General features: G+C 41.8%; 35 protein-coding genes and 1 pseudogene. 27 read left to right on the top strand and 9 right to left on the bottom strand.

Features of this window, described 5'->3' with window-relative positions; all coding sequences use genetic code 11:
* The first annotated feature begins 26 nt into the window (after positions 1-26).
* From RM049_RS19930 to RM049_RS19875, 12 genes are all read left to right on the top strand, one after another.
* The gene (locus RM049_RS19930; protein ID WP_322705379.1) at positions 27-2,702 is read left to right on the top strand and encodes an alkaline phosphatase family protein; all 2,676 of its coding nucleotides are present in this window, start codon (positions 27-29) and stop codon (positions 2,700-2,702) included.
* Between the two features lie 613 nt (positions 2,703-3,315).
* The gene (locus tag RM049_RS19925) at positions 3,316-5,343 is read left to right on the top strand and encodes a non-ribosomal peptide synthetase (protein WP_322705378.1); all 2,028 of its coding nucleotides are present in this window, start codon (positions 3,316-3,318) and stop codon (positions 5,341-5,343) included.
* 3 nt (positions 5,344-5,346) lie between these two features.
* Positions 5,347-10,284: an aminotransferase class III-fold pyridoxal phosphate-dependent enzyme gene (locus RM049_RS19920; protein ID WP_322705377.1), complete on the top strand. Its 4,938-nt coding sequence runs from the start codon at positions 5,347-5,349 to the stop codon at positions 10,282-10,284.
* An 87-nt stretch (positions 10,285-10,371) separates the two neighbouring features.
* Positions 10,372-11,370, top strand: a complete 999-nt coding sequence (locus RM049_RS19915) for a cupin-like domain-containing protein (RefSeq protein ID WP_322705376.1) — start codon at positions 10,372-10,374, stop codon at positions 11,368-11,370.
* A 239-nt stretch (positions 11,371-11,609) separates the two neighbouring features.
* On the top strand, positions 11,610-12,752 hold the full coding sequence (locus RM049_RS19910) for an acyltransferase (RefSeq protein ID WP_322705375.1): 1,143 nt from the start codon (positions 11,610-11,612) through the stop codon (positions 12,750-12,752).
* 66 nt (positions 12,753-12,818) lie between these two features.
* Positions 12,819-16,085, top strand: coding sequence for an amino acid adenylation domain-containing protein (locus RM049_RS19905; protein ID WP_322705374.1), 3,267 nt, complete (start codon positions 12,819-12,821; stop codon positions 16,083-16,085).
* The gene (locus RM049_RS19900; RefSeq protein ID WP_322705373.1) at positions 16,082-20,380 is read left to right on the top strand and encodes an amino acid adenylation domain-containing protein; all 4,299 of its coding nucleotides are present in this window, start codon (positions 16,082-16,084) and stop codon (positions 20,378-20,380) included. The genes RM049_RS19905 and RM049_RS19900 overlap by 4 nt, the downstream gene beginning before the upstream one ends.
* Positions 20,381-20,648: 268 nt before the next feature.
* Complete coding sequence (locus RM049_RS19895; protein ID WP_322705372.1) at positions 20,649-23,087, top strand: beta-propeller fold lactonase family protein; 2,439 nt, start codon at positions 20,649-20,651, stop codon at positions 23,085-23,087.
* 534 nt (positions 23,088-23,621) lie between these two features.
* The gene (locus RM049_RS19890) at positions 23,622-26,087 is read left to right on the top strand and encodes a putative Ig domain-containing protein (protein ID WP_322705371.1); all 2,466 of its coding nucleotides are present in this window, start codon (positions 23,622-23,624) and stop codon (positions 26,085-26,087) included.
* Positions 26,088-26,897: 810 nt separating this feature from the next.
* A complete protein-coding gene (locus tag RM049_RS19885) occupies positions 26,898-29,909 on the top strand; it encodes a peptidase domain-containing ABC transporter (protein WP_322705370.1) in 3,012 nt (1,003 codons plus the stop codon).
* Positions 29,910-29,996: 87 nt separating this feature from the next.
* Complete coding sequence (locus RM049_RS19880) at positions 29,997-31,580, top strand: HlyD family efflux transporter periplasmic adaptor subunit (protein WP_322705369.1); 1,584 nt, start codon at positions 29,997-29,999, stop codon at positions 31,578-31,580.
* Positions 31,581-31,689: 109 nt separating this feature from the next.
* Entirely contained in the window at positions 31,690-32,187 is a 498-nt protein-coding gene (locus RM049_RS19875) for a DUF427 domain-containing protein (RefSeq protein ID WP_322683199.1), read from the top strand.
* Positions 32,188-32,349: 162 nt separating this feature from the next.
* Here RM049_RS19875 and RM049_RS19870 read toward each other — a convergent pair whose 3' ends face one another.
* Positions 32,350-33,342, bottom strand: coding sequence for a metal ABC transporter solute-binding protein, Zn/Mn family (locus tag RM049_RS19870; protein WP_322705368.1), 993 nt, complete (start codon positions 33,340-33,342; stop codon positions 32,350-32,352).
* 781 nt (positions 33,343-34,123) lie between these two features.
* On the opposite strand from RM049_RS19870, the gene RM049_RS19865 reads away from it, so the two are divergent.
* The 6 genes from RM049_RS19865 (at position 34,124) to RM049_RS19840 (ending at position 39,103) form a co-directional block, all read left to right on the top strand.
* Positions 34,124-34,459: a hypothetical protein gene (locus tag RM049_RS19865; protein WP_322673525.1), complete on the top strand. Its 336-nt coding sequence runs from the start codon at positions 34,124-34,126 to the stop codon at positions 34,457-34,459.
* 324 nt (positions 34,460-34,783) lie between these two features.
* Positions 34,784-35,134, top strand: a complete 351-nt coding sequence (locus RM049_RS19860) for a YtxH domain-containing protein (protein ID WP_099101749.1) — start codon at positions 34,784-34,786, stop codon at positions 35,132-35,134.
* A gap of 11 nt (positions 35,135-35,145) precedes the next feature.
* Entirely contained in the window at positions 35,146-35,685 is a 540-nt protein-coding gene (locus RM049_RS19855; protein ID WP_322673524.1) for a DUF948 domain-containing protein, read from the top strand.
* A gap of 349 nt (positions 35,686-36,034) precedes the next feature.
* Positions 36,035-36,844: a TPM domain-containing protein gene (locus RM049_RS19850; RefSeq protein WP_322705367.1), complete on the top strand. Its 810-nt coding sequence runs from the start codon at positions 36,035-36,037 to the stop codon at positions 36,842-36,844.
* Between the two features lie 109 nt (positions 36,845-36,953).
* Positions 36,954-37,583, top strand: a complete 630-nt coding sequence (locus RM049_RS19845; protein WP_322673522.1) for a precorrin-8X methylmutase — start codon at positions 36,954-36,956, stop codon at positions 37,581-37,583.
* A 104-nt stretch (positions 37,584-37,687) separates the two neighbouring features.
* The gene (locus RM049_RS19840) at positions 37,688-39,103 is read left to right on the top strand and encodes a right-handed parallel beta-helix repeat-containing protein (RefSeq protein ID WP_322705366.1); all 1,416 of its coding nucleotides are present in this window, start codon (positions 37,688-37,690) and stop codon (positions 39,101-39,103) included.
* Between the two features lie 184 nt (positions 39,104-39,287).
* On the opposite strand, the gene RM049_RS19835 is transcribed toward RM049_RS19840, so the two are convergent.
* From RM049_RS19835 to RM049_RS19805, 7 genes and pseudogenes are all read right to left on the bottom strand, one after another.
* The gene (locus RM049_RS19835) at positions 39,288-39,974 is read right to left on the bottom strand and encodes a phosphate ABC transporter permease (RefSeq protein WP_322673520.1); all 687 of its coding nucleotides are present in this window, start codon (positions 39,972-39,974) and stop codon (positions 39,288-39,290) included.
* 32 nt (positions 39,975-40,006) lie between these two features.
* Positions 40,007-40,843, bottom strand: coding sequence for a 4-hydroxy-tetrahydrodipicolinate reductase (gene dapB, locus RM049_RS19830; protein ID WP_322705365.1), 837 nt, complete (start codon positions 40,841-40,843; stop codon positions 40,007-40,009).
* A gap of 490 nt (positions 40,844-41,333) precedes the next feature.
* Positions 41,334-41,612, bottom strand: a complete 279-nt coding sequence (locus RM049_RS19825) for a prevent-host-death protein (RefSeq protein WP_322705364.1) — start codon at positions 41,610-41,612, stop codon at positions 41,334-41,336.
* Positions 41,613-41,782: 170 nt separating this feature from the next.
* A pseudogene (locus RM049_RS19820) lies at positions 41,783-42,557 on the bottom strand (Rpn family recombination-promoting nuclease/putative transposase).
* Positions 42,558-42,795: 238 nt separating this feature from the next.
* Positions 42,796-44,847 (bottom strand): serine/threonine-protein kinase, encoded by a 2,052-nt coding sequence (locus RM049_RS19815; protein ID WP_322705363.1) that lies wholly within the window; start codon positions 44,845-44,847, stop codon positions 42,796-42,798.
* 87 nt (positions 44,848-44,934) lie between these two features.
* The gene (gene panB, locus RM049_RS19810) at positions 44,935-45,705 is read right to left on the bottom strand and encodes a 3-methyl-2-oxobutanoate hydroxymethyltransferase (protein WP_322705362.1); all 771 of its coding nucleotides are present in this window, start codon (positions 45,703-45,705) and stop codon (positions 44,935-44,937) included.
* A gap of 101 nt (positions 45,706-45,806) precedes the next feature.
* Positions 45,807-46,913, bottom strand: a complete 1,107-nt coding sequence (locus RM049_RS19805; RefSeq protein WP_322705361.1) for a ligand-binding sensor domain-containing protein — start codon at positions 46,911-46,913, stop codon at positions 45,807-45,809.
* Positions 46,914-47,803: 890 nt separating this feature from the next.
* Here RM049_RS19805 and RM049_RS19800 point away from each other — a divergent pair.
* The 5 genes from RM049_RS19800 to RM049_RS19780 all read left to right on the top strand — a co-directional run bounded on the left by RM049_RS19800 (position 47,804) and on the right by RM049_RS19780 (position 51,940).
* A complete protein-coding gene (locus tag RM049_RS19800; protein ID WP_322673515.1) occupies positions 47,804-49,234 on the top strand; it encodes a form I ribulose bisphosphate carboxylase large subunit in 1,431 nt (476 codons plus the stop codon).
* A 260-nt stretch (positions 49,235-49,494) separates the two neighbouring features.
* Positions 49,495-49,902 (top strand): RuBisCO chaperone RbcX, encoded by a 408-nt coding sequence (rcbX, locus tag RM049_RS19795; protein ID WP_322673514.1) that lies wholly within the window; start codon positions 49,495-49,497, stop codon positions 49,900-49,902.
* Between the two features lie 45 nt (positions 49,903-49,947).
* A complete protein-coding gene (locus RM049_RS19790; RefSeq protein WP_069072884.1) occupies positions 49,948-50,277 on the top strand; it encodes a ribulose bisphosphate carboxylase small subunit in 330 nt (109 codons plus the stop codon).
* Positions 50,278-50,682: 405 nt separating this feature from the next.
* Positions 50,683-51,228 carry a photosystem II reaction center PsbP gene (gene psbP / locus RM049_RS19785; RefSeq protein ID WP_322673513.1) on the top strand — a complete coding sequence of 182 codons (546 nt, stop codon included), beginning with the start codon at positions 50,683-50,685 and terminating at the stop codon, positions 51,226-51,228.
* Between the two features lie 115 nt (positions 51,229-51,343).
* Positions 51,344-51,940, top strand: coding sequence for a nucleoside triphosphate pyrophosphatase (locus RM049_RS19780; RefSeq protein ID WP_322705360.1), 597 nt, complete (start codon positions 51,344-51,346; stop codon positions 51,938-51,940).
* Positions 51,941-52,031: 91 nt separating this feature from the next.
* Here RM049_RS19780 and RM049_RS19775 read toward each other — a convergent pair whose 3' ends face one another.
* Positions 52,032-52,259 (bottom strand): hypothetical protein, encoded by a 228-nt coding sequence (locus RM049_RS19775; RefSeq protein ID WP_322673511.1) that lies wholly within the window; start codon positions 52,257-52,259, stop codon positions 52,032-52,034.
* Between the two features lie 201 nt (positions 52,260-52,460).
* On the opposite strand from RM049_RS19775, the gene RM049_RS19770 reads away from it, so the two are divergent.
* From RM049_RS19770 to RM049_RS19755, 4 genes are all read left to right on the top strand, one after another.
* The gene (locus RM049_RS19770) at positions 52,461-53,198 is read left to right on the top strand and encodes a phycocyanobilin:ferredoxin oxidoreductase (RefSeq protein WP_322673510.1); all 738 of its coding nucleotides are present in this window, start codon (positions 52,461-52,463) and stop codon (positions 53,196-53,198) included.
* A gap of 840 nt (positions 53,199-54,038) precedes the next feature.
* The gene (locus RM049_RS19765; RefSeq protein WP_322673509.1) at positions 54,039-55,463 is read left to right on the top strand and encodes an HlyD family efflux transporter periplasmic adaptor subunit; all 1,425 of its coding nucleotides are present in this window, start codon (positions 54,039-54,041) and stop codon (positions 55,461-55,463) included.
* A gap of 155 nt (positions 55,464-55,618) precedes the next feature.
* A complete protein-coding gene (gene devC / locus RM049_RS19760; RefSeq protein WP_322673508.1) occupies positions 55,619-56,773 on the top strand; it encodes an ABC transporter permease DevC in 1,155 nt (384 codons plus the stop codon).
* 128 nt (positions 56,774-56,901) lie between these two features.
* Complete coding sequence (locus RM049_RS19755) at positions 56,902-57,609, top strand: DevA family ABC transporter ATP-binding protein (protein WP_322705359.1); 708 nt, start codon at positions 56,902-56,904, stop codon at positions 57,607-57,609.
* The last annotated feature ends 62 nt before the right edge of the window (positions 57,610-57,671 follow it).

Here is a 57,671-nt window from a genome sequence, read left to right as displayed (position 1 = left end):
CTCACAATACTTAAGGAGTAGTCGGCATGACTGATACAAATGGGAACGGTAGAAATGTCATTATTTTTGTTGCAGATGGATTGCGTAACGGTTCTGTAAACCCAATTGATACCCCGACTTTATATAGTATCCGTCAGCAGGGAGTTACTTTCGCCAATAGTCATTCGCTGTTTCCTACGTTCACCACCCCAAATGCTTCTGCGATCGCCACAGGGCATTATCTTGGTGATACAGGTGACTTTAGCAACACTATTTACACTGGTTTTCCTAGTGCTAATGCCAATGGTAGTGTCACCCCATTTATCGAAAATGATGCAGTTCTGGGAGATATCGATGAAAAATTTCCCGGTAACAACTTTTTAGATGAAGAGTCACTCTTAGCTTATGCGCGATCGCAGGGTTTCAACACAGCAGCAGTTGGTAAACTGGGGCCTGTTGCCATCCAAGATGTTACCCAAGTTAACCGAGAAGGTGGTACTACAGGTACTATTCCTACTCCCGATACAATTATTATTGATGACACTACAAATGGTGCGACACCGCCGACTACACCTGCTGGTTCACCTTCTGGCGTTCCACTCGATCCAGATATTGTTAGTCGGTTACAAGCTGCTGGTTTAGATGTAAAACCGACAACGCGAGTCCAACCAGCTGGTACCAACACAACTCCTGGCACCCTGAATGCCAATGTGGCTCAACAACAATACTTTGCAGATGCCACTACCAAAGTAATTTTACCTAAGTTTCAAGAAGATGGTAAACCATTCGCATTGGTTTACTGGTCAAGAGATCCCGATGGTAGTCAACACAACCAGGGTGATAGTTTAAATACCTTGACACCAGGTATCAATGGCCCTACTTCCAAAGCTGGGGTGAAAAACGCTGATGATAATTTAAAGCAACTTCTTGACTATCTCAAGAGTACAGGCTTAGACAAGACTACTGATGTCTTTGTTACTTCCGACCACGGTTTTTCTACCATCAGCAAACAAGCTATTGATAGCCAAGGGACAAAAACTACAAGTTATGCTGCCACCCAAACTTATGCAGGCGTAAATCCGGGATTTCTCCCAGCAGGCTTTGTGGCGATTGATTTGGCTCACGATCTCGGTCTACCCTTATACGATCCTAACCCTACAACTCTCCCCCCAGACCTCAACAAGATCCAGTATGCAACTGTTGATGCCACAAAAGGTCAACGTCCTATTTCTGGGAATGGTGTAATTGGTGGAACAGGTGAAGTAATTAATGGCCAACTTGACCCAGGTACAAAGATAGTTGTAGCTGCTAACGGTGGTTCAGACTTGATTTATCTGCCCAATGGCAATGCTGATTTAGCCAAACAGGTAGTGAATTTGCTCTCGCAAAAGGACTACATCAGTGGTATTTTTGTAGACGATGCCTATGGAACTATTCCAGGTGCTTTACCACTGAGTGCGATCGGGCTAAAAGGTGATGCTAAAACACCGGTTCCATCTATAGTTATCAACTTCAAAAGCTTTAGCAGCGACCCAAATAACCCAAACAACCCTCAAGCTCAGGTAGAAATTGCTGATACAACTTTGCAGCAAGGGCAGGGGATGCATGGCAGCTTTGGTCGAGGTGATACCTTCAATAATATGGAGGCTATTGGCCCTGATTTTAAACAAGGCTATGTGGACTATGCGCCCGTCAGTAATGCTGATGTAACGCCTACACTTGCTCGGATTCTGGGGTTAGAAATTCCCAGTAATGGCGATTTGAAAGGTCGTGCCATTACAGAAGCACTGGTGGGAGGCCCGGATATAGTTCCCTCCACGAAAGAAGTCTTGACTTCGGAAGAAACTACTAATGGTCAAGCAACAATTCTAGATTCTCAAAGTGTAGGCAATACTCAGTACTTTACAGCCGCAGGGTTTGATGGCCGTACTGTTGGACTAACAACACTAGACCTTCAATTTGATTCTACCAGTAGTGATGATGTTACCCTCAAGCAAAATCAAACCTTATTCACAGGTGATGGAGCAGATTTTGTAGAGGGTACTAAAGGTAACACAATCGTGACTGGAAGCGGTGATGACGCGGTGTTAGTTGGTAGTAACTCCTCAGTATCCACAGGGAACGGTAACGATCGAGTCTTGATTGGTGCAAATAGTCCTGCTAACAACACTAGTGCTGATGGTGGTGCTGGTAATGATGAAATTACCGTAGTTGAAGCCAATGGTAGTAATAATTTGTTTGGGGCAGCAGGTAATGATACTTTGACAGTAGTTGAAGGAACTCGTCAACTGTCCTTCGGAGGCTCAGGTAACGACACCCTCAACAGTAAAGGTAGCAATAACCGTCTCTACGGTGGTTCTGGGGATGACAAACTCTTCTCCAATGTAAATGATTCGCTGTTTGGTGGCGATAGTGATGATGTGTTATTTGCTGGACAAAGTGGTGGTAATAGCCTCACTGGTGGTGCTGGTGCTGACCAATTCTGGATTGCTAACGCCAGTCTGCCATCTAGTAAGAACATTGTGGCTGATTTTGCGATCGGTACTGATAAAATCGGCCTGGGCGGGATTGGTGTCACTCAATTTAGTGCTCTAACCCTATTGCAACAGGGTGCTGACACTATCGTAAAACTCGGAAATACAGAGTTGGCTTCATTACTACAAATTACCTCAACTAATCTGAGTGCAAATGACTTCGTTTTCTCTGCTAGTGTTGTGGCTTAGTCTGTTGGCCTAGTGCAGCACGGCAGAAATAACTATCAGTTAAAACAGCGGTTTTCAATTACATAGACTACAGCAAATAGTTGGTTATTGTGGGGTGGGTATTGTAATGCTCACCCTATTTTCGTTTCGCTGGAGTCCAACCACCTCGAAGAGTTTACATTACTTATCAGTTGCTAAAATCGCAGTATTCTTTGTTCCTCAAGGTATTAATTCTTCTTGTTATCTCAAAATAAACCTGCGTACAGTTAATATTCCCATTGCAAACATCCCTAAAGTTTTAATTTTCAATGAAGATGTACTGGAAATAACTGCGATTTGGAGGAAATAGGTCAGAATGAGAGAACTAAATCTTAGAGTCAGTGCCCTTTCACACAAATATTGTAGGATTGCGGCATAATTTTTTGTCAAATTAGTCTTTTGATATAAATTTAAAGCTAACAATATAACCATAAATTCTACGTGAAAACACTAATATTCAAATATATAAAAACGCTTTTCCACTATTTATTTTATCTGTTTATATAAATAGGTAAAATAAACATCTTATTTTAAATTTAAATACACTCAATTCCTTGTTACTCATTGATATAAATATTTTTGCTTTAAGTTAGAAATGAAATTAATAACTAATTCATTGGCTCAAAATAAAAATGAATTACTGATGACTAATGGTCAAGCTTCATCATCAGAAAAAAACTTAGAACGAGATAATTTAACATTACCTATTTTGAAAGAATCTGAAAAAAACCTACTAATAGAGTGGAATCATACTCAAACTGATTATCCTCAACAAGCGTCTATTCATCAGTTGTTTGAAGCACAAGTAGAGAAAACACCTGATGCTATAGCACTAATTTTTAATAATCAGCATCTCACTTATAGAGATTTGAATAATCGTGCTAATCAACTAGCAAGACATCTACGATCGCTAGGGGTAGGAACAGAAATTCTTGTAGGAATTTGCATAGAGCGCTCCTTAGAAATGGTTGTAGCACTCTTAGCTATCCTTAAAGCAGGTGGAGCTTATGTACCATTAGATCCAGGGTACCCACAAGAACGTTTAGCTTTCATGCTGTCAGATACTCAGGTATCTGTACTACTAACTCAAAAAGAACTAGTTACCAAATTACCTACTTACACAGCATTTGTAATTTGCCTAGATGCAGATTGGAACACAATCGCTCAAAATAGCAAAGATAACTTAAGCACTAGTGTCACTGCTGATAACTTGGCTTATGTTATGTATACATCAGGTTCTACAGGTACACCCAAAGGTGTTAGCGTTATCCATCGTGGTGTAGTTAGGTTAGTCAAAGAAACTAATTATGCTCAACTCACACCTGAAGAAGTAATTCTGCAACTTGCTCCTATTTCCTTCGATGCTTCTACTTTTGAAATTTGGGGTTGTTTACTTAATGGTGGGCGACTAGTAATTTACCCTCCTAATACACCATCTTTAGAAGAATTAGGGCAGATTATTCAGCAATACCAAGTTACTACTCTTTGGCTGACAGCCGGTTTATTTCACTTGATAGTAGATGAAAAAATTGATGCTTTAAAATCTTTGCGCCAACTTTTAGCCGGTGGTGATGTTTTATCTGTTCCCCATGTACAAAAGTTTCTCCAAACAGTAGATAACTGTCAACTAATTAATGGTTATGGGCCAACTGAGAATACAACTTTTACTTGCTGCCATCCGATAACAGCGCCACTACAACCAGATGTTTCGATTCCTATTGGTCGCCCAATCGCAAACACCCAAGTTTATATATTAGATAAAAACCTCCAACTAGTATCAATTGGAGAAGCTGGTGAATTGTACATTGGTGGTGATGGATTAGCTAGAGGCTATTTAAACCGCCCCGACTTGACTGCCGAAAAATTTATTTTTCACTCTTTTGATAGCGATTTAGCAACGCGCCTTTATAAAACTGGAGATTTAGCTCGTTATCTTCCAGATGGCAATATCGAGTTTTTAGGTCGTATTGACAATCAGGTAAAAATTCGCGGTTTCCGAATTGAACTGGGGGAAATTGAGCGAGAAATTGCACAACATCCTGATGTTCGGGAAATTGTCGTCTTAGCTCGTCAAGATGAAGCAGGTGAAAAACAGTTAACGGCTTATATTGTTCCTCACTATAACAGTGGATATACGCACAATAAATTACGTGGATTCTTACAACAGCGACTACCTAATTACATGGTGCCATCAGCATTTGTGATGTTAGAGTCACTGCCTTTGACTGCAAATGGCAAAGTAGATAGACATAAATTGCCAGCACCAAGTAGAGAACGTCCGCAACTGGAACAAGCCTACATTGCTCCACAAACCGATTTAGAACGTCTGCTTGCAGGTATTTTATCCGAACTGCTCAAAATCGATCGCGTCGGGATTGATGATAATTTCTTTGATTTGGGAGCAACTTCAATCTCAATTCTCCAAGTTGCTGCGCGAATAAAACAGGAACTTGGTATTGAACTACCTGCTGTGAAGCTATTTCAGTATTCAACAATTGGCTCTTTAGCAAAGTATTTGGATTCAAACCAGAACAGCCAACCGTCTTCTGACAAGCTGCAAAATCGCGCCCAACGCCAACAAGCAGCTCGTACTCGTCGCCGTAATCATCAACAAGGTGTTTAAGCAATGGTAAATATGCAAGCATCCGATAACCAAGATCCTAGTGATGGTGTTGCCATTATTGGCATGGTAGGAAGATTTCCTGGCGCTGGAAATGTCGATGAATTTTGGCGCAATCTGTGCGAGGGATTAGAATCAACGACTTTCTTTGAAGATGAAGAATTAGATCCTAGTATCGATCCGAACCTTTGCAAAGATCCTAGCTATGTAAAAGCTAGAGGGATAATTCCTGGGGGCGAAACCTTTGATGCCGCTTTCTTTGGCATTAATCCACTTGAAGCTGTGGTTATGGACCCACAAGCTAGAGTATTTCTAGAGTTGGTTTATGAAGCCCTAGAAAATGCTGGTTATGAATCAGAGTCTTTTGAGGGTTTGATAGGTTTATACGCTGGTTGTGGTCAAAATACTTATTTTGCTAACCATATTGCTGGTCGTATGGAAATTGTCGATCGCATCGGTGAATTCCAAACGATGTTAGCCAATGAAAAAGACTTTTTAACCACCCGTGCGGCTTACAAACTCAACCTCAAAGGCCCAGCCGTCAGCGTTAATACAGCCTGTTCCACTTCTTTGGTAGCAGTCATTCAGGCTTGTCAAGCCTTAACCAGCTATCAGTGCGATTTGGCTTTGTCTGGTGGTGTATCTATGACTACACCCCAAAACAGCGGTTATGTGGCACAAGAAGGCAGTATGCTCTCTGGAGATGGGCATTGCCGTCCTTTTGATGCCAGCGCTCAGGGCACAATGTTCAACAATGGCGCAGGAGTAGTTGTCCTCAAGCGTTTAGAAGATGCACTCCATGATGGCGATCGCATCTATGCTGTAATTCGAGGTTCTGGTATCAATAATGACGGCGCTGATAAGGTGAGCTTTACCGCTCCCAGCGTAGATGGACAAGCAGAGGCGATTGCAATGGCGCAAGCTTATGCTAACTTCCATCCAGAAACCATCTCTTATATTGAAGCTCACGGCACAGCTACACCTTTAGGCGACCCGATTGAAATTGAAGCGCTGACGCAAGCATTCCGAGTGCATACAGATGCTAAACAATTTTGTGCGATCGGCTCTCTTAAAAGCAATGTCGGACATTTAGTTGCGGCGGCTGGAGTAGCAGGGTTAATTAAAACCGCTCTTGCCCTGCATTATAAAAAGATCCCACCAAGTCTAAATTTTGAGGCTCCCAATCCCAAGATTGACCTTGCCAACAGCCCTTTCTATGTAAATACCAAACTAGCTGAATGGTCGGAGGGTGAAACTTTGCGACGAGCGGGTGTGAGTTCTTTTGGTGTCGGCGGGACTAATGCTCATATCGTGCTAGAAGAAGCGCCACAAATCCAAAGTTCAGGATTTTCTCGCCCACAACAGCTATTGTTGCTCTCGGCAAAAACTAGTCAAGCTTTAGAGGCTGCAACAGCAAATTTGCAGCAACATTTACAATATAATGCCGAAATTAACTTAGCTGATGTAGCTTATACTTTACAGCGCGGGCGCAAAGCTTTTAATTACCGACGTAGTATAGTTTGTCACGATATCACAGATGCGATCGCAGCCCTGCAATCTTTAGATCCAAATCAAGTAAATACCCGTCATACAGAAATCCGCAACCCAGCCGTCGTCTTCATGTTCCCCGGACAAGGATCGCAATATGTGAACATGGGACTGAATCTCTACAACCACGAACCTGTATTCCAGGAAGCTGTAGATGAATGTGCTGAAATGCTTAAGCCTTTGTTGGGCAAGGATTTACGAGAAATCATCTATCCAGCACCGAGCGAGCGCGAAACTGCGGCTATCTCATTGCGACAAACCTGCTTTACCCAACCAGCACTATTCGTCATTGAATACGCTTTAGCGCAACTATGGCAAAGTTGGGGAGTCAAGCCCCAAGCCATGATTGGTCACAGTATTGGCGAATTTGTCGCCGCCTGTATTGCAGGTGTATTCACCTTAGAAGATGCGCTGATGTTGGTGGCAACTCGCGGTCGCTTAATGTGGGAGTTACCCCCAGGGGCTATGCTCTCAGTGCGCTTACCAGCCAAAGAGGTAGAGCCGCGATTGAGTGCAGAACTAGCGATCGCTGCAATTAATGGCCCTTCCTTGTGTGTAGTTTCTGGCCCTACAGAGGCGATCGCATCTCTGCAAAAACAATTAGAAAGCGAAGAAGTTGTCTGTCGCCATTTACACACTTCCCACGCTTTCCATTCCCCAATGATGGATAGCATCATAGCCCCCTTTGCTGAGGTAGTTGGGAAAGTTAAATTATCACCTCCCCAAATTCCCTTTGTATCTACAGTTACCGCCGACTGGATTACAGCCCAGCAAGCAACCGATCCGATGTATTGGGCTACACATCTACGTCAGACTGTGCGGTTTGCAGAGGGCGTACAAACTCTATGGCAGCAGCCAGAACGCCTACTGTTAGAGGTGGGGCCGCGAATCACAACTACGACCTTAGCCCGCCAACAAGCAAAAGATATTAAACAACAGATTGCGATTCCTTCTTTGGGTGATAACGCCGAAAACGAAGCCGAATGGACGGCATTACTCAAGGCGGTAGGACAACTGTGGTTAGCAGGAGTATCTATTGACTGGAGCAACTTCTATCAAAGGGAAACGCGACAACGAATTCCTCTACCTACTTATCCCTTTGAACGCCAACGCTTCTGGATTGATCCTCCACCTCATCCCAATCGTGCAGCAACTCCCAAACTTCCAAATCCCCAATTATTAGAAAAGACCCAATTTATGACAACATCCCCTCAGCAAAAGCTTATTCCCCTGCTCAAAGAAATTATCGAAGAAACTTCAGGATTGGAAATTGCTAGTGTTGACGACTCGATCACATTTTTAGAAATGGGATTAGATTCCTTATCTCTGACACAAGTCGGGCTAGCGTTAAAGAAAAAATTTCAAGTCAAAGTAACACTTAGGCAGTTATTAGAAATTTACCCCAATTTAGGAACACTGGCTGATTTTATCAATTCAGCTTTGTCTCCCAAAACTTTATCCGCATTAGGATTAACAGAAACCGTTGCAGATATCATTCCAGAAGCCCCATTGCCAGAACCTGTAGCTGTAACCACATCACCCACCTTGGTAGTTCATGAAGTTCATACAAATGGATCAAATGGATCTGCACCTAAGATTTCCCTCCAACCTGCTGCATCTAGTAGCATCCTAGAAGGTGTGATTAATCAGCAGCTACAAATTATGAGCCAGCAATTGGCGCTATTGGGTAATAGCAGTCAATCTGTAACAGTCCCAGTTGTACCTGCGGCGATATCTCAAAATAATGGTAATGGTGTCAAGCCACAAAATGCTGTATCTGTCCCCCAAACCCAAACCAGCAAAGAATCAGCATCAGTAGAAACAGAGTCAAATGGTGCTAAAAAGGCATTTGGTGCGGCTGCTCGAATTGAAAAGACCCAGACTAAAACTCTGACAGCACAACAACGCACTCATCTAGACAAAATTATCCAAAGATATACAAAACGGACTCAAAAATCCAAAGAATATACTCAAACTCATCGCCCTTACTTAGCAGATCCAAGAACTGTTTCCGGGTTTAACCCGACGATGAAAGAGATGGTTTACCCCATCGTGGCGTCTCGTTCTTCAGGTTCTAAACTTTGGGATGTTGATGGCAATGAATATGTCGATTTAAGCAATGGCTTTGGCTTGAATTTGTTTGGTTGGTCGCCACCTTTCATTACTGAAGCAATTGAAGCACAACTGAAACTCGGCATGGAAATTGGCCCGCAAACTCCCTTAGTTGGAGAAGTGGCAAAGCTGATGTGTGAGTTGACCAACTTTGACCGAGCAGCTTTTTGCAACACAGGTTCAGAAGCGGTTCTGGGAGCGATGCGGATGGCACGTACCATCACAGGACGTAACTTAATCGCCATCTTTTCTGGAGCTTATCACGGTATTTTGGATGAAGTAATTGTTCGAGGTACAAAAAAACTCCGGTCAATTCCTGCTGCTCCTGGTATCCCACCCGAAATGGTAGAGAACATTTTGGTGGTGGACTATGATTCGCCTGAGTCTCTAGAAATCCTCAGAAGTCGGGCTGATGAGTTAGCAGCAGTGATGGTGGAATCTGTGCAAAGCCGTCGCCCTGAATACCAGCCTAAAGAATTCCTCCAGCAATTGCGTGATTTCACGGAAGAAGCTGGTATTGCCCTGATTTTTGATGAAATCGTTACCGGATTCAGAATTCATCCAGGTGGCGCTCAAGCACATTTCGGTATCAAAGCGGACATAGCAACCTACGGTAAGATTGTGGGCGGTGGGCTACCAATTGGAGTCATTGCTGGCAAATCACAATATATGGATGCTTTGGATGGTGGGTTTTGGCAGTTTGGCGATGACTCCGTTCCAGAGGTAGGCGTGACTTACTTCGCCGGCACTTTCGTCCGCCATCCTTTAGCACTAGCAGCCGCCAAAGCAGTACTTCAACATTTAAAACAGAGTGGCCCCAGCTTGCAGCAAAATCTCAATGCCAGAACCGATAAGTTTGTAGCGGAACTTATGGGCTATTTCCAGCAAGTCCAGGCTCCGTTTACAGCTTATAATTTCGGCTCCCTGTTCATGGTGAAGTCTTTACCAGAGTTTCCCTACGGAGATTTACTGTTTTACTTGCTGCGGGATAAGGGAGTGCATACTTGGGATCACCGTCCTTGCTTCTTGACAACAGCCCATTCCGAAGCCGATCTGGCTTTCGTAATGGCAGCCTTTAAAGAAAGTATTGCCGAAATGCAATCTGCTGGCTTCTTGTCTGCACCGCCTATAGAAGTAACAAACCGCGAAACCAATAACAGTTTACGTAATCGTCCTCCGCAACCTGATGCCAAATTAGGACGAGATCCCCAAGGAAACCCCGCTTGGTATATCCCCGATACCGAGCGTCCTGGGAAATATTTACAAGTCGCAAGTGTTTTCTGAAGTGCTTTAAAAAATCGAGTGTATAGAAAGTGTAGTAAGCGTCAGTAATTTTTGCAAATAGTAAATACTCATCCATCCAGGTTTTGTATGTCAGTTGATAATCTACTTGAACCGAGTTCTATTAAGTCCGATCTGAAAATTCCCGAACAAATCATTGAAACTGATGTTTCAAACTTCCGGGAAAACTTCAACTCTTCTCACTTCATGTTTTCGCACAACCTTGCAGGACATCCTTTATTTGAGATTCCCCGCTTAGTTGAGCTTGCAAATACCATGCTAAGTCAGGGTAGAACAAATAAAATCCAGTCTTATATCAGCAAAGTTCCTGTTGAGCAAAAGTGGAATCAGCGACCTGGAATCAAGCAAATTAACGAGGCGATCGCACATATTGGTGAATCGGATTCTTGGGTGATGCTTGAAGATGTTCAAGTAGACCCAGAATATGCTGCCTTGGTTAACCAGATTATAACTGAACTCGAAACTCTTACAGGTAAACCCCTTCGGAAGCAGATGACGTGGCTAGGTGCTTACATCTTTATTGGTTCCCCAAATTCTATTACACCTTACCATATCGATAGTGAGTTGAATTTCCTGTTTCAAATTCAGGGCGAGAAAGATATGAGCCTCTTCAATCAAAGCGATCGCTCTGTACTGAGCGAAGAGGAAATTGAAAAATTTTATGTAGGCGACCTGAACGTAGCAAATTATAAAGAGGAGAATCAAAGTAAAGCAAAGGTTTACCATTTGCAACCAGGCAAGGGACTCCATCATCCGATATTGGCACCCCATTGGGCTAAAAATGGTAATAATGTCTCTGTAGCTTTGAGTATCCTCTTTTATCTGCGACCTTACGATCTCAAAGCCAGAATATATCAAGTCAACAGCTACTTACGGAGACTGGGATTAAAACCCACTCCACCAGATAAATCTGCTTTGAAAGACCGGATCAAAATTTTTGCTCTGGGTCTTCTATCCGATCGCCGACCGAAAAGTAAATTTACGATCCTGCGCTCTGGTGTATTAAAACTAAAATCTATTGAGGGAAAGTTAAAACAATTTATCGACAAGATTGTGAAAAAAATCTAATTTTTCTCAAATGACTAATTATTAATTACCCTGAATATTGAATCGGTGTTCTATAGCAATTCTAAATCATTTGTGAAATTTTTTATTTTAGACATTTTGCGTAGCTTTTTTTATACAAAATAAGCGTTTATTACATCCTTCGTGTAGCCGAAATAAATTAACTACGCGTCTAATTTTAAAATCAATTTTCACAATTAAAATAGGATTGCTATAGGTAGAAACTAAAACCAAAAATCTCAATGTATAAACATATCAAATCGCTCACTTCTTTACGCGGTATTGCAGCCTTGGTTGTTGTTATACACCATTTTTCTTACTACGGTTTACCGAAAACAGGTTCAACTTTATCAGCCTATACTAATTTTTTTCAAAATGGATATTTATGGGTTGACTTTTTCTTTATTCTGAGTGGTTTTATCATGACTCACGTTTATGCAGAGACTTTTTGTTTAAAAGTCAGTTTAAAAAACTATCGTTCATATTTATTCTCGCGTTTTGCTAGAATTTATCCTCTACATATATTTATTATTTCTTTATTTGTTGGATTAGAGGCTGTAAAATTGCTTTTCCTAAACACTTCTGCTTTTACTGGTAAATTTAACTTAACTGCTCTTTTTTCCAATATTTTTCTTCTCCAAGCATTTGACATAAAGTGTCCACCTTTATTCTGGTGTAATACCTATTGGAATGAGCCAGCTTGGTCAATAAGTGTAGAGTTTTTTATTTACTGTCTATTTCCATTTTTATTATTAATTTTATTAAAAAATAAATCCACAAATGATTTGATAATTTATAGTTTTACTCTCTTTTGCATATTACTACTAATCACCTTTACCCGTGGCAATTTAGATACTATTATTGGCATACCTTCGCTAGCTAGATGTGGGCTAGAATGCATCCTTGGTATTGTAACTTACAAAATTTATCATAGAGGTGATTATAAAAAGTATTTTAATCTTAATTTCCTGGCAATTATAGCTATAACTTGGATAATTTTGATTATGCATTACTACTGGCATCATTTTCGTAATATTCATGATTGGCTAATTTTACCAGCTTTTTCTCTACTGATTTTAGCTGTATCTATCAACAACAAAAGTGTTATATCAAAGTTTCTAAATTCACAATTAATGCTATATATCGGGACTATCTCTTACTCAACTTATATGGTTCATTGGTTTATTCAAGAATTGTTAAAAATTTTCTGGTTTTATAAACTTCACGATGTTTTTGGCAAAGAATTCACAGAATATCAATCGTTGACATCTTTAGGAGTATTCCTTATGATTGTTTTATTGGCTGCATCATTGACATATAGATTTATAGAAGTCCCCGCGCGTAATTATTTAAAGTCTACAATCTTGGCTAAACAAGGTATTTAAAGTCAAGAATCTAAAAAAGATTGAGATTTATCCACATTCAATAAACTGAGAAAATAATAGAGTTTTATGACCTTATCACCTGTAGATTACCAATCGACATTAACTGCGGTTGATTTTGATCCATTTGCAGATGGAGAATTACTTCTAACCGCCCCCGCCACAGAATCACAAAAAGAAATTTGGGCTTCTGTGCAAATGGGCGATGCTGCTAATTGTGCTTATAATGAGTCTCAATCTCTGCGACTAAAAGGCGAACTTGATGTCAAACTTTTCCAATCTGCGGTGGAAAAGTTAGTACAACGTCATGAAGCACTACGGACAACTTTTAGCACCGATGGCAATACACTCTGCATTGTTGCTTCTCGGCAAATTGAAATTCCTATTATTGAACTGTCTAACGTAGAATCACAGGAACAACAGGAAAAATTAGCTAGTATCTTGCGACAAGAGGTAGAGCAACCTTTTGATTTGGAACATGGCCCTCTATTTCGGGCAAAAATTGTCAAATTGCAGCCGCAGGAGCATCTAGCTATTTTGACAGCCCATCATATTATTTGTGATGGTTGGTCTTGGGCGGTGCTGATGCCAGATTTGGGTAAACTTTATTCTGGCTTGCAACAGGGTATTGTTCCTGAATTAGAAGAACCAGACTACTTAAGTGAATATGCGATTTTGCAGGAAGAAGAGGCGGATAGTCCAGAAGCGATCGCCACAGAAAAATACTGGTTACAACAATTCGCTGACTCTGTACCTGTACTCGATTTCCCTAGCGATCGCCCCCGTCCCCCACTCAGAACCTTTAACGCCGCCCGCGAAGATTGGCATTTAAATTCCGAATTAGTTGCCAACCTGAAACAACTAGGAACAAAACTCGGTTGTAGCTTTATGACTACGATCCTGGGAGGATTCGAGGTCTGGCTGCACCGTCTAACAGGACAAAACGATTTAGTTGTAGGTATTCCAGCCGCCGGACAAGCTGCTTTAGGGCAATATAATCTTGTAGGTCACTGTGTAAATTTACTACCCTTGCGTAGCCAGATTAATGGCGAAAAATCGTTCAGCGATTACTTGCAAACGCGGCGATCGGCTGTCTTAGATGCTTACGATCATCAACAATTTACTTTTGGTAGTCTGGTAAAAAAATTAGTATTGCCACGGGATTCTAGCCGCATTCCCTTAGTACCAATTATATTTAATGTCGACCAAGCTTTAGACAGCGATCGACTTCCCTTTATCGATTTAGAGGTAGAATTTTTCTCCAATCCCCGTGCATTCGAGAATTTTGAACTGTTTATCAATGCTACGGAATCGCATGGTGAACTTATTCTGGAATGCCAGTACAACACTAATTTATTTGACGCTGATACTATCCGCCGCCGGATGGCAGAGTTTGAAACTTTGTTATTTGGTATAGTTGCTAACCCTAATCAAATTATTGCTAAATTGCCAATTTTGCCAGCAGTTGAGCAACAGTTATTAGCAACATGGAACAATACTCAAACAGCTTATCCCCAAGATATCTGCATTCACCAGCTGTTTGAAGCTCAAGTCGAGAAGACTCCAGATGCGATCGCTGTAGTTTTTGAAAATGAACAAATTAGCTACCGCCAACTGAATCAGCGAGCCAATCAGCTAGCCCATTATCTCCAAAGCTTAGGAGTCGGATCAGAAGTTCTGGTTGGTCTGTGTGTCGAGCGCAGCTTGGAAATGGTTGTAGGAGTTTTAGGCATTCTCAAAGCCGGAGGAGCATACGTACCATTAGATTATGCTTATCCTCAAGAACGTTTAGCTTTCATGCTGCAAGATGCTCAGGTGTCAGTGCTACTAACGCAAGAGAAGCTAAAGTCGGGGCTACCAAACCATCAAGCAGAGATTGTTTGCCTTGATAGCAACTGGCAATCTATAAATTATGGGTTAGATAGCCCAACACATAACGTCACTTCCAATAACTTAGCCTACGTCATCTATACATCTGGCTCGACAGGTCAACCGAAAGGCGTTCAAATTCAACATCAGAGTGCTGTTAATCTTCTGAATGCGATCGCTCAAGAACCCGGTTTAATTGCTGAAGATACTCTCCTCTCTGTTACTAGCCTATCCTTTGATATTGCCGTTTCAGAAATTTTTCTACCCCTGTCTGTAGGTGCGAAGTTGGTATTGGTAAGCCGTGAAGTTGCGGCTGACGGGACACAACTGTTAAAAGCGCTAACCACCTCCGGGGCAACCTTTATGCAACCGACACCAGTTACTTGGCGGCTACTACTGGCAGCCGGATGGCAAGGTAGTCCTCAACTCAAGATGATTTCCACAGGTGAAGCCTTACCTAAAGACCTCGCCAATCAATTATTACCGAAGGGAGCTTGTCTGTGGAACCTTTACGGGCCAACAGAAACAACGATTTGGTCAACAGGCTACAAGGTGACAACGGCAAATAAAGCAATAGGCATTGGTTGCCCTCTAGCTAATACCCAAATCTACATTTTAGACTCCCATTTACAACCCGTTCCCATTGGTATATCAGGTGAGTTGTATATTGGTGGCGAAGGATTAGCAAGGGGATATCTAAATCGTCCCGAACTGACTGCTGAAAGATTTATTTCTAATCCCTTCAGTTCAAATCCTGAATCGCGCTTATACAAAACTGGGGATTTGGCTCGCTATTTACCAGATGGACATATTGAATACTTGGGTCGTATCGACTATCAGGTAAAAGTGCGTGGTTTCCGCATAGAATTGGGTGAAATTGAAACCGCACTCCTACAACATCCAGGAGTAAAAGAAGCTCTTGTAATTGTTCGAGAAGACATTTCTAATGAGACTAGTTTAGTCGGTTATATTGTTGCCGAAACTGGTCAAGATAGCTTGGAAGTAATTTCGCAATTGCGTCGATTATTGAAACAACAACTTCCTGACTTTATGGTGCCAACAATCTTTATGGCACTAGAAGCGATGCCGTTAACCCCCAATGGCAAAGTCGATCGCAAGGCATTGCCACAGCCTGATGCTTCCCGCCCGGAACTGGAGGCAAATTATGTAGCGCCTCGCACTCCCATTGAACAGCAGATTGCAGATATCTGGGCACAAGTTCTTAATGTCAAGCAGGTTGGGATTAACGACAACTTTTTTGAATTAGGTGGATATTCTCTACTAGGAATTCAAGTGGTTTCTCGAGTTCGCCAAGCTTTGCAAGCAGAAATTTTGATGTCCAATTTATTTGAATTACCAACGGTAGCGGATTTGGCTGAACGAGTAGAAACTCTGCGTTGGGCAACCCAAGGTGTTCAGGCTGCTGAGAGTGAAACAGCTGATGATTACGAGGAAGGTGAGCTATGAAAACATTAGATGAACTACTATCTGAGCTGCGTCAGCGCGATGTCAAACTTTGGCTAGAGGGCGAACGCTTACGCTATCGGGCGGCAAAAGATAGTCTCACACCAGAATTGCTAACCGAGTTAAAAACTCAAAAAGCCGAAATCATCAACTTTCTCCGACAAATTAACACAGCCGCCAGTTCACAAATTCCCCCAATTGTCGCTTGTGAACGGAATGGCAACTTGCCGCTTTCCTTTGGTCAGCAACGGATATGGTTCCTCCATCAGTTTGAACCTGATAGTTCCTCAAATAATATGCCAGTTGTCGTGCGTTTTACGGGGAACCTTAATGTTGCTGTCTTAGAGGAAAGTTTAAGAGAAGTCGTCCGTCGCCATGAAGTTCTGCGGACAACTTTTCCAGCAGTGAATGGAAAGCCCACTCAAGTCATCGCCACCGATGTTTCCTTGACATTGCCAATAATTGACTTGCGGCAAGTACCAGATGAACAACGAGAAGCGGAAGCTCATCTACTGGCAACTAAAGAAGCTCATCAACCTTTTGATTTAGGCAATGGGCCAATTTTGCGGGTGTTACTGCTGCGATTAAGCGATCGCGAACATCTGCTAATTTGGAATATGCACTGCATAGTTTGTGATGGTGCTTCATCCGATCTGTTCTATCAAGACCTGATTACCATCTATAAAGCATTATCAGCAGGTCAGGTTTCTCCTTTAACTCCCTTACCAGTACAGTATGCTGATTTTACCAATTGGCAATATCAATGGCTCCAGGGAGAGGTTTTAGAGTCACAGGTAAATTACTGGAAGCAAAAGCTAGAAGGCAATTTACCCATCATTGAGTTACCTTACGATCGCCCCCGTCCTCAAGGAGTGCAAACCTATCGAGGCGATCGCGCGGCCCTGCTGCTATCAAAGGCGCTGAACCATACTCTGACAGACCTGAGTCAAAAATGGGGTGTCACCCTGTTCATGACTCTACTGGCAGCATTTGAGCTATTGCTCTACCGTTATTCTGGACAAGAAGACCTACTAATTAACTTTGCAAGTGCAGGTCGAGGACAAGTTGAAACCGAGGGGCTGATTGGATTTTTTTCTAATACTCTTGTACTGCGAAGTAACTTTGCAGGCAACCCAACTTTCCGAGAATTATTAGACCGAGTGCGTAAGGATTGCTTAGAGGCTTATACCCATCAAGACCTACCCTTTGAAAAGCTAATTGAAGAACTTAAACCAGAACAGCGAAGTCGCAATAGTTCGCCCCTGTTCCAGGTAAAATTCTCCCTCAATCCTCCTTGGTCGAATGGTCGTGGCATGGCATCAGTGCAACTACCTGATTTGACTATCACTTCTTTATTTGGCTACATCTATCATGGCAAGACCAAATACGATCTGACATTGGTCTTGCGAGAACAGGATAATGGTCTAGGCATGGTATTTGATTACAATGCCGAGATGTTTGATGCCAGTACCATAGAGCGGATGTTGGGACACTTCAAAACTTTACTCGAAGGTATTGTTGCTAATCCCGATCGCCCGATTGCTGAATTACCCCTGTTGACAGCGCCTGAACAACATCAATTGTTAGTTGAGTGGAATAGCAAACAAGCTGATTATCCCCAGCATACTTGTATCCATAAGTGGTTTGAAACTCAAGCTAAAAGAACTCCAAATAATATTGCAGTCAGTTTTAAAAATCAGCAATTAACTTATCAAGAACTTAACCAACGGGCAAATCAACTAGCCTACTATTTGCAAACTCTAGGCGTAGAATCAGGGGTACTCATCGGTCTTTATCTAGAGCCTTCCCTGGAGATGATTGTGGGGCTGTTGGGTATTTTGAAAGTCGGTGGAACTTACGTACCGATCGCTCCAACATCTGGGCAAGATGGTCTGACTGTCATTTTAGAAGATGCCCAAATATCTTTGGTGTTAACCCAAAGCTCATTAGTTAAGAAGCTCTCTGAGCATCAAGCACAAGCTATCTGTTTGGATAGTGATTGGGAAGTGATTGCTGTACACGTAACTGAAAATCCAGAAAGTTATGGCACAGATCGGACTCTCGCCTGTGTAATGTATGTGTCCGGCTGCAATGGAAAACCCAACGGTATAGCTATTACCCACGATAATCTTGTCACCCACAGTTTGGCAATTAGCGAAACTTGGGAGTTGACTCAGAGCGATCGCCTACTACTCATACCTAGTATCAGCTACGATACTTTCATTGAATCACTTTTTCCCAGTTGGATTACTGGTGCTACCACAATTCTCCAGCCTCAAGAGCTACAAAACTCGACGACGCAGTTTTTCCCATTTATTGCTCAACAACAGATTAGCGTTGTCAATTTACCTACTGCTTTTTGGTATGAGTTAATTAAAAAGCCATCTGTATTTCCCCAAACTTTGCCAGCCAGCTTGCGCTTAGTTATGGTTGGTGGTGAAAAAGTCTCACGCCATGCTTATCTAACTTGGGTAGAAAAAGTTGGCAAGCAAGTACGCTGGCTGAATGCTTATGGAGCGCTAGAAACAACTTTAACAGCCACGGTTTACGATCCGGAAACTGCCACCGAAGCCAGTAACACTAGGTCAGAAATTCCCATAGGAAAAGCGATCGCCAATACTCAAATCTACATCCTCGATCGGCGATCGCAACTCCTCCCTATTGGTGTAACTGGTGAAATCTACATCAGCGGTATCGGTGTTACCCAAGGCTACTTTAATCGTCCTGAATTAACATCTGAGAAATTTATCCCCAATCCCTTTAGCAGCGAATCTGGAGCATACCTTTACAGAACTGGTGACTTAGGACGCTACTTAAGTAACGGCAACATTGAGTTTTTAGGGCGCTTAGACAATCAGGTAAAAATTCGCGGCTTTCGCATTGAGTTAGCTGAAATTGAAACAATTTTGGATCAATATCCAGGCGTACAAAAAACTGTAGTGATTGCTAAAGAAGATGTTCTTGGGGATAAAATTTTAGTTGCTTATGTTGTCCCCAAACAAGGAGAGACTTTTGGGAGTGAGCAACTGCTGAGTTTTCTCCAGCAAAAGTTACCTGAACATTTGTTGCCTTCTGCCTTTTTCATAGTTGATTCTCTGCCATTGAATGCTAATAACCAAGTCAATCGCAAAGCCTTATCTGCGCTGAATCTAACTAATTCTAAAATAGAAAAAATATTTGCCACAGCAGAAGATCCATTACAACTTCAGTTAACCAAAATTTGGGAAAACCTTTTAGGTATTCATCCCATTGGCATAAAAGACAACTTTTTTGATTTGGGTGGAAACTCACTACTTGCAGTACACCTGTTTTCTCAGATTGAAAAGACATTTGAACTAAATCTGCCCTTAGCTATTCTCTTGCAATATTCAACCATTGAGCAATTAACTAATTTTATTCGCCAGCAAGGGTTTTTGCCAGAAAGCCATAATCAGGTTGAGAGTAGTACTAGTAACAACTCAGAAAAATCGATGCCTTGGTCATCACTAGTACCAATGCAGCCCAACGGTTCTAAGCCACCTCTGTTTTGCATCCATGCAATTGGTTTAAGTGTTCTCTATTATCGAGATTTATCACTTCATTTAGGTGAAAATCAGCCATTTTATGCACTACAAGCACGAGGATTAAACGGCAAAGAAGCTCCCTTTACCAAGCTTGCACAAATGGCGGCTCATTACATCAAAGAAATACAAACTATTCAACCTGAAGGCCCTTATTTTTTGGGTGGCTCCTCCTTTGGCGGACTAGTAGCTTGGGAAATGGCTCAACAACTCGTAAAACAAGGTCAAAAAGTAGCTTTGTTAGCTTTATTTGATACCACTGGCCCAAATTATATTAAACAAGCGCCATTAGAAAAGCGAGTTTCTCAGCATTGGGACAACCTGACAAAACTTGGGACTAATTACGTACTTGAGCAAATAAGGAATAAAAGTTCTTGGCTGAAGTATAAACTTCAAGAGAAGTTCCGAAAATTTATCTTTAAATTTTCCTTAAGAATCTGGCGGACTGTACCTTATAACTACCGGAAATTAACAATCGAAGAGGCCAATAAACAGGCAGCCAGAGAATACGTTCTAAAAGCTTATCCAGGTCGAGTCACTGTATTCCGAGCAGATGAGCGCAATGCATTGGAAAAACGGGAGGTTGACCCCAAAATGGGTTGGAGTGAAATGGTCTTAGGAGATTTGGATATTCAAAATGTCCCAGGAAACCACGACTCTATTTTTAGAGAACCCCATGCCCGAACTCTAGCTGAAAAGATGAGGGCTTGTATAGATCGAGCTATTGTAGACATCTAAAATTCATCTAATTTGCAGAAATAGTTATAACTTTCAACCTCATCTCGCTTCCGGGATGGGGTTGTTTTATTTGTGGGGAATAACTTTAACTATATATGTATAAATTCAATCGCCACTCAAGCCCTGACATCAGTCATAATCTGGAAAATACTTAGTATATCTACTGGGGCTTGAATAAAAATCAGACAATAAGCTATATAGTACATTCTTCTCTTTTACTAGAAAAGAATATTACTTTTACAAACTATTTTGCAATCTCAAGGGAAATATGACGCAGAAAATCCTGAATTTTGTAGAAGTTCAAAAAGATAATACAAATGGTGTCGATGGGCTTGCTGGTGCTAAATCCCTCACCGTCACCCCCGATGGAAAATTCCTCTATGCATCTGGATATAGTGGCTCGGCTGTAGCAGTATTTGAGCGGGATACAACCACAGGCAAACTAAGTTTTGTGGAAGTTCAAAAAGATAATACAAATGGTGTCGATGGGCTTGGTGGTGCTAAATCCCTCACCGTCAGCCCCGATGGAAAATTCCTCTATGCTGCTGGATATGATGACTCGGCTGTAGCTGTGTTTGAGCGGGATACAACCACAGGCGCGCTGAGTTTTGTAGAAGTTCAACAAGATGATACAAATGGTGTCGATGGACTTGCTGGTGCTGAATCCCTCACAGTCAGCCCCGATGGAAAATTCCTCTATGCTGCTGGATATGATGACTCGGCTGTAGCTGTGTTTGAGCGGGATACAACCACAGGCGCGCTGAGTTTTGTAGAAGTTCAACAAGATGATACAAATGGTGTCGATGGACTTGCTGGTGCTGAATCCCTCACAGTCAGCCCCGATGGAAAATTCCTCTATGCTGCTGGATATGATGACTCGGCTGTAGCTGTGTTTGAGCGGGATACAACCACAGGCGCGCTGAGTTTTGTAGAAGTTCAACAAGATGATACAAATGGTGTCGATGGACTTGCTGGTGCTGAATCCCTCACAGTCAGCCCCGATGGAAAATTCCTCTATGCTGCTGGATATGATGACTCGGCTGTAGCTGTGTTTGAGCGGGATACAACCACAGGCAAACTGAGTTTTGTGGAAGTTCAAAAAGATGGTATCAGTAGTGTCGATGGGCTTGGTGGTATCTATTCTGTCACAGTCAGCCCCGATGGAAAATACCTCTATGCTGCTGGATATGATGATTCGGCTGTAGCTGTGTTTGAACGGGATACAACCACAGGCAAACTAAGTTTTGTTGAAGTTCAAAAAGATGATACAGATGGTGTTGATGGACTTGGTGGTGCGGCTTCTGTAACTCTCAGCTCCGATGGCAAATACCTTTATACTGCTGGATATGATGACTCGGCGGTGGCGCTGTTTAGTACGCCTTTCAATCATGCGCCAGAGGTGGCAAATGAAATTCTTGACCAAGAAACCACCGAAGATAGTGTCTTCAATTTCACCCTTCCAGTTGACACCTTTAGCGATGCAGATGTTGAAGATACCCTGACTTACACTGCAACTCTAGAAAATGATGACCTACTGCCTACTTGGTTAAAGTTCGATCCTGCTACCCTTACCTTCAGTGGGACTCCGACAAAAAAGGATGTAGGTAATCTAAACATCAAAGTCACTGCTAAAGATATTGCTGGAGAGGAAGCTAGTGATATATTTACACTTGGAGTTGCCGATAAAAATACTCCTACTACTCTATTCACATTAATTACAGGCGATATCTTTAGTGTCAAGACTAAGCTGAAGACTAAAGGCAATAAAGCAAAAATCTCCATCAAAATTAAAACCAGCACTTTTAAACAGGTGAATGAACTGTGTGTATTTAATGTTGATGATGATGAAGGTAAGATTGATGGCATAGCTCCTGGTGCAGAAGGCTATACAAAAGCTGCTCTTTTACGCTCCAAGGTGATTTTCTTCTCCCTTGCTAATATGCCCAAGGGTTTCAAGCATGACGATGTGAATAACGTCTTAGAATTTGACTCTGATACCAAACTCCGATTCTATAGCGTATCCAACAGTACTACTCAGGCTGTACTGTCTGGAAAAGCCTCTTTTTCAAGTGTCGTTTTTTCCTCAGCCACAAATACCAACACACAAGAGGAAGGGTTTTCTCTCAACTTCCAAGATTTCGCTGTAACGGTTCAGGCAACAAATCAAGAAATATCTTTGGGTACAAATTTGCAAGGCAAAAAGGAAGGCGAACTGATTGATTTACGGGGTGTAGGACAATCGGTAAAGGCTGACTTTAAGGTTTATAGAGAAGCTGCATTGAATAACTTTGTCGGTTTTTATCAGGTGGCTGATGAGAATGGTGGCATTGACACCAATAGCGATGGTAAAGCAGATATTCTCGTTGGACAAGCAGGTTATGCCGAAGCCGCTGTACGTGGGCGTGTTACAGGCGTTGACTTGACGGTGAGCAATCAAGGTTCGGCAACATCTACCAGCACTTTTGGAACTGATTCGCTATTTGCACCTTTTATTATTATCAATGGTAAAGCGGAAAAGTTTCTCGATAATAATGCCAATAACGATCCAAAGATTTACTTCTCATTTTTGGGTGCTAACTCAGATAAGCTAGATCACATTCGACTGTTGGGAAATAACACCTTTGGTTTTGAAGATTTAGCCAATGGTGGTGATAAAGATTACAACGATATGATTGTGCAGATCAATTTGAGTGTCAATCTTGCCTAGAGCGAAGGCGAGTAATTACTTAGAAAAATAATACAACCTCATCCCGGTTGCGGGGTGAGGTTCTTTTTTGTATAGCGATTACATGGACTCATATATGTAATGCGATCGCCAATAAAACCTTTGCTCCTAAACCTGTGCATCAGCGTGTTACAGGCATTTTTTGACGGTGAATAACCAAAAGACAGTTAATTACACCGGGACTTTCAAAGCTGATTCTCTGTTTGCGCCATTTATTATTATTGATGGTATGGTAATATCGAGCCGAAAGTTTAGGCAGTATATTTACTGAAGTTTACCATTAGCTTTTTATATTTATATTAGGATTCCAATTTAATTTTTGAAAACATCCTGAGACTGAAAAGCCGATTTTATCAGGATTTTATCTAAAATCTTGTTCAGATATCAAATATGATTCTTATATCAGTTTAATAATTGACTCCTTGGCTATGCCAAAAAAATCCTGCTTCTACGTGATTTCCAGGATATAGCACACAACGGCTGCAACGAAAAAACTATTAATTAATAAGAGTAATTATGTCAGACACCATCTCGATGGCGATCGCAAAAGAGCCAACTCAAGACTTTTATGAGCAAATACCTGCTACTCACCTAGTTTTCATAGACCCACAGGTTGAGAACTACCAATGTCTAGTAGCAGGTGTATTGCCGAATACCTCTGTTGTAGTCTTAGACCCTGACCAGAATGGCATTGAACAAATTAGCCAAGTGCTGGGAACTCATCGGGAAATCAACAGCCTACACATTGTTTCTCACGGCGCACCAGGGCAAGTTTATCTGGGGAACAGTCAACTCAGCTACCAAACCCTTAACCATTATGCTCGGCAACTCATGGACTGGGCAAATGTTTTGAGTGCAGATGCACAACTGCTGTTGTATGGTTGCGAAGTCGGGCAAACAGAGCAAGGTAAAGCATTTGTACAACGTCTGAGTGAATTGACAGGTGCAGTAGTAGCGGCGTCTGATAACTTAACGGGGAGTACTGCATTAGGTGGTGACTGGGAACTGGAAGTTTCTACGGGGACAATTGTTCCAACTCTGGCATTTCAGCCAGAAGTAATGGCAGTTTACGCTTCAGTACTAACTGCTCCAGTCTTGTCCAAGGCGATCGCAGACCAAAAAGCCACCCCAGGTATTCTCTTCAGCTTCGCTGTACCAGATGACATTTTCACCGATCCAGATGTCGGAGATAGCCTTACCTACACTGCAACTCTGGACAACGATACGCCTTTGCCGACAGGGTTGAAGTTCGATGCTGCTACCAAGACTTTCAGTGGTACTCCCGATAATGGGGACGTAGGTAGTCTAAACATCAAAGTTACCGCTAAGGATGTTGGTGGAGAAACAGCCAGTGATGTGTTTAAACTTACTGTTGATACTCCTCCAGTCTTGTCCAAGGCGATCGTAGACCAACAAGCCACTCAAGGTATTCTCTTCACCTTCACTGTACCAGATGACACTTTCACTGACCCAAATGTCGGAGATACCCTTACCTACACTGCAACTCTGCCCGACGATACGCCTTTGCCGACAGGGTTGAAGTTCGATGCTGCTACCAGGACTTTCAGTGGCACTCCTGAAAATCAAGACGTAGGTAGTATAAACATCAAAGTTACCGCTCAAGATTTTGCAGGAGAGCAAGCCAGTGATGTGTTTAAAATCACGATTAATAATGTCAACGATCCTCCAGTCTTAGTAAAAGAAATTGCAGATCAGCAAGTCACTGAAGACACACTCTTTAACTTTACTGTCCCAGCTGACACCTTTACTGATGCGGATGTTGGAGACATCCTCACCTACACTGCAACCCTGGAAAATGATGAGCTACTACCCACTTGGTTGAACTTCAATCCTACTACCTTTACCTTCAGTGGTACTCCTGAGAATGAGGACGTAGGTAGTTTGAATATCAAAATCACAGCTAAGGATATTGCTGGAGAGGAAGCCAGTGATGTGTTTCAACTTACGGTTGCTGACGATACTCCTCTAGTGACAATTACAGGCGATATCTTTAGTGTCAAGACTAAGCTGAACATTAAAGATGATAAAGCAAAACTCTCAGTCAAGATTAAAAACAACACCTCTAAAGAGGTGAATGAACTAAATGTATTTACTGTTGACGATGAAGAAGGTAGGATTAACGGCATAGCCCCTGGTGCAGAAGGCTATACACAAGCGGCTCTTTTGCGTTCAAAGGTAGTTTTCTCCACTCTTGCCAATTTGCCTAATGGTTTTAATCCCGCCGACCTGAAAAACATATTAGAATTCAACTCTGATACTAAACTCAGATTTTATCTAGTATCCAACAGTACTACTCAAGCTGTAGTGTCTGGAAAAACCCCCTTCTCAAGTGTGCTTTTTTCCTCAGGTACAAATAACAACATAGAAGCTCAAGGATTTTCTCTTAATTTTCAGAATTTGGTAGTGGATATTCAGCCAACCAATCAAGAGGTATCTTTAGGTACTGGTCTGCAAGGCGAATATCAAGGCGAACTGATTGATTTACGGAGTGTGACACAATCGGTAACAGCTGAGTTTCAAGTCAACAGAGAGGCATCTTACAATAACTTTGTCGGCTTTTATCAGGTGGCTGATGAAAATGGTGGTATTGACACCAATGGCGATGGCACGGCAGATATTCTCGTTGGCCAGGCTGGCTACGCCGAAGCTGCTGTGCGTGGGCGTGTTGCAGGCATTGACTTGACGGTAGGCAACCAAGGCAGTGCAAATTACACTGGCACTTTTGATCCGAATTCTTTGTTTGCACCATTTATTATTGTGGATGGCACACCTGATACGATTCTCAGTGGCAATGGCAATAAGAATGTTTACTTCACATTTTTAGGTGCTAATTCAGATAAGGTAGATCACATTCGACTATTGGGAAATAACACCTTTGGTTTTGAGGATTTACCAAATGGTGGTGACAAAGATTACAACGATGTGATTGTGCAGGTCAATTTGAGTGCCAATCTTGCCTAGTATCGAAGGCGAGTTAATTACTTAGAAAAATTAAACAACCTCATGCTGTAACCGGGATGAGGTTATTTTATGCGTGGTGATTAAATGGACTCGCTATTAATTAAACTAGTAAATTTACTGAAGGCAGTTATTGTCTTTCCTTCATAAATTTAATAGTTGATTCCTCTAGGGTGAAAAAATCTTCCGCTTTACTTTTCAAGTTAATTTTTATTAAATTAAGCTAGCAAAAAAGTGATGGAGAATTATTTCATAATTAGGTATAGGTGATGTTTAACAAGGAAAACTCCTGTTTTTTCGCCATAAATGATATTGTCAATCCCTGTATTCGAGAATTTGTAAAAAATAATTCAGAAATTTAAAGTTTTTTTTATTACATAATTCTTAATTAGGGTATTTACTTAGAAAAGCATCTGTGATATTTTCATGTTGACTATCATAAAGTGAAATATACAGCGCTAAATTTAACAACCACGTTTATGTATTTTGATTTGATGATAAGTATCCATCTTGCATAGTTGCAATAAAGATTGATTTTATTTGTATAAATTATGTAGCGTTAACCAAGTGATAACTTGTCCTCGATCTATTTATAGTATGCTTTATTTTGAAAAACGCATAACAATCGTCCCCGTGTGATATAAATACAGGTCTGCAATTAGACGAACTTGCCCTCTGTGCTTTTACACATTTAAACACCTGAATTCCACAGAAGTCTTGTCACTGCTGGCATAAAACCAAACACTGCCACTGTTAGTAAAAGAGATACTCCCTAATATTTTCGACTTAATTCCTCACTTTAACTTGTTTTATATGACTTATATTAAGAACACTTTTCCCGAATTTCTCACCACCCTAGAAGGGTTTGAGAAATTGCCAGATGGAGCGATCGCTAATCTATCAGAACAACTGCAAGCCTGGCGCTATCGCATAGGCCAGAAAATCATCGGTAAAGAAAGTCTCCCGGAAAACATCACCATCATTTATGAGGGACAAGTGCGGCTGTTGGGATACGATCCCCAGACGCAATTGCCAATCACCCTAAAATTACTGCAACCGGGGGAAATTATCGGTGAAATTGGTTTGTTACGCGATGTCGCCTGTGAAACAGCGATCGCTTCTACCGAAGTAGTATGTTTAACCTTGAGTGCATCGGCATATTTTAGCTTTCTGGCTTCATACCCAGCTTTTGCCGAAGCTCGCAAGAACCGCATTTATTTGGTAGAAGTTTTCGATATTCTCGCTTCCTATTGGCAAAAACAAGCGATCGCCACTTTAAATTTCAGAGAATTGGCAGAAAAAGCCTTACCCCAAGCGAAAATATATTATCTACCTTCAGGAAAAACTCCATTTAACCAACTGGATAGCAAAAGCGTTTGGTTTGTGAGTGGCGGTGGTACAGTCACGAATTTTTCACCTGGCGATCGCCTAGAACCAGACGATGACAGAGACAAAATTCAGGTCATCGGTCAAAACCCCGCACGCTTGCTTGGTATACATCCGTCAGATTTGATCTTAGAAGATAGTCATGAGATAGAACTTGCAATAACTGAAACTAGAGTAGATAGAGATAGCGCTGACGACCTAGATATTATTCCCTACGCATCAGACGAAATAGTTCCACAACCAGCCCCCCAAAACTCAAAGAATGCGTCAAAACAAAAATACCCATTTTTTGGCGGTAAAGGAGAACTAAATTCAGCCTTCGCCTGCTTCCAAATGATCGCGAAGCACCTAGAAATGCCGTTTCGTCGAGAGGTGGTTCGCCGCATCTTAACTGAGCAAATCAAACGTCAGGGGACTATATCGTTTCAAGTTACTGCTTACCTGGCAGAGTTAATCGGACTGAAGGCGCAGTTGATAGAGTTACCAGTCGCTTCAGTCACACGCATTCCGACACCAGCGCTGATTCGCTACGGTGATAATTTTGCCGTTTTATATGAAGTAGATGCCAATACCGTGGTTGTGGGTGTTCCATCCAAAGGAATTGTGCGCTGCAAACCCGCTCAATTGGTTGAACAATTAGATGTCGATCCAACTGACTTTCCGCCCAAAGTTCGGGTATTACTGCTGACTGCTACCAACCAAACACCCCAAGAACGTTTTAGTTTACGGTGGTTTCTGCCCTACTTGTCAAAGCACCGTCGAGTCCTAATAGAGGTCTTTATCGCTTCCTTTTTCGTGCAGTTGGCAGCGTTGGCAAATCCTTTAGTCGTTCAGTTAATTATCGACAAAGTTATCACTCAAAATAGTATTGGTACACTACATATTTTGGGGGTTTTGCTATTAGTAGTCGGGCTATTTGAAGCAGTATTGACTACCTTACGAACCTACTTATTTGTCGATACCACTAACCGGATCGATATGGGTTTAGGGTCGCAAATTATTGACCACTTACTACGTTTACCACTGCGCTACTTTGAACGCCGACCGGTGGGTGAACTTTCCACTCGCATCAACGAACTAGAAAATATCCGCCAATTCTTGACTGGTACTGCTTTAACAGTCGGATTAGATGCTTTGTTTTCGCTGGTCTATATCGGTGTAATGCTGATTTACAGTTGGCAACTCACCTTAGTAGGCTTAAGCACAATTCCAATATTTGTGATTATCACTTTAGTTGCTTCTCCCACCATTAGCAGACAGTTACGTGGTAAAGCCGAACGCAACGCCGAAACTCAATCTTATTTAGTGGAGGTGATGTCAGGAATTCAAACAGTAAAAGCGCAAAATATCGAATTGCGATCGCGCTTTTCCTGGCAAGAGCGTTACGCCCGATTTGTCGCTGCTGGTTTTAAAACAGTTGTGACTTCTACCCTCGCTAACTCTACCAGCAACTTTCTCAACAAACTCAGCAGCTTACTAGTTTTGTGGGTAGGAGCTTATTTAGTACTGCAACAAGAATTAACTTTAGGCGAATTAATTGCCTTTAGGATTATATCGGGTTACGTCACCAGCCCAATATTACGTTTAGCTCAACTCTGGCAAAGCTTCCAAGAAACAGCCTTGTCCTTAGAGCGTTTGAGCGATATTGTCGATACCCCACAAGAAGGAGAAACAGACCGCTACAATATACCCTTACCTACGATTAAGGGAGCAGTGAAATATGAAAATGTTTCCTTCCGGTTTGGCACAAGCGGCCCTCTACAACTTTCTAACGTCAACCTGGAATTTGAGCCAGGTAAATTTATCGGCATTGTCGGGCAAAGTGGGTCTGGTAAAAGTACGATGATGAAATTACTGCTGAGACTTTACGAAACGGAGTCCGGCAGAATTTTGATTGATGGTTATGATATCGCCAAAGTGGAACTTTATTCGTTGCGACGACAAATTGGTGTAGTTCCTCAAGAGACATTATTGTTTGACGGCAGCGTTCAAGAAAATATTGCCCTAACCAATCCCGATGCCACAACCGAAGAAATTATCGAAGCGGCTCAGGTTGCGTGCGCCCACGAGTTTATCATGAACTTACCCAACGGTTACAACACACGGGTGGGAGAACGGGGTTCTGCACTTTCAGGTGGACAACGACAAAGAATTGCGATCGCTCGTTCAGTTTTACAACGACCAAAATTATTAGTTTTAGACGAAGCAACTAGCGCATTAGATTATCCCACAGAACGGCAAATATGTCTCAATTTAGCCAAAGCATTCAAAGGCGATACAGTATTTTTTATTACCCACCGACTGAATACTGTCAGTAATGCAGATATGATTGTTGTGATGGATAATAGCAGAGTTATAGAACAAGGTAGCCATCAAGAATTAATGGCTACTAAGGGTCATTATTATTACCTGTATCAGCAACAAGATGTAAACTTGTAATTAGTCATTCTTGAGGGCAAAGGTTTTTGGCATCGGGAAACATTGCCCAACCTACAAAAAATTCAAAATCCAAAACCCAAAATCGTTATGACTCAACTTAATGGGAATCACCTCAACGGCAATCACAAAAACGGCAATCACAAAAATGGAGTGAAGCACGATTCACAGATACTGACAAAACAACAAAAAGCTGCTCAAGAGTCTTTAACTAGCTTAAACAATCTGGAATTTGAGCAATCTATTGTCTTGCGCCAATCTCCCATTTGGTCGCGTACAATCATGATTACACTAGTGGGGCTAGCCTGCTTTGGTATTGGTTGGACTTATTTTGCAAAAATTGAGCAAGTAGTGCCAGCAACCGGGCAATTAAAACCCCAAGGAACAGTCAAAGAAGTTCAAGCTCCTGTGAGTGGAGTGGTGAAAACAGTTAATGTAAAAGATGGACAAGAAGTGAAGCCAGGTGATTTACTGCTAACTTTTGATTCCATAGCCTCTGTTGCCGAATTAAATTCTTTGAATAAAATTCGCCTTGCATTAATGAAAGAAAACCAGATTTATCGGCGATTGATGAATGCAAGCACGGCCAATGGCTCGGAACTGTTATATTTGCGCAGTAACTTGCCACAAGAAACAGCTTTTCTGTTGAAAAGTCGGGCAGCATTAGTAGCAGAAAATGAATTATTCCGCACTCAATTAAAAAATTCTGGTCAAGATTCTAGAGTAGGGATTGATGAACAACAACTTCTACGAGTTGCCAAACAAGAATTAGACTCTCGGTCTTCCGCAGCGCGATTAGAAGTAGAAAAGACCAAAAAACAACTGATTCAAAATCAAATTAAGCTAGAAGATAGTAAATCAAGTTTAGCCATTCAAGAGGGGATTTTAAATAAGCTGAAGATATTAGCAGAAGAAGGTGGAATTTCTCAACTTCAGTATCTCAATCAGCAACAAGAAGTTCAAAACCGCACGGCAGAAGTAGCGCAACTAGGTGAAGAACTAAAACGCCTCCAGTTTGATATAGAAAAAGGACAACAAGAGTTAAGCAATACGGTGGCTGTTTCTGATAAAAACATTTTGGATAAGATAGCCCAGAACAAACAGCAGATTGCTACAATCGATAGCCAATTCATGAAAGTTGTGCTGGAAAATGAGCAGCGTTTGGCAGATGTCAATAGTAAAATATCTCAATCACAGTTAAACGTTAAATATCAAGAACTCCGCGCACCTGTAGCTGGAACAATTTTCGATTTGCAAGCAAAAAATCCTGGATTTGTCGCAACTCCAACTACAAAACTGTTGCAAATTGTCCCCAAAGAAAACTATATTGCTGAAGTTTTTATCACTAACAAAGATATTGGATTTGTGCGAAAAGGTATGAAAGTAGATGTCAGAATTGACTCCTTTCCTTACAGCGAGTTTGGCGATATTAAGGGAAAAGTGACTGAGATAGCTTCAGACGCATTACCGCCAGACCAAACCCATCAGTTTTACAGGTTTCCGGCAAAAGTCTCATTAGATAAACAATCCCTAGTGATTAAGGATAAAAAAGTTAACTTGCAATCAGGTATGTCTATCAGTGCCAATATAAAAGTGCGCGAAGAACGGACTGTGCTTAGTTTATTCACTGAAATGTTTACCAAGCAAGTTGATGCTCTTAAACAGGTACGATGAAGAGGGTTAAGTTAAAAAATCGCAGTGACTTCACAAGGAGAGTTGCTGCTTTACTAAGTACATTAGTACTAAGTAATTTTTCCTCTCTCAGCACTCAATACTCTTGATGATGGTTAATTCTCAACGCATCGAACCCGCTCCCGGACAAGAATCAGTTTGGGATTATCCCCGTCCTCCTCTTTTGGAGGACACAACCAAACATATCCAAATAATCTTTAACGGAGTAGTAATTGTAGATACTCACAGCGCCAAACGTGTTTTAGAAACCAGTCATCCTCCTTCTTACTACATTCCCCCAGCGGATATCAAAATGGAATATCTACAGATGACTCCACAATCTAGCTTTTGTGAGTGGAAAGGAAGTGCTAGTTACTACACAATCCGAGTTGGGGATAAAGAAGTCCATAATGCTGCCTGGTTCTACCCCAAACCCACACCAGCCTTTGAATCTATGAAGGACTATGTAGCTTTTTATGCTCATTTAATGGATAAATGCTACGTTAATGACGAAGAGGTTCAACCACAACCAGGTAACTTCTATGGCGGTTGGATAACCAGTGATATTGTTGGGCCATTTAAAGGCGCTCCTGGTACTTGGGGATGGTGAGTCAATTTTGGATTTTGGATTTTGGACTTGTCGTAAGGTTCAGTCTAACGATTTTAAATTTTAAATAATAAAATCTATCAATGTAGGTTGGGTTGAACGGCAGTTCAACCCAACTTACTACTAATAAACTGAGTTTTTCGGATTACTAAATTGATGTTCTGGCTACCTAGAAGCTTTTCTTTCAAACATCAAATACGTGCCTCCTAATCCTTCCACAATTGTGCGTGTATTGGCAATCATCATTTTCTGATAAGTGTCTGCGTCGCTTCCTGGTTCACCAAGTCCCTCAGCGTACAGCTTTCTGTCAGAAATGTTCACTTCAGCTTCTGTGGTTACAGATTGAATCAAATTAGGATTAATTTCCACTTCAGCAAAAATTGTTGATACTTTAGCCCGTTTGATGTTTGTAGCTAACTTATTGACTCGTTCGGTTGTCAGCTTTTCTTTAGTACTAATACTTTGCAATCCTCCTGTCAATGAAATACGGTATGCTTTGGCGTAATAACTCAGTGCATCAGAGGTTGTAACCAACTTACGTTCTTTGGTAGGAATACTGGCAATTCTTGAGTTAATCCAGCTATCTAGTTGAGTAAGTTCATTGGTAATTTTTTTAGTATTACTGCTATAAGCCTCTGCATCACTAGATTGTAATTTTCTCAAATTACTATTAATTACCTCCACCATTCTGATAGCATTTTTGGTATTGTGCCAAACATGAGGATCGGTTATATTCTTACCACCTGCCTGAAATTTTTGTGGCTTAGGTACTGCCAGTTGAGCGACGGCTATTTTTGGTGTAGGGTTTTTAGTCGCTTTAATTAACTCGATCAGATTTGGTTCCAAATTGTAACCATTATAAAGAATAAGATTAGCTTGTTCAATGGCTTTACGATCTTCCGGTTTTGGTTTATAAAATTGGGGGTTGGTAGAAGGGGAAATTAAGCAGGTGAGGTTAACTGTATTTCCAGCAACCTGCCTGGTTAAGTCACACAGTACGCTTGTAGTCGCTACAACTTGGGGAAGATTTTCATTGACCTGCGTGTTAGTCTGAGTGAATGTAGTTCTTACAGCTTGATTTCCACACCCAACAAATCCAATTGTCAAAGCAGCAAGAATAGTTGGGAAGAAATTATTCAATGGTGATTTTTTTGACATCCTCAACTCCTACTGGATGTGTAAAAAAAGATAATCATTATTGGTAAAGTATTAGTAAAATACCAAGGGAAAGTCTTCAGCGGGGAAGAGATTAAGGGCTGAGGGGGAAGCCTTCGGCAAAGAAAGGGGTAAAGGTTAAGGGAAGAGGAATTAAGAGACTTTCTCCTCTATCACTTATCTGTTTTATCTGTTTCCCAAGTCCACACCCAGCAATTTTTGGTTGGCGAGCCACTAGTGAGGTTTTTACAGGCAAAATATTAGTTAACTGCACACGACAGACTGGAAAACTGGTAAAGGTAGGAGCACAATAATAAAGGCAATGCTGGGGAGTCTCCAAGGAGTGTAGTGTAGTTCTCTCACCATCTGTTGAAGGGTCTATACCATTGTGCTTACATCCCACAAAGCTCGCAAATTGACTAGGATTATCAGGTTAAGGAGTGGGAAGTAGTAATGATGGGGCTTATGGAGCATACGGGTTGATTTCGCAAACCGAGTTGTGAATCTAAGGCAATTGTAGCTGTGGTTTTGCGAGGTGTGGACATATCATTGTTACAAAATTGGCAAATTGGCGATTTTTTAGCTATCAGCCTTTGTTACACTAATTTTCACGTAGTCAAGTCTTTCAATATCGCTTAGAGCATTATCTAATTACTTTTTATTGCCAGAATTCAGGATGTACTTTGTGCCATCAATTTTATCCTCTAGTTTCTTCATCATTAAATAAGAGCGAAATCAAGTATATAGAACAATTCCTCAAAGCTAATATTGGTCAAGATAAACAATGGTAATTTTAGTTGTCATAATTAACACCCTGATTTCACTGGTACTACTCTATGTGGCTTGGCGGGTGTGGCAACTTAAGCAGCAGTTAGCATATATAGCAGATAGGTTAACCGCCTATGAAAGTTGTACCAATGCAGCACTGAATAAAGCACCCGAAAATATTTATCTCAGCCAACAGAATATTTATAACTTACGGCAGAGAAATCAAGCACTACAAATACAAATTCAACAAGTGCGGCAAATTATCAGTCTACTTTTGCTAGGACGGCAAATCTGGCAGCGTTATTTTCTGAAACTAGAGTTAATATCTCGGAAAAGAACAGTTGCAAAATGAGTTATGTCAGGTTCACACGAACATTTATTGAAAGCGGCGGGAAACTCTATCCCGCAAGTGGCGTGGAGAGGGATAGCCGCCCCGCCGCTTGGGGCATTGGGCATTGGGCATTGAAGACTCTTCCCCATGCCCCATGCCCAAAAACTCCATCCCGCAAGTGGCGTGGAGTTTTAAATTATAAGTAATTAATAGTTTTGATATTAATGAATAAAAGCAACATTTCTGGCTGATATTTTGTCACCATAGATTAACTGAATAAAATCGGTTGAGTCTTACAAGGAGAGAAAACCCACCTAAAATGGGTGTAAGGAGAGAAACAATAACATGTCTAATAACCGTTCTGGAGTATTTTTTGGCGGTTTGATGCTGGGAGCTACAATCGGTGCTTTGACTGGTTTACTCGTGGCTCCACGCACAGGGCGCGAAACGCGTAAAATTTTGAAAAAATCTGCTAATGCTATCCCAGAATTGGCAGAAGATTTATCAATGAGTGTGCAAATTCAGGCAGATCGTCTCTCTGCTAGTGCACTGCGAAACTGGGATGAGACTTTAGATCGATTACGGGAAGCGATCGCAGCAGGTGTAGATGCCAGCCAGCGAGAAAGCCAAGTCTTGAAGCGACAAACATCTGTTGAAGACTCAGATTCGCTTCCCCAGCCATTAGAACGCTCATAAATGACATAACCGTGATTGAACCCCTGTTTTGGTTGGGACTTTCCTTACTTTTAGTCGCTACAAGCTTGACTGCGGTTTTAGTGGCGGCGATACCGGCTTTGCAGGAGTTAGCACGCGCGGCTCGCAGTGCAGAAAAGCTATTTGATACTCTCTCGCGGGAGTTACCACCCACTTTAGAAGCTATCCGCGTAACTGGCTTAGAAATCACTGACTTAACTGATGATGTCAGTGAGGGCGTAAAAAGTGCTAGTCAAGTCGCGAAGCAAGTTGACCAAAGTCTTGATACTGCAAGAAAACAGGCTCAAAATCTGCAAGTAGGTACGCGCAGCATTTTTATTGGCGCGAAAGCTGCTTGGAAAAACTTCACGCGCCAAAAACCCGTAAGGCGGACGAGCGATCGCTTACCAACCAATGAAAAACCACCTCTAACGTTGCGAGAACGAGAAGTGTTGAGGCAAGAAAATCGCCGAATCAAAGCAGAAGTGTACCGCGCTAATGACGGTTATAACGATGCCACTAGCTGGGAAAACAATTTTGATGACGAAGATTGAATTAGGACTTAGGACATAGGGCATTGGGCATTGGGCATTGGTATTTGAAAACTTTTTCCTAGTCCCTAGAGCGTGTTTTCAAACCCCAAATTAGACTTAATTGTAGGTTGGGTTTTGTTCCTCAACCCAACATTGACATTGTTTTGTTGAGTTGCGCTTCCCTACAGGGACACTACGCGAACGGTTAACCGAATCTACGTTTCCTGCCCCATGCCCAATACTCAAAAACCTTTTGCTTTGATCCCCTAGATTAGAGTAAAGTAAACAAGTGTAAAGGACTATCATTTTTCTAGTACTGTTTTAAAACAACTTGTTCGCTTTTACCGTTAATATTTGTATAAAAACGTCCATGCAATCTTGTTTTTGGCGACGAATTCTAGTATCTATTGCAGTATTTTTCCTGGCTGGGTCAATTTGGGTGATGCATTCTCCCCCAGCATTGGCTTATGACAATCCTGAGTTACTTCCTAACACCTTTACCCCAGTTGTAGATTTAGCTAAATCTCTGCCTGTACTGCAAGAAGAAAAGCTTGTCAAAGATTTAGAGCAGTTTGAAGCCGACACGGGCTGGAAATTGCGAGTCTTAACCCAATATGACCGCACCCCAGGCAGGGCAGTTATAAAATATTGGGGTTTGGATGACAAAAGTATTCTACTCGTTGCCGATTCTCGCGGCGGTAACATCCTCAGTTTTAGCGTTGGCGATGCTGTTTATAAACTTTTACCTCGGACTTTTTGGATAGAACTGCAAACTCGTTTCGGTAATTTGTATTTTGTCCGCGAAGAAGGCGAAGACCAAGCCATTCTACAAGCCTTAGAATCCGTTAAAGGCTGTTTGCTCAAAGGGGGTTGCAATGTTGTCCCCGGATTACCACGAGAGCAGTGGATTCTCACCTTGATTACCTCAATTATTGGTGGGGTGATTTGTGGATTTGCAGCTCAACCCCGCCAAAAAGGACAAGTTTTTGCTTGGCAATGGGCTTTAATTTTCTCACCTTTATGGGGAATCTTGTTTATTGCCTTCGGCATTGGGCCAGTTGTGACACGTACAAGCGACTGGTTGCCTTTAGTTCGCAATATCTCTGGGTTTCTCATTGGCGTCTTGGTTGCCTACCTATCTCCTATTTTCAGCCGGTCTTCTTCTAGTAATGAGTTATGAGTGAGTAGTTAGGAATGAGTAGTTTAATTAACTTATAACTCTTAACTCCTAACTCTTAACTCTCTGAAGCTGATAAGCTGAAAGCTAATATTTGAGAAGCTCAACAAAAATGGAATGGCACGTAACTGATGCTCAAAGTTTAGCAATCATTGATAGTGAAATTGGCGATCATGTCTTTTCACCCGCAGAGTATGAGATTGTGCGTCGGGTAATCTACGCCACGGCTGACTTTGAGTATAAGTCTTTGATTCGCTTTTCTGAGCGTGCCTTGCAAGCTGGAGCAGCAGCGCTAGCCGCACGTACCACGATTGTGGTAGATGTCCCGATGGTACAAGTAGGTATTGCCTACGATATTCAAAATACCTTTGCGAATCCAGTGTATTGCAGCATGGAAGCTCTCACACGCCCTCAAAAAGAAAAGACTCGCGCAGCATGGGGAATAGAAACCTTAGCAAAGCGTTATCCAGAGGGAATTTTTGTGGTGGGTCAAGCACAAACGGCCCTGACTGCACTGCTGGATTTAATTGAACTTGAGGAAATTAGACCTGCTTTAACGATCGCAACTCCAGTGGGATTTGTAAATGTTGATGAAGCTAAGGAGCGTTTACAAGACTCTCTAGTACCTCACATTATAATTGACGGCCGCAAAGGAAATGCAGTTGTAGCAGCTGCGATCGTTGATGGGTTGGTAGACTTAGCTTGGCAAGCCTATGGACAAGATGGAAATCGGGGGAGCTAGAAAAGTCGACTCTATTATTATATTTTGTATCCAAAAGAGTATTCATCAATCATTGAATATCCTGATATTTTTCTGAAGTCGTGCCGTTCAAGGAGCCTTTTCTTGTGGTAATTCAAGGTTTCAATTTAAGTGCATATCTTACAATTCCTGTAGTATTAAGTCTTTTGGCTGATGGAGAAGGAATAAAAGTATCTTTAGTTAAAAACGTTCGTCAGGTATCTACTAATAAGGAAATTATTCTATCTAACCGTCAGCTAATTAGCACTAGCGCAACTCCAAAAACATACTATGTTAGTGGTGCTGGAAATGACACAAATAGCGGACTCTCTATTTCATCCGCCTTTAGAACAATTCAAAAGGCAGCAAATCTGACTAACCCTGGCGATACAGTATTGATTATGAACGGAGTGTACACAAATTTAAGAAAAGCTGGTAGTGCAGTAAGTATTAGACGTTCTGGAACTGCAAATGCATGGATTAAGTATAAAGCATATCCCGCTCATTTCCCAAAAATTCAGCACAATACATGGAACGGTATCTCGATTTCAAATGGAGCTTCATATATCGAGATAAATGGGCTGGAGGTAATAGGAAATAATGCCAATATAACCCTTGATTATGCGATGAGTCAGAAGACTAACAAACAAAACCCGCTAACAAATGGAAACTGCATCAGTGTGGATGGACGAACAAATGGTCATAGTCACCATATACGTATTGTCAACAACAAAGTACATAAGTGTGGAGGAGCAGGTATTTCCGCTATTCAATCGGATTATGTAACAATAAATAATAACGAAGTGTTTGATAATGCCTGGTATAGCGTTTATGGTAACAGTGGCATTTCAATTTTGAATAGTTGGAACTCTGACAATAAGCGGGGATACAAGATGTTTGTTACTAACAACAAAACCTACAACAATCGTATGTACATCCCTTGGATTGCAGTCGGAAAGATCACAGACGGTAATGGTATTATTATCGATAGTTCTAGAAACGATCAAAATAACTCCAAATTGGATGCATATAAAGGATACACTTTAGTTCAAAATAATCTTGCATTTAATAATGGTGGGTCGGGTATTCATGCATTTTTAAGCGAGCATGTTGATATTGTAAATAACACAGCTGTTTTAAATAATCAAAGTCCAGAACTTAATGGCGGGCAAATATTTGCTTATACATCATCTGATGTCAGAATTCTTAGGAACATTCTTTATGCTTTCCCTGGAAAAAATATTAATAATAAGACTAAAAATAAAAACGTTGTTTATGATTATAATATTTACATGAATAGCTCTAAAATAAATGTTAAAGGGCCTCACGATATTGTTGCAGGCTCACAATTTTTAAGCAAGTATCCCACTCTAAAAAAAATATCTGGCAATTGGAAATCGCGGTTAGATAGACAAAATCCGCCGACACGGCCTTATGTAGAATCTAAGTCGGCAGGTTTTGCCTGTGGGACAGTGACTTATCGCTTGCAAGGAAAACTCATCAAAGTGGGATGCTCTCGTTAGCAATCAGGCAGGAAAGATTTATCCCGAATTTAAATGCTCTAACCTCTTGGACAACCATTGAGAATTTTTGCGGTTGAGAGCAACCTGCCGAGATATTGGCGATATTTAGCTCGTAATCTCGTAATTATTAAATGATTTGAACCCTACGTAGATGCAAGGTGTAGGTCGTCTAGCAATCACTTCTTCAATCCTCTACTCTACGACGCCGCCGACGCGGCTTTTGTTGTTGGTCTTCACGCAAGCGACGACCGACTTCGTTAAAGAAATCCCGACGCAGATAAGGATAATCGCTAACCCACAGGTCACGATTGGGAAAGTATATATCGCTAAATTCATCAATACTGCTCAAATCTGGGCGATTTGACATCACTACCATTTCTGCAATTTGACCGCGAGTAATAACTTTGTGGGCAGGACGTAATGGCGCTACAAACTCAATGCTAAATCCTGTGTCATCACCTACCTCTAAATTTATCTGTTTTTCTCGGTTTTCTACAATCACCAATTCGCCTTTGTTGTTGACTGTTTCGGTTTTACCTATCAACTGGTCTGTAATCCACCAATCTAGGACTCGACCACGGAAAAAGCCGCCGTACTTATAACGACGGCATTGTAAATTCCGCATACTTGCTTGAAACACTGGATACCACAACCAAAAAAAAGCGCTAATTACCCCTAGTACAAATACTATTGAAGCAAACTCAAGCTTGAAAATAACTGTTACAAGCAAAATAACAACTACCGCAACTACAGAAATTAACAGCCGTTGCAAAAAATTTGAGAATTTCCCCCAGTAGTACTTGTACTGCAAACCAGTGGCAATTAGGGGGACAACTTGTTCAAATTTCTGGCGAGTCAGTGGTACTAACATGAGTGCTAAGTAATGAATGCCCAATAGTGAGTTTAAAGTATCTTTTCTAATCCATATACTAACGACTTTAGCGCTAAGACTTTGCGAATCGCTAGTAGCACTCCTGGCATATAACAAGCGCGATCGCTCGTATCATGTCGTAAAGTATAAATCTGCCCTGCTGCGCCAAAAATCACTTCCTGATGGGCAATCAATCCCGGCAAGCGGACGCTATGAATTCTAATTCCTTCATCTGCGATACTGCCCCTGGCTCCTGGTAATTTCTCCGTTTCTTCTACAAGAGCGGAATTAAAAGTTTTACCCAATTCTCCTAATAACTGCGCCGTTTGAATGGCAGTACCGCTGGGAGCATCAGCTTTTTGGTTGTGATGCAGTTCGATAATTTCCACATGGTCAAAATATTTTGAGGCTGCGATCGCAGCTTGTTGCAACAGTACCATGCCAATGGAAAAATTAGGAATAATTAGGCAACCAGTGCTAGCTTTGTCGGCAAAATCTGCCAAATCTTGAATTTGTTCTGGACTTAACCCAGTAGTGCCGACTACAGGACGAATACCGTAAGCGATCGCACTGCGAATATTGTCATAAACTGAATCGGGATGGGTAAAGTCTACAATCACCCCTGGAGGAGACTGTCTGTCACCAGCCACATATCCCAACATCGGTTCTAATTGATTGGTAATCGGCACTTCCAAAGGTTCGCTTAAACCCGCCAACTCCCCGGCATCTTTATCTTGATGTTCTAAACTGTAGTCAATTGCACCCACTAGGTTTAAATCAGGCGCTTGTGCCACCGCCTTAACCACTTCACGGCCCATTTTGCCAGCAGCACCGTTGACAATAACCGGGATAGGAGCTTGATTCGTCATAGGTCGAGAAATACTTTTTGAGTCAACAAAGGAATTGTAAAGACTTTCGCGATCTAGTAGCTAGCTTCTCAAATCTCTGGCTTAATTCCACCTACCCTGAATTGTGCAGCTAATCGCTTAGTTTTTCTACTCCCCAAAACATCGGTTCTCGTTTTCATTGCACTATCCACCCAGTAACCCGTTTTATTTGCCGCTCGTACTGCTTTGATAAGTAGTCCTTATCAAATATATCAGCCTTTGTTTGTCAAGTCTAGTTGACCATTTGTAATATTATTGTTATATTTATTTACATAGCTTAGTAAAGCCCTAGAGTAAGCTGCATAGCTAAAATTGCACCTTGTCTATTACCTATATAGTTTTGGTTGCATTGGGTGTTAACTAAGAAAAACAGACTTCGGTTTTGCAATATCCCATCGACATTTGGACTTCTCCCATTTACCTCGGCTATCAAGTCGGGGTTTTTTATGTTCTCGATTATTTCCTTATTTCTTTAACTTTCCTCAGCAAATGGAATAGGGCGATCGCTACATCGTGCAGGAGTTTCTAAAATATAATTTTCTTCAGCACAGATTTGACGTAATTCTGCAAAAGCGTCTGCGAAGGAAGAGACTTTTTGTTGCTGATGCCAAGCGAGGAAGGCATGAAAAAGTTTAGGTTCTACGATCGCAGCAACTAATTTGTCCTGCTTGAAGATTAATTGAGGTTCTGATGCGATCGCATCAATCACCTCTAGCAGTTTTTGTTGTGCCTCGTCAAGTTTCCAGTTCATTTGTTTTAAATATTGGACTGCTGATTATAACTTAACGTAACTTTAGATATCGCTTGGCATAAACCCAGATAATCTTGATTAATGTGCGATCGCGGCAATTATTCCGGCGTTAGCAAAGCTTAACGTACCCCTACGGGGAAGCAAGCTACGCGTAGCGTCTCGCAGAGAAGTTATCGCTTTTGCTGTTCTACTTGCTGGACTTGTGCAACATCTAAATCCAAGGCCTGCGCTATCTGTTCTACAGTTAAACCCAATGCTAAAAGTTTAGGTACAGCTTCTAATTTTGCTTCTAAACGTCCTTCTTGGTAAACCCGCGTTTGCTTTAAATCGCTTAAGCCAAACATTGCTTCTATCTCCTTGCGACTCATTTTGGGAAATTTATAAACTAGGATTGTCTCAATCAATTCTAATAATTGTTTTTGTGGAAGTTGCAAATTTAATGCTTGCTGGGTGCGGTTGATTAATTCCTTGGCGCTGTTAATGGCTGTATCTTCGTCTTCAATCAATTACTAATTTTATCGTAGCAATGCCTATTGGTAAGGATGCATTTGAGCCTAATTCATCTAAGTAAATTCTACTGATACGCTGGCTGTGGAAGAATTCTATGAAATCTTCTTTCTCACCTATATCTATATCTCTGCTGGGATAAATCACCACTCCTCGCCAAGGATTTTTGCGTCTATTTTGGCGTAAGTATAAAGAAATTTCTGATACTAAGCGTAAGTAAATCTCTATGTCTGGTTGAAACTGAACCTCGACAAAATAAATCGGCACTTCTCGATCTTGGATGGGCAGAAATACACCATCAATTCTGAAAGCTGTTTGTTTGACTTCAACTGAAGAAAATTGGTAGAGATTCGCTGTCTCGCCTGAGTTGCCAATCAGTTCAAAGAAGATATGGGGAAATTCTTGAAACAGACGATAAAAGATGCTGTCAGTTTTCACACTTATATTTGCTCAATTAAAGTCAATATCACCAAAGTCTTGTAATTGAATAAGCATCAAATGCTGTATGTGCACTAACAATTGGAATATTCTCTACCATACGATTGAGAGCGTGTTTAACTTCGCCAACAAATGCGTCTCCTATATCGAGGCTAATATGAGCCAACCATATTGATTTTAGTTTAGGTTACTTCTTCTGTATTCAGATAAATACTCAAAACAGCGATCGCAGCACTCACTACTTTAGCCGCCAAATTTTGATGGTTTTGCCAAAACTACCACTGACAAGAGTTTTACCATCTGGGCTAAAGGCGACGGAACTAACCGAGTTAGAATGCCCTGTAAGGGTGCGAATTTGCTCTCCAGTTGCGAGATTCCAGAGTTTAATGGTGTTGTCATCACTACTACTAGCAAGGGTTTTGCCATCTGGACTGATGGTGACGGAAAAAACATAGCTAGAATGTCCTGTGAAAGTGCGGATTTCTTCTCCGGTTGCGAGATTCCAGAGTTTAATGGTGTTGTCCCAACTACCACTGACAAGGGTTTTGCCATCTGGGCTAATGGCGACGGAAATAACCCGGTTAGAATGCCTTGTGGGAGTGCGGATTTCTTCTCCCGTTGCCAAATTCCACACTTTGATGGTGTTGTCAGCACTACCACTAGCAAGAGTTCTGCCATCTGGGCTGATAGCAACGGAACTAACATAGTCAGAATGCCCTGTGAGAGTGCGGATTTCTTTTCCGGTTGCAAGATTCCACAGTCTGATGGTGGTGTCCTCACTACCACTGGCAAGGGTTTTGCCATCTGGGCTGATGGCGACGGAATTAACCCAAGAAGAATGCCCTGTGAGAGTGCGGGTTTGTTTTCCCGTTGCCAAATTCCACAGTTTGATGGTGTTGTCAGCACTACCACTAGCAAGAGTTCTGCCATCTGGGCTGATGGCAACGGAACTAACATAGTCAGAATGCCCTGTGAAAGTGCGGATTTCTTTTCCGGTTGCAAGATTCCACAGTTTGATGGTTTTGTCAGCACTACCACTGGCAAGGGTTTTGCCATCTGGGCTAATGGCGACGGAATTAACCCAAGAAGAATGCCCTGTGAGGGTTCTTTGTAATAAAACTCCGCTTGGTATGCTAGCAATTATAGATATCGGATTAGTTGGAAACAAGCCATAGCAAACAGAACCATAGATTTGAGTTCCAACTATTGTAATAGCAGCACCCACCAATAATCTTGTTCTCCAATTAATATTTTGTCTAGATGGCTTTTGTAGCGGTACTTTTGGCTTTACTGGTGCTGGTGATGTTCCAGTTTGATGCTGATGAAGCAATGTAGCAGGGAATGATGATGCTGGTTGATTTTCAACTACTGGCTGAGTTGGGTGTACTGTTGAAAGTGATGGTGACGGTGAACTAAAATCCTGTAAAACTTCCTCAGCAGATTGGTAACGTTGCTGATAATCTGTTTGCAGTAACTTATCAAGAATCTTCTCCAATTCGCTGCTTTGTGGTTGTTGCAAATGCTCCCGCCAAGAAGAAACCCACCCATAACCTTGTTGTTCCCACATTATCCAAGGGTGAATTCCACTCAGTAAGTGAAAGCAAGTTGCACCAACACTATATAAATCACTTGCTGGATAAGCTTTACCATCCTGTATTTGTTCTAATGGCGCATAACCAGGGGAACCAATTCTTGTTACTGGGTTAGTGATAACTGTCATGGTGAGTTGCTTGGAAATCCCAAAATCTATCAACACTAACTTGCCGTCAGTGCTGCGACGAATGATATTTTCTGGTTTGATATCGCGGTGAATAACTTTGTGCTGATGAACCTTTTTCAGGATATTTAATAAATCAAGCAAAACTTCCCAGATTTTTTCTTCGTTGAAAGTTCCCTGTTGTTTTAATTCAGCTAATAAATTCTGCCCGTTGATAAACTGCTGCACTAAATACAGATTATTTTCTTCTTCAAAGTACGCCAACAGCGTCGGAATTTGCGGATGTTCTCCTAGTTGTTGCAGTCGCCTTGCTTCTTGCTCAAATAGTTCTGTGGCTTTGTTTATTGCCGCAGTTCCCTGTACTCGCGGCGCAAATTGCTTGATAACACAATATTCATTCAGCTTGTCTAAATCTTCTGCTAAATAGGTTTTAGCAAATCCCCCACTTCCTAGTAATTGAATTGGGCGATAGCGGTTTCTCAACACTACCAATCCTGTGCCGCAATTAGAGCAAAACATTGTGCGATCTGGATTGGGCGGATTGTGGCAAGCTGGATTTAGGCAGCAGATCATAACTGTGCATCTATAAGCAAATGTAATTATTATCCTTTAGCTACAAGTTATTCCTTGGAGAAATTGCAAAAGATTAGATAAATTCAGTTATGGAAACTTCCTTTCTCTCACTTCCACAGCATAGTCTTGCACGGCTTTAGTAATCGTCTCGCGCAAATTTGTGTAAACTTTAGCGAATGGTGGATGCTTCTCGGCAAGTCCGAGGACATCTGAGGTAACTAAAACTTGTCCATCGCAGTGAATTCCCGCACCGATACCAATTGTGGGAATACTTAATTTTTGTGAAATCTGCATTGCCAAATCTGCGGGGATATGCTCCAACACAAGAGAAAATACGCCCGCTTGTTCAAGAGCGATCGCTTCAAGTAAAATCCTCTCACTGGCTTCTTGCGTTTTACCTTGTTGTCGCAAACCCAGTTGATGTATCGATTGCGGTGTCAAACCCACATGACCCATAACCGGAATTCCTGCTTCTACTAAACGAGCCACAGTTTCGGCCATTGCTGGATAGCCACCTTCTAACTTTACCGCTTGAGCGCCCGTTTCCTTTAGTACCCGCCCAGCTGAGTGCATCGCTTGTTGCAGACTTTCTTGATACGTCAAAAAAGGTAAATCTACAACTACTAATGCCCGTTTAACCCCACGACGCACAGCTTTGGCGTGAGATATAATCTCATCCAAAGTTATCGGCAGTGTTGTTTCATACCCAAGAACTACTGCCATAGAATCACCCACAAGGATTAAGTCTACACCAGCTGCGTCCAGGAGTTGAGCGATCGCATAATCCCAGGCAGTCAACGCCACAATTGAACGTCCCTGTTGTTTCCATTGAATTAATTGCTGGGTAGTGATTGCCATTGCCAATTTTAGATTTTAGATTTTAGATTTTGGATTTTTTGTCCTTTGTCTTCTGTCCTTAGCAAATGACTAATGACAAAGGACAAAGGACAAATGACTAATCATTTAACGGCGCGACTGAAAGCAATATGGGGTTTTGCACTGTCCGTTTTGGGCATTAACCACGCTAGACCTTCACTAGTACCAATCCATAATTTATTGCCGATGTCAGGTGCAAGGGTAAGAACCCGACTAGAAGGAAGTCCAGCAACTTCTGAGTCTAATACAGCTCCTGTATTTGGATTTAATCGTAACAAACCATTATTAGTCCCGACCCAGACGCTACCATCTTTCGCAAAACGTACTGCTGTCACGTCACGCCCACGCAGACGAGTTACAGACCGCAACACTGCACCAGTCTTTGGGTTAATAACTAGCAAATTATTCGGCATTCCCGCCCAAATTAACCCTTCTGGACTAATAGCTAAAGCTTGTACAGTCGTTCCTGGTAAATCGGCTATTCGCTTCATAATCGCAGCACTAGCAGTATTTACCCGCACCAATCCATCCAGAGTACCAACCCACAAATGACCTTCAGCATCTAAAGTCAGGGCGTTAGCACTGACACCAGGCAGATTTTTTAATGTTGTCATAATCAAGCCTTGGTCGGGACTAATGAGAGCTAAACCGCTATCGGTTCCAGCCCACAAATAACCCCGTTTGTCAAGTAACAGTGACAACACGCGTTTAGAAGGCAAAAATAAATTTTGTGCGGTGATTTCGTTAGTGCGGGGGTCAACTCGAACTAGTCCCTCATAACTTCCTACCCACAAACGTCCTACTTTGTCTTGGGCTAAAGCACCAATGGCAACATTCGGTAAGCTAACACGAGAAATAATCTTGCCGGTTTTAGGATCGATCCGCGATAATCCCCGCCAAGAACCTACCCAAAGATTACCTGTAACATCTCCCAATAAATTACCAACACGATAATCAGTTTTTGGCGAATTTTCTTCAACTCCCCGCTCATCAGGCAAAGATTCTACTCGCGGTGGCGGTGCGGAAGCTGGGTAAGCGGGGGTTACATCAGATGAATTAATGTCAGGGGTTTTTTGTGCCCATCCCATATTTGGCAAAGCTATCAACCCCAGCAAGATAGAAGTAATTAATAAACTAGTACGCTTGTAAAACAATACCACGGTGACATTTCCTTTGGAGACAGTACCCATAGCATTTACCTAAACTGGCTTTGGGTTAATTTCAGTGTTCCCCTAGCTGGGATTTTTTAAACATTGGGGATTGGGGATTGGGGACTGGGGATTGGGGATTGGGGACTGGGGACTGGGGATTGGGGATTGGGGACTGGGGACTGGGGACTGGGAACTAGGAAATAAATATTTAGGAATACTTTCTCATTACCCAATACCCAATACCCAATACCCAATACCCAATACCCAGTCCCCGAATATCATTAATGACATTTTGTAAAGTATTTGTAACAAAAAGTTTAAATCTTTATGTAATAACAAAATTAAATAGATAAGTTAAAAACTTTCAAAGAATAACTTATCGAATTCTTGATATATTGTGAAACAAGTTACAAATTACGTGGTGTGCAATTCTTTTATCTTTTGCTCACCACTCTGCTAAATCTCTGTCAAGTAAATTCTTTTCTGGTGTCTTTTCCATCAAAGGGAAAGATATAAGGAGTGTAAAGGCGGGAATGTGTGCCAGCCAGCCCAATCCCCTGAATACCCGAATTTATGGGGGAATTATCTAAATCAAGCCGCAAAGTGCGGAAGTTTTGGTGAAATTGAGAAGAGAAGGTTTAGTTGGGTGCGAAGAAGAGGTAAAAAAGAATTTTGATTTTTAGCAAGAGGGAACAGTAGAAGCGCTAGGTCGTGTACCCCTAGAAGGGGAAAACACTGGTGAGGAGGGCTACCACCGCTATCCATTGTGTCCGCCGCAAAAAAACTGCTAACCTTTGCCAAAGGCAACTCCTAACAAAAAATTTTTCCGATCTTCCCCTCGCTCAAGGGGGGCAAGAGCGGGGTGAGGGGAAGTTGCACAAAACGTGATTTGATAATTAACAAGAGTGATTTCAGGGAAGGATAAAATTATGTCTTACGCTCAAACGAAGACTCAGAGCAAATCTGGGTATCAAGCCGGGGTTAAAGATTACAGACTAACTTATTACACACCGGATTACACACCAAAAGATACCGATCTTCTAGCTGCGTTCCGTATGACACCTCAGCCTGGTGTTCCTCCCGAAGAAGCAGGTGCGGCTGTTGCGGCTGAATCCTCCACAGGTACTTGGACAACTGTGTGGACAGATTTGCTCACCGACCTCGATCGCTACAAAGGTCGTTGCTACGACATCGAACCAGTTCGGGGCGAAGACAACCAGTACATTTGTTACGTTGCCTATCCTTTGGACTTATTTGAAGAAGGCTCTGTAACCAACGTATTAACCTCAATTGTCGGTAACGTATTTGGTTTCAAAGCGCTACGGGCACTGCGTCTAGAAGACATCCGTTTCCCAGTAGCTTACATCAAGACCTTCCAAGGGCCTCCTCACGGTATCCAAGTTGAGCGCGATAAGTTAAACAAATACGGTCGTCCTTTGTTGGGTTGTACTATTAAGCCCAAATTGGGTCTTTCCGCTAAGAACTACGGACGCGCTGTATACGAGTGCTTACGCGGTGGTTTGGACTTCACCAAAGACGACGAAAACATTAACTCCGCACCATTCCAAAGATGGCGCGATCGCTTCTTGTTCGTCGCTGAAGCTATCAACAAATCTCAAGCAGAAACCGGTGAAATTAAAGGTCACTACCTAAACGTCACCGCTCCTACCTGTGAAGAGATGCTGAAGCGGGCTGAGTACGCTAAAGAACTCAAAATGCCCATCATCATGCATGACTACCTCACCGCAGGTTTCACCGCCAACACCACATTGGCTCGTTGGTGCCGCGATAATGGTATCTTGCTGCACATTCACCGTGCTATGCACGCTGTAATTGACCGTCAAAAGAACCACGGTATTCACTTCCGTGTATTGGCTAAAGCTCTACGTTTGTCTGGTGGCGACCACATCCACACTGGTACAGTAGTTGGTAAATTGGAAGGTGAGCGCGGCATCACAATGGGCTTCGTTGACCTGTTGCGTGAAAACTACATTGAGCAAGACAAGTCTCGTGGTATTTACTTTACCCAAGACTGGGCTTCTCTACCTGGTGTAATGGCAGTTGCTTCTGGTGGTATCCACGTATGGCACATGCCCGCGCTAGTAGAAATCTTTGGTGATGACTCCGTACTACAGTTCGGTGGTGGTACTCTGGGACACCCTTGGGGTAACGCTCCTGGTGCAACTGCTAACCGCGTTGCCTTAGAAGCCGTTGTTCAAGCTCGTAACGAAGGCCGCAACTTGGCTCGTGAAGGTAACGATATCATCCGTGAAGCTGCCAAGTGGTCTCCTGAACTGGCTGCTGCTTGCGAACTGTGGAAAGAAATCAAGTTCGAGTTTGAAGCAATGGATACCGTCTGATCTGGGTTAACAGTTAAGAGTTAAGAGTTAGAAGTAAAGACGCGACGCCAGTCGCTACAACGGTAAGGCAGCGCGGTTTTGGGGGCTTCCCCCATGAGCGGCTGCCTTGGAAACCCTCTTTTGGATGTCACCAGTTGCCTACAGCGCTGGATTCACCGCAACGCGCTGGCTCATTAATCGCGTCTGTACAAGAGTTAGGATTTGCATTAATTCATAACTCGTAACTCATAACTCATAACTCTTCAGGGCTGGGGTCAAGCATGAATCTTAAGCAAATTGCGAAGGACACAGCCAAAACTCTCCAAAGCTATCTGACTTATCAGGCTCTAAGGACAGTATTGGCACAGCTAGGTGAAACTAATCCGCCATTAGAACTTTGGTTGCATAACTTTTCGTCTGGCAAAATTCAAAATGGTGAGTCATTCATTGAGCAACTGTTGCGAGAAAAACCAGATTTGGCTTTGCGAATCATGACTGTCAGAGAACATATTGCGGAAGAAATTGCAGAATTTTTACCGGAAATGGTTCGCACTGGCATTCAGCAAGCCAATATGGAGCAGCGTCGCCAGCATTTAGAACGCATCACACTAATAGACACATCTAACCCCAGTCTGCAACCAGAACAGCAAACACCTTCAGATCGGGATTTGGATAACTTATCCAATTAGTTCGGTCAATCTACTAGTAAAAATCGCAACCCATTATCAAAAGCTATGCAAACTTTACCAAAAGAGCGTCGTTACGAAACCCTTTCTTATCTTCCCCCTCTGTCTGATGCTCAAATCGCTAAACAAGTCCAGTACATCTTGAATCAAGGTTACATTCCTGCGATCGAGTTTAACGAAACTTCTGAGCCAACAGAATTATATTGGACAATGTGGAAGTTGCCTTTGTTCGGTGCTAAATCTACTCAAGAAGTATTGAGCGAAGTTCAAGGATGCCGTTCTCAATTTAACAACAGCTATATCCGTGTTGTGGGTTTTGACAACATCAAGCAGTGCCAAGTTCTCAGCTTTCTTGTTCACAAACCCAACAGATACTAAGTCTAGTCAGTTGGAATTAATCATGGGATAGTTCAAGTCATTTGTTTGTCCCTGTATAGGAGAGGTAGAATTATCTGCCTCTCCTTTTTTTTCAAACAGAATTCAGGAGTCAGGCGATCCGCGAAGCGCAGTTAAGGTGAGCCAGGATTCAGTTGGGAATTCTGTAAACTGACGGATAGCGTAGCGTAAAGCCTTCTCCTGTCGGAGATGCTTCTGTACCAGAAGCGTCTTGATGACTACTGAATTTTGACTTTTGAATTCTTCTTCAAAATTAGACGTTAGGGAACATAAGCATTTATACTTCACCATCTAATACATTATCCGAAGCGTCCCGGTTGGTGGGAGAATAAAGACGAGAAATGATGCAAGCCTTGTGTTATCTCCAGCCCAAAGGAATCTGTAGAAATGTGGAAACGAATTGTATTAATTTTGCTATTGGTGTTGAGCTTCAGTCTGAGTAATTCGGATGTTGCGGCTGCGGCTGGACTCAAAAGCTTTGTAGACAGTGGTGATGGCTATCAGTTTTTATATCCTAACGGCTGGCTGCCAGTTAAAGTTGCCGATGGGCCAGATGTGGTTTTCCACGATTTGATTGAGGTGTCTGAAAATGTTTCAGTTGTGATTAGCCCAGTTCCTGAAGGCAAAACTTTGTCAGAATTGGGAACCCCAACAGAAGTAGGATACAAATTAGGAAAAGCAGCTCTTGCGCCTCCCGATTCTGGTCGTTCGGCTGAATTAGTCAATGCTGCCCAGCGAGAAGTAGACGGTAAAACATACTACCTTTTAGAGTATGAGGTTAAACTCCCCAATCAACAGGAACGACACAACATCGCCAGCGTTGCTGTGAGCCGTGGTAAACTTTTTACCTTCAACGCCTCAATTCCTGAAAAACGCTGGCAAAAAGTTAAACGAATGATTGATGAGGTTGTTAATTCTTTTTCTGTTTATTAATTAGGGAGTAGGGAATGGGGAATGGGGAATTGGGAATGGGGAATAAGAAAGAAACTTAATTACAATGCCCAATGCCCAATGCCCAATGCCCAATTAATAATTTTTCTAAAATCTCATGAAAATTCCACCTTTTGTACTTGCTTCAGCTTCTCCAGCCCGACGCCGCTTACTGCAAACTGTTGGTATTGAACCAATAGTTCAACCTAGTGACTTTGATGAGTCACAAATTGAACTAAGTGAACCAGCAGAATTGGTCAAAACTCTTGCCCAGTATAAAGCGGAAACTGTAGCCCCACAGTTTCAATCAGCTTTGGTTATGGGTTGTGATTCAGTTTTGTCCATCAATGGTGAAATTTACGGCAAACCGGCAGACTTCTCTGAAGCGATCGCTCGTTGGCAGATAATGCAAGGTAACTTTGGCGACTTGTACACAGGTCACGCCTTAATTGACCACCAGCAAAATCGTACTTTAGTCAAGTCACAAGTTACAAGAGTTTACTTTGCTCAAATGAGCGAGAAGGCAATTAAAGCTTATGTTGCCACGGGTGAACCGCTCAAGTGTGCTGGTGCTTTTGCCATTGAAGGTTTTGGAAGTTTCTTCGTGGAAAAAATTGAAGGCTGCCACAGCAATGTAATTGGACTTAGTTTACCCCTGCTGCGGCAGATGTTAAGTGAATTGGGATACGATGTCACTGATTTCTGGCAGCAATAGTCATTTGTCATTTGTCATTTGTCATTTGTCCAAAGTGAATAACCAATACCCAGTGTCCAATGCCCAGTGCCCAATGCCCAATGACCTATAACTAATAACTAAATTGCCTGATATTAAGTATTGCTTCGCCATGATCTGGAATCCAGGCTAGCCACTCATCTGCTGAAACCGGACACAATAAAAGTGCTTCGTCAAAACTAAAGGGGTTGGGAAGTTGCAAAAGCTTTACCCAAGTAGAAGCTCTTAACTGCTGCAAACCTTCCAGATTCGGCCTTCTTGGTTGCACAGCAAAATCTGGTCTACGAGAATCTAGTTTCATAGCTTTCTATTAGCCTTTACGAATGGGCTAATCCAAAATTAATTCTGTAACCTAGACTACAAAATAAATAATCCTTGTGAAAAGTATCTGTCTTATAAATTTACGTTGGCTGGGTGTAAGTGTTTGCTTATATTGCAGACCACAACAGGTATGGCACGACAGGTTGTAGACTGGCCACTAGATCGCATTCCCAACTAGAATATGTCATTTACTTCTATGCCCTCGCTGCGTGAGCAACAACATCCCCTAATTCGTCAGCTAGCTGATTGTATTGAGGCAGCTTGGCATCAGCACCTGGATTTATCCCCTTACCATTTGCCTAATGAGTTGGGGTATGTGGAAGGTAGACTAGAAGGCGAAAAACTGACGATTGAAAACCGTTGCTATCAAACGCCCCAGTTTCGGAAAATGCACTTGGAACTGGCAAAAATCGGAAATATGCTGGATATTTTGCACTGCGTTATGTTTCCTCGCCCAGAATACAACCTGCCGATGTTTGGTTGCGATTTAGTTGGGGGTAGAGGTCAAATTAGTGCAGCGATCGCAGACCTTTCTCCTATTCAAGCAGAACGCACCTTACCAGAATCTTATACTTCGGCGCTGACACAGCTAACAGTGCTTAACTTTTCCCAACCCCGTGAATTACCAGAATGGGGAAATATTTTTTCTGATTTTTGCATCTTTGTCCGCCCCAGTTCCCCTGAAGAAGAAACAATGTTTCTCTCGCGGGTGCGAGAATTTTTAGACATTCATTGCATCCAAGCGATCGCGTCACATCCTGTTTCAGTTGAACAAGTCACCCAAAATCTTGCCGGACAACACAACTACTGCACTAAACAGCAGCAAAACGATAAAACCCGCCGCGTACTTGAAAAAGCCTTTGGCCCAGCTTGGGCAGAAAATTATATGACCACAGTTTTATTCGACCTGCCAACTTAATCATCTCCTCCATCACCCTCATCTCTCCCATCTGTAGGCTCTGCTACGTTTTCAGCTAATGGATAAATGTAGAATTCATTCAACGAGAGTTTTATGGAGTTCCAAAACAGCAACAAGGAGAATAGTAAGGTCTTTGAAGCGAATATCACAAAATGGTTTGTTGTCTTGGTAGGTGCAAACAACTAGAGACAGCTAACTCATTGACCAGAAAGTTAAGGAAACTCTGATGTGATGTTAGGAATGCTCAAATTGACAGACATTTTTTAGTTAGTTAATCGTTGATTGACTTAAGGAAGACTAACTTTTTTAGCAAGATTGTGTCCAACAAAGGCAACAGTCTATTTTTGATATTTCTTTTCAATTTTGTGACCAACTATAGCCGTAGTAAATGTAGCAGTAAAGTAGCGCATCATACCAATTTAGAATTTTTTATAGAGACCTGATATATCGCGTCTCTATATCTAAATTCATACTGCTTGTGAATTCAGCTAACTTCCATTGCACTCATGTCTCAATAATACTCAAAGTTATTAAATAGTCAGCTACTATAGCGTTTCTCAGTTTCAATACAGACCTAACCCCGCGCCCTAGTAAGCGCCTCCAAGCCTCTCTCGTTTTAAAAGAGAGGTTTGGAGAGAGCAAAGTGTATTGCATACATAATGAGCGGCTATAGAAAACACCATTTTGTAAAGCCATAGTGTTGAACGTTCATCACACAATGGATTTTTAAGCCATACCCAGCTTGAAACCACTGTTGTTTGTCCTAACAGCTGGCTGTTGATTAAAAACCTTTTTATTTTTACTTCCATCAGCACAATTCAGGTAAATGGGCAACATACTATGTCAAGGGTGACTGAAAAGCCGAAACCAAGTGAACAGACACTAAATCATGAACAACCTAAGATTTGGTGGGGTATCGCTGTAGCCGTGCCAGTAGTAATCGCTGCTGGGATACTAGGTACGGCCAAAATCGAGCAGTTAAGAAAACTAACTACATCCGCACCCGTAATGCCATCTACCAATAGCATTAGTGCTGTAGGGCGTTTGGAACCGCGAGGCGAAGTTGTTAAATTGTCCGCCCCATCATCAGGATTAGCACCATCATCACGAATTCAGCAACTTCTAGTGAGAGAGGGCGAACGGGTAAAGCAAGGTCAAATTGTGGCAATTTTGGACAACCGCGATACCCAAGTAGCCGGACTACAAGAGGCAAAAGCGAAAGTCCAAGAAGCCAGTGCGAATTTAGCGCAAGTCAGGGCTGGCTCTCCAAGAGATATTCAAGCTCAAAGAGCAGTTATTGCTCGCCTACAAGCGCAGTTAATTGGCGAAAGGAATGCAGGGCAAGCAACGATCGCGCGGATTGCAGCTCAGTTAAGTGGTGATAAACTTGTCCAACAAGCAACCGTGAATCGCCTAGAAGCTGAACTTAGTGGGCAAAGAGATGCTCTCAGAGCAACGCTTGCACGTATTCAAGCCGAACAGCGCAATGCTCAAGTCGATGCCGGACGCTATGATTATTTATACAAAGAAGGTGCTATTTCTCAGCAAGAGCGGGACAGAAGACGCTTGAGTGCAGTAACTTCTAATCAACAGGTGGCTGAAAGCCAAGCTACCCTAAAGCAGACATTGGCAACTTTGCGACAGCAACTTGCCGAAGCCAGAGCTACCCAAATACAAAATTTAGCAACTTTGCAACAGCAGTTAATCGAAGCCAGAGTTAATCGTGACAAGACTTTAGCAACTTTGCAAAGACAAATCGATGAAGAAAAGGCCAAACTAAGCAGAATTTTAGATGTTAGTCCTACCGATGTGCAAGTAGCGCAAGCCCAAGTTAGCAATGCGATCGCAAATGTCAGAAAAGCCGAAGCAGAACTGAGATTGAGCTATGTTCAAGCACCAATCGCTGGAGAAATTTTAAAAGTTTACGCCAAATCAGGCGAAGCGATCGGCGCAAATGGCATTGCTGAACTTGGCCAAACTAACCAAATGTTTGTAATTGCTGAAGTCGCTGAAGACAGCATTGGTAAAGTGCGTCTTGGTCAAAATGCTACTATCACCAGTGATAACGGCGCATTTAACGGTGAATTAAAAGGGACTGTCACTGAAATTGGCAGAAAAATTGGTAAAAAAGATGTGCTGAATACAGATCCAGCCGCAGATGTGGATGCCAGAGTTGTAGAAGTTAAAATTGCTCTGTCTCCAGAAGATAGCCAGAAAGTTTCTGGTTTAACTTACGCCAAAGTTCTTGTTGATATTAATAATTAATTAAGTTGTATATGAGCAGTAACCCTAATCCATGATTTGATATTTTGGATTAAAAATATTCGTTAATAGTCTGTTTAATCAATTTTAAACATTCTAGATGTCATCATAATGAGTTTAAAGTCTAAAATTGCTAAACTTGCTGAGATGCTTATAAAATGAATCAAAAAATACCTCTGTCATGGCTACAACTGACAAGGGAAAAAACTCGTCTAGCTGTGGCGTTAGCAGGAATTGCTTTTGCCGATATTTTAATGTTTATGCAACTCGGCTTTCGAGATGCTCTGTATTATAGTAACGTTAGATTCCATAACAGTTTGCAAGGCGATATTGTTTTAATTAATAGTCAATCTAACGCTATATTGGCGATGAGAAGCTTTTCTCAGCGACGGTTATATAAAGCTTTAGAATTACCCGCAGTTCAATCTGTACATCCGATCTATTTGGACTTTACAATCTGGAAAAATCCTGTAACCGGGCGTCCTCGGAGTATCCTAATTTTTGGAATGAACCCAGAAACTAACCTAGTTAATTTACCTGGAGTTCAGGAAAATTTAGATAAACTTAAACTACCTGATGTAGTTCTCTTTGACCGTTCTTCTAGGGTAGAGTATGGGCCGATCGCTGCTAATTATGACCAAGGAAAGACTGTAACAGCAGAAGTACGAAGGCGGCGAATTAAAGTAGAAGGGCTATTTACGTTAGGTGCATCATTTGGTGCAGATGGTAATTTAATTACAAGCGATCTCAACTTTTTCCGAATATTCAGCAATCGTCAAAAAGGATTAATTGATATTGGGCTAATTAGATTAAAACCGGGAGCCGATGCTAATGTTGTTGCCCAACAATTACGAAAGTATTTACCTAATGAAGTGAATGTTTTAACTAAACAAGAGTTTATTGATTTTGAGCGGAGTTACTGGGCGAATAGTACAGCTATTGGCTTTATTTTCACATTAGGGACTGTCATGGGTTTCATTGTGGGAACTGTGATTGTTTATCAAATTCTTTATACAGAAGTTGCAGACCACTTAGCTGAGTATGCTACTCTCAAGGCGATAGGTTACACACAAAACTATTTATTGACAGTCATTCTTCAAGAAGCCTTATTATTAGCAGTTTTAGGCTATTTACCTGGGATAGTTTTTGCCTTATTTATGTATAGCAGCGCCAGAAATGCAACACTTTTACCAGTTTTTATGAGTTTTGAGCGAGCGGTAATGGTATTAATTTTGACTATGCTAATGTGCATTATTTCTGGTGCGATCGCAGTTAGAAAATTACGCTCTGCCGATCCAGCAGATATCTTTTAATTAACATTGTATTAATTAAAAAATATGAATAATAATTTTGGCTTATGATAAAAAACAAGCAAATTTAATTTTTGAAGTTCACTACAGTTAAAGTTTGGAACTAATAATTTATAAATAACAAAAATATCATGGAAAAAGAACCTGTAATCGCCATTAAAAATCTCAATCACTTCTATGGCAAAGGCGCACTGAGAAAACAGATATTATTTGATATCAACCTAGATATTTATCCAGGTGAGATTGTGATTATGACCGGGCCATCGGGTTCAGGTAAAACAACATTACTGAGCTTAATTGGTGGTTTGCGGTCTGTACAAGAAGGAAGTTTAAAATTTTTAGGTGAAGAACTTATTGGCGTCAGTCAAAACAAATTAGTGCAGATGCGACGCAACATTGGTTATATTTTCCAAGCTCACAATTTACTAGGGTTCTTGACAGCCAAGCAAAATGTGCAAATGGCAGTGGAATTGAACGATAATATTTCTCAAGCAGAAGCAGTGGCTAAATCAAAAGCTATGCTGGGGTCTGTCGGTCTAGAAGAACGAGTTGATTACTACCCAGACAATCTTTCTGGTGGACAAAAACAAAGAATTGCGATCGCCCGCGCCTTGGTGAATCGTCCCCCCTTGGTACTAGCAGACGAACCAACAGCAGCATTAGACAAACAATCAGGACGCGATGTCGTGGAAATAATGCAGAGTCTAGCCAAAAATCAGGGAACTACAATCTTGTTAGTTACGCACGACAACCGCATTTTAGACATAGCCGATCGCATCGTCGAAATGGAAGATGGTCTTTTAACCCGTAATTCCCCCAATACAGTTATTCAGTCATGATTTTTAGTCATTAGACTTATCCTTAATATAAATAACATGGGATAATAAAAAGCTGGAGTAAA

This window comes from Nostoc sp. DedQUE04 (genome assembly GCF_034530995.1).
In the GTDB taxonomy this organism is placed as follows: Bacteria; Cyanobacteriota; Cyanobacteriia; order Cyanobacteriales; family Nostocaceae; genus Nostoc.
The sequence above is the reverse complement of the archived record's forward strand: the minus strand, read 5'-3'. Positions and strand labels throughout refer to the sequence as shown.

Coding starts and splice junctions, on each gene's coding strand:
- RM049_RS19930 (WP_322705379.1), top strand. CDS start 27: ATGACTGATACAAATGGGAACGGTAGAAATGTCATTATTTTTGTTGCA.
- RM049_RS19925 (WP_322705378.1), top strand. CDS start 3,316: ATGAAATTAATAACTAATTCATTGGCTCAAAATAAAAATGAATTACTG.
- RM049_RS19920 (WP_322705377.1), top strand. CDS start 5,347: ATGGTAAATATGCAAGCATCCGATAACCAAGATCCTAGTGATGGTGTT.
- RM049_RS19915 (WP_322705376.1), top strand. CDS start 10,372: ATGTCAGTTGATAATCTACTTGAACCGAGTTCTATTAAGTCCGATCTG.
- RM049_RS19910 (WP_322705375.1), top strand. CDS start 11,610: ATGTATAAACATATCAAATCGCTCACTTCTTTACGCGGTATTGCAGCC.
- RM049_RS19905 (WP_322705374.1), top strand. CDS start 12,819: ATGACCTTATCACCTGTAGATTACCAATCGACATTAACTGCGGTTGAT.
- RM049_RS19900 (WP_322705373.1), top strand. CDS start 16,082: ATGAAAACATTAGATGAACTACTATCTGAGCTGCGTCAGCGCGATGTC.
- RM049_RS19895 (WP_322705372.1), top strand. CDS start 20,649: ATGACGCAGAAAATCCTGAATTTTGTAGAAGTTCAAAAAGATAATACA.
- RM049_RS19890 (WP_322705371.1), top strand. CDS start 23,622: ATGTCAGACACCATCTCGATGGCGATCGCAAAAGAGCCAACTCAAGAC.
- RM049_RS19885 (WP_322705370.1), top strand. CDS start 26,898: ATGACTTATATTAAGAACACTTTTCCCGAATTTCTCACCACCCTAGAA.
- RM049_RS19880 (WP_322705369.1), top strand. CDS start 29,997: ATGACTCAACTTAATGGGAATCACCTCAACGGCAATCACAAAAACGGC.
- RM049_RS19875 (WP_322683199.1), top strand. CDS start 31,690: ATGGTTAATTCTCAACGCATCGAACCCGCTCCCGGACAAGAATCAGTT.
- RM049_RS19870 (WP_322705368.1), bottom strand. CDS start 33,342: ATGTCAAAAAAATCACCATTGAATAATTTCTTCCCAACTATTCTTGCT.
- RM049_RS19865 (WP_322673525.1), top strand. CDS start 34,124: ATGGTAATTTTAGTTGTCATAATTAACACCCTGATTTCACTGGTACTA.
- RM049_RS19860 (WP_099101749.1), top strand. CDS start 34,784: ATGTCTAATAACCGTTCTGGAGTATTTTTTGGCGGTTTGATGCTGGGA.
- RM049_RS19850 (WP_322705367.1), top strand. CDS start 36,035: ATGCAATCTTGTTTTTGGCGACGAATTCTAGTATCTATTGCAGTATTT.
- RM049_RS19845 (WP_322673522.1), top strand. CDS start 36,954: ATGGAATGGCACGTAACTGATGCTCAAAGTTTAGCAATCATTGATAGT.
- RM049_RS19835 (WP_322673520.1), bottom strand. CDS start 39,974: ATGTTAGTACCACTGACTCGCCAGAAATTTGAACAAGTTGTCCCCCTA.
- dapB (WP_322705365.1), bottom strand. CDS start 40,843: ATGACGAATCAAGCTCCTATCCCGGTTATTGTCAACGGTGCTGCTGGC.
- RM049_RS19825 (WP_322705364.1), bottom strand. CDS start 41,612: ATGAACTGGAAACTTGACGAGGCACAACAAAAACTGCTAGAGGTGATT.
- RM049_RS19815 (WP_322705363.1), bottom strand. CDS start 44,847: ATGATCTGCTGCCTAAATCCAGCTTGCCACAATCCGCCCAATCCAGAT.
- panB (WP_322705362.1), bottom strand. CDS start 45,705: ATGGCAATCACTACCCAGCAATTAATTCAATGGAAACAACAGGGACGT.
- RM049_RS19805 (WP_322705361.1), bottom strand. CDS start 46,913: ATGGGTACTGTCTCCAAAGGAAATGTCACCGTGGTATTGTTTTACAAG.
- RM049_RS19800 (WP_322673515.1), top strand. CDS start 47,804: ATGTCTTACGCTCAAACGAAGACTCAGAGCAAATCTGGGTATCAAGCC.
- rcbX (WP_322673514.1), top strand. CDS start 49,495: ATGAATCTTAAGCAAATTGCGAAGGACACAGCCAAAACTCTCCAAAGC.
- RM049_RS19790 (WP_069072884.1), top strand. CDS start 49,948: ATGCAAACTTTACCAAAAGAGCGTCGTTACGAAACCCTTTCTTATCTT.
- psbP (WP_322673513.1), top strand. CDS start 50,683: ATGTGGAAACGAATTGTATTAATTTTGCTATTGGTGTTGAGCTTCAGT.
- RM049_RS19780 (WP_322705360.1), top strand. CDS start 51,344: ATGAAAATTCCACCTTTTGTACTTGCTTCAGCTTCTCCAGCCCGACGC.
- RM049_RS19775 (WP_322673511.1), bottom strand. CDS start 52,259: ATGAAACTAGATTCTCGTAGACCAGATTTTGCTGTGCAACCAAGAAGG.
- RM049_RS19770 (WP_322673510.1), top strand. CDS start 52,461: ATGTCATTTACTTCTATGCCCTCGCTGCGTGAGCAACAACATCCCCTA.
- RM049_RS19765 (WP_322673509.1), top strand. CDS start 54,039: ATGTCAAGGGTGACTGAAAAGCCGAAACCAAGTGAACAGACACTAAAT.
- devC (WP_322673508.1), top strand. CDS start 55,619: ATGAATCAAAAAATACCTCTGTCATGGCTACAACTGACAAGGGAAAAA.
- RM049_RS19755 (WP_322705359.1), top strand. CDS start 56,902: ATGGAAAAAGAACCTGTAATCGCCATTAAAAATCTCAATCACTTCTAT.